General features: G+C 53.6%; 38 protein-coding genes. 21 read left to right on the forward strand and 17 right to left on the reverse strand.

The annotated features are described in order from the left end of the window. On the forward strand, window positions 1–528 hold a 528-nt coding region (locus ACMHXI_RS17865; RefSeq protein WP_413735671.1), incomplete at its 5' end, for a transposase. A gap of 38 nt (window positions 529–566) precedes the next feature. On the opposite strand, the gene feoB is transcribed toward ACMHXI_RS17865, so the two are convergent. Both feoB and ACMHXI_RS17875 read right to left on the reverse strand, forming a co-directional pair. Continuing rightward, window positions 567–2,861, reverse strand: coding sequence for a Fe(2+) transporter permease subunit FeoB (feoB, locus tag ACMHXI_RS17870; RefSeq protein WP_093983284.1), 2,295 nt, complete (start codon window positions 2,859–2,861; stop codon window positions 567–569). Then, the gene (locus tag ACMHXI_RS17875; protein ID WP_025010714.1) at window positions 2,854–3,093 is read right to left on the reverse strand and encodes a FeoA family protein; all 240 of its coding nucleotides are present in this window, start codon (window positions 3,091–3,093) and stop codon (window positions 2,854–2,856) included. The genes feoB and ACMHXI_RS17875 overlap by 8 nt, the downstream gene beginning before the upstream one ends. A gap of 429 nt (window positions 3,094–3,522) precedes the next feature. Here ACMHXI_RS17875 and ACMHXI_RS17880 point away from each other — a divergent pair, with 429 nt between their 5' ends. From ACMHXI_RS17880 to panP, 15 genes are all read left to right on the forward strand, one after another. Then, the gene (locus tag ACMHXI_RS17880; protein ID WP_144217291.1) at window positions 3,523–4,506 is read left to right on the forward strand and encodes a DmsE family decaheme c-type cytochrome; all 984 of its coding nucleotides are present in this window, start codon (window positions 3,523–3,525) and stop codon (window positions 4,504–4,506) included. Window positions 4,507–4,516: 10 nt separating this feature from the next. Beyond that, window positions 4,517–6,628, forward strand: a complete 2,112-nt coding sequence (locus ACMHXI_RS17885) for an MtrB/PioB family decaheme-associated outer membrane protein (RefSeq protein ID WP_129979569.1) — start codon at window positions 4,517–4,519, stop codon at window positions 6,626–6,628. A 19-nt stretch (window positions 6,629–6,647) separates the two neighbouring features. Next, a complete protein-coding gene (locus ACMHXI_RS17890; protein ID WP_413735674.1) occupies window positions 6,648–8,579 on the forward strand; it encodes an OmcA/MtrC family decaheme c-type cytochrome in 1,932 nt (643 codons plus the stop codon). 95 nt (window positions 8,580–8,674) lie between these two features. Beyond that, complete coding sequence (locus ACMHXI_RS17895; protein ID WP_413735676.1) at window positions 8,675–10,861, forward strand: OmcA/MtrC family decaheme c-type cytochrome; 2,187 nt, start codon at window positions 8,675–8,677, stop codon at window positions 10,859–10,861. A gap of 302 nt (window positions 10,862–11,163) precedes the next feature. Further along, entirely contained in the window at window positions 11,164–13,305 is a 2,142-nt protein-coding gene (locus tag ACMHXI_RS17900; protein ID WP_044734226.1) for an OmcA/MtrC family decaheme c-type cytochrome, read from the forward strand. 309 nt (window positions 13,306–13,614) lie between these two features. Continuing rightward, window positions 13,615–15,597, forward strand: coding sequence for a multiheme c-type cytochrome (locus ACMHXI_RS17905; RefSeq protein WP_156019913.1), 1,983 nt, complete (start codon window positions 13,615–13,617; stop codon window positions 15,595–15,597). Between the two features lie 67 nt (window positions 15,598–15,664). Continuing rightward, a complete protein-coding gene (locus tag ACMHXI_RS17910) occupies window positions 15,665–16,654 on the forward strand; it encodes a DmsE family decaheme c-type cytochrome (RefSeq protein WP_093983290.1) in 990 nt (329 codons plus the stop codon). Between the two features lie 12 nt (window positions 16,655–16,666). Further along, window positions 16,667–18,754, forward strand: coding sequence for an MtrB/PioB family decaheme-associated outer membrane protein (locus ACMHXI_RS17915; RefSeq protein ID WP_144167776.1), 2,088 nt, complete (start codon window positions 16,667–16,669; stop codon window positions 18,752–18,754). A gap of 189 nt (window positions 18,755–18,943) precedes the next feature. Continuing rightward, the gene (locus ACMHXI_RS17920) at window positions 18,944–20,032 is read left to right on the forward strand and encodes a M35 family metallo-endopeptidase (protein WP_025886743.1); all 1,089 of its coding nucleotides are present in this window, start codon (window positions 18,944–18,946) and stop codon (window positions 20,030–20,032) included. Window positions 20,033–20,232: 200 nt separating this feature from the next. Beyond that, the gene (locus ACMHXI_RS17925) at window positions 20,233–20,811 is read left to right on the forward strand and encodes a hypothetical protein (RefSeq protein WP_413735679.1); all 579 of its coding nucleotides are present in this window, start codon (window positions 20,233–20,235) and stop codon (window positions 20,809–20,811) included. A 61-nt stretch (window positions 20,812–20,872) separates the two neighbouring features. After that, window positions 20,873–21,496 carry a uracil-DNA glycosylase family protein gene (locus tag ACMHXI_RS17930; RefSeq protein WP_186297180.1) on the forward strand — a complete coding sequence of 208 codons (624 nt, stop codon included), beginning with the start codon at window positions 20,873–20,875 and terminating at the stop codon, window positions 21,494–21,496. Between the two features lie 215 nt (window positions 21,497–21,711). After that, window positions 21,712–22,860 carry a sugar diacid recognition domain-containing protein gene (locus ACMHXI_RS17935; protein ID WP_413735690.1) on the forward strand — a complete coding sequence of 383 codons (1,149 nt, stop codon included), beginning with the start codon at window positions 21,712–21,714 and terminating at the stop codon, window positions 22,858–22,860. A gap of 155 nt (window positions 22,861–23,015) precedes the next feature. After that, window positions 23,016–24,374: a GntP family permease gene (locus ACMHXI_RS17940; protein ID WP_025886739.1), complete on the forward strand. Its 1,359-nt coding sequence runs from the start codon at window positions 23,016–23,018 to the stop codon at window positions 24,372–24,374. A gap of 54 nt (window positions 24,375–24,428) precedes the next feature. After that, window positions 24,429–25,589 (forward strand): glycerate kinase, encoded by a 1,161-nt coding sequence (locus tag ACMHXI_RS17945; RefSeq protein WP_025886738.1) that lies wholly within the window; start codon window positions 24,429–24,431, stop codon window positions 25,587–25,589. Window positions 25,590–25,729: 140 nt separating this feature from the next. Continuing rightward, on the forward strand, window positions 25,730–27,376 hold the full coding sequence (gene panP, locus ACMHXI_RS17950) for a pyridoxal-dependent aspartate 1-decarboxylase PanP (protein WP_413735682.1): 1,647 nt from the start codon (window positions 25,730–25,732) through the stop codon (window positions 27,374–27,376). A gap of 4 nt (window positions 27,377–27,380) precedes the next feature. Here panP and ACMHXI_RS17955 read toward each other — a convergent pair whose 3' ends face one another. From ACMHXI_RS17955 to ACMHXI_RS17990, 8 genes are all read right to left on the reverse strand, one after another. Next, a complete protein-coding gene (locus ACMHXI_RS17955) occupies window positions 27,381–28,433 on the reverse strand; it encodes a hypothetical protein (protein WP_413735684.1) in 1,053 nt (350 codons plus the stop codon). A gap of 135 nt (window positions 28,434–28,568) precedes the next feature. After that, on the reverse strand, window positions 28,569–29,660 hold the full coding sequence (locus tag ACMHXI_RS17960) for a hypothetical protein (protein WP_144133819.1): 1,092 nt from the start codon (window positions 29,658–29,660) through the stop codon (window positions 28,569–28,571). A 2-nt stretch (window positions 29,661–29,662) separates the two neighbouring features. After that, entirely contained in the window at window positions 29,663–31,462 is a 1,800-nt protein-coding gene (locus tag ACMHXI_RS17965; RefSeq protein WP_208184611.1) for a hypothetical protein, read from the reverse strand. Then, window positions 31,452–31,808 carry a hypothetical protein gene (locus ACMHXI_RS17970; RefSeq protein ID WP_208167437.1) on the reverse strand — a complete coding sequence of 119 codons (357 nt, stop codon included), beginning with the start codon at window positions 31,806–31,808 and terminating at the stop codon, window positions 31,452–31,454. Before ACMHXI_RS17970 ends, ACMHXI_RS17965 begins: the two co-directional genes overlap by 11 nt. 10 nt (window positions 31,809–31,818) lie before the next feature. Beyond that, complete coding sequence (locus tag ACMHXI_RS17975) at window positions 31,819–32,109, reverse strand: PAAR domain-containing protein (RefSeq protein ID WP_025012114.1); 291 nt, start codon at window positions 32,107–32,109, stop codon at window positions 31,819–31,821. Between the two features lies 1 nt (window position 32,110). Beyond that, window positions 32,111–32,638: a DUF4123 domain-containing protein gene (locus ACMHXI_RS17980; protein WP_096141320.1), complete on the reverse strand. Its 528-nt coding sequence runs from the start codon at window positions 32,636–32,638 to the stop codon at window positions 32,111–32,113. Between the two features lie 4 nt (window positions 32,639–32,642). Beyond that, window positions 32,643–34,715 carry a type VI secretion system Vgr family protein gene (locus tag ACMHXI_RS17985; protein WP_054744722.1) on the reverse strand — a complete coding sequence of 691 codons (2,073 nt, stop codon included), beginning with the start codon at window positions 34,713–34,715 and terminating at the stop codon, window positions 32,643–32,645. A gap of 156 nt (window positions 34,716–34,871) precedes the next feature. Further along, the gene (locus ACMHXI_RS17990; RefSeq protein WP_025009852.1) at window positions 34,872–35,390 is read right to left on the reverse strand and encodes an Hcp family type VI secretion system effector; all 519 of its coding nucleotides are present in this window, start codon (window positions 35,388–35,390) and stop codon (window positions 34,872–34,874) included. 667 nt (window positions 35,391–36,057) lie between these two features. Between ACMHXI_RS17990 and ACMHXI_RS17995 the strand changes: the two genes are divergently transcribed. The 4 genes from ACMHXI_RS17995 to ACMHXI_RS18010 all read left to right on the forward strand — a co-directional run bounded on the left by ACMHXI_RS17995 (window position 36,058) and on the right by ACMHXI_RS18010 (window position 38,870). Further along, window positions 36,058–36,522 carry a hypothetical protein gene (locus tag ACMHXI_RS17995; RefSeq protein ID WP_071238843.1) on the forward strand — a complete coding sequence of 155 codons (465 nt, stop codon included), beginning with the start codon at window positions 36,058–36,060 and terminating at the stop codon, window positions 36,520–36,522. Window positions 36,523–36,919: 397 nt separating this feature from the next. Continuing rightward, window positions 36,920–37,804, forward strand: coding sequence for an AraC family transcriptional regulator (locus tag ACMHXI_RS18000; protein WP_107353355.1), 885 nt, complete (start codon window positions 36,920–36,922; stop codon window positions 37,802–37,804). Next, a complete protein-coding gene (locus ACMHXI_RS18005) occupies window positions 37,801–38,571 on the forward strand; it encodes an AzlC family ABC transporter permease (RefSeq protein WP_243880085.1) in 771 nt (256 codons plus the stop codon). Before ACMHXI_RS18000 ends, ACMHXI_RS18005 begins: the two co-directional genes overlap by 4 nt. After that, a complete protein-coding gene (locus ACMHXI_RS18010; RefSeq protein ID WP_025886690.1) occupies window positions 38,568–38,870 on the forward strand; it encodes an AzlD domain-containing protein in 303 nt (100 codons plus the stop codon). The genes ACMHXI_RS18005 and ACMHXI_RS18010 overlap by 4 nt, the downstream gene beginning before the upstream one ends. A 4-nt stretch (window positions 38,871–38,874) precedes the next feature. Here ACMHXI_RS18010 and ACMHXI_RS18015 read toward each other — a convergent pair whose 3' ends face one another. The 7 genes from ACMHXI_RS18015 to agaR form a co-directional block, all read right to left on the reverse strand. After that, the gene (locus ACMHXI_RS18015; RefSeq protein ID WP_208184603.1) at window positions 38,875–40,242 is read right to left on the reverse strand and encodes an MFS transporter; all 1,368 of its coding nucleotides are present in this window, start codon (window positions 40,240–40,242) and stop codon (window positions 38,875–38,877) included. An 88-nt stretch (window positions 40,243–40,330) separates the two neighbouring features. Next, complete coding sequence (nagA, locus tag ACMHXI_RS18020; protein ID WP_243891862.1) at window positions 40,331–41,518, reverse strand: N-acetylglucosamine-6-phosphate deacetylase; 1,188 nt, start codon at window positions 41,516–41,518, stop codon at window positions 40,331–40,333. Then, entirely contained in the window at window positions 41,502–42,509 is a 1,008-nt protein-coding gene (locus ACMHXI_RS18025; protein ID WP_025886687.1) for an ROK family protein, read from the reverse strand. Before ACMHXI_RS18025 ends, nagA begins: the two co-directional genes overlap by 17 nt. A 3-nt stretch (window positions 42,510–42,512) precedes the next feature. Then, complete coding sequence (locus ACMHXI_RS18030; RefSeq protein WP_082050171.1) at window positions 42,513–43,718, reverse strand: SIS domain-containing protein; 1,206 nt, start codon at window positions 43,716–43,718, stop codon at window positions 42,513–42,515. 4 nt (window positions 43,719–43,722) lie between these two features. Further along, the gene (locus tag ACMHXI_RS18035) at window positions 43,723–44,997 is read right to left on the reverse strand and encodes a class II D-tagatose-bisphosphate aldolase, non-catalytic subunit (RefSeq protein WP_044734209.1); all 1,275 of its coding nucleotides are present in this window, start codon (window positions 44,995–44,997) and stop codon (window positions 43,723–43,725) included. A gap of 7 nt (window positions 44,998–45,004) precedes the next feature. Next, entirely contained in the window at window positions 45,005–46,375 is a 1,371-nt protein-coding gene (locus ACMHXI_RS18040) for a Gfo/Idh/MocA family protein (protein WP_028780309.1), read from the reverse strand. Window positions 46,376–46,389: 14 nt separating this feature from the next. Next, on the reverse strand, window positions 46,390–47,172 hold the full coding sequence (gene agaR / locus ACMHXI_RS18045; protein WP_044734208.1) for a transcriptional repressor AgaR: 783 nt from the start codon (window positions 47,170–47,172) through the stop codon (window positions 46,390–46,392). A gap of 337 nt (window positions 47,173–47,509) precedes the next feature. Here agaR and ACMHXI_RS18050 point away from each other — a divergent pair, with 337 nt between their 5' ends. Beyond that, entirely contained in the window at window positions 47,510–50,353 is a 2,844-nt protein-coding gene (locus tag ACMHXI_RS18050) for a TonB-dependent receptor (RefSeq protein WP_028780311.1), read from the forward strand. The last annotated feature ends 220 nt before the right edge of the window (window positions 50,354–50,573 follow it).

The raw sequence follows: 50,573 nt of genomic DNA on the forward strand, positions 1-50,573 counted from the left end.
CCTGACAATATTGAAGCTCGCTTACTGACAAAGACGATAAAAGGTAAGTCGGTTTCCATTTTGACCTCATTAACGGACCCCTTGCGTTATCCGGGGGCAGATATAGCGGATTTATATGCCCATCGATGGGAGATAGAAGTGGGCTATCGGGAGATGAAGCAGCATCTTCTGGAGAGTCGCTTTACGTTGCGTAGTCAATTGCCAGAGTTGGTTATCCAAGAATTGTGGGGAGTACTGTTGGCCTATAACCTCATCAGATACAAGATGGTGTTGATGGCTAAGAGCTTACCGTCGTTACATCCGAACCAATTAAGCTTTAGAGATGCATCGAGTTATATCATTTTTAAACTGACTCAGCTGTCATCTCAAATGCCTGGGAATGTTCCGAGAGAGGTCTTGGACATAGTGCGTAATGCGAGGCAGTTCAAGCTTGATGGGAAACGGGATAGAGCCTATCCACGTGCGTTAAAAATGAGTAAAAACAAGTATCCCATTAAGCCTAAGAAAAATGCCGTTCACACTAAGTGAACGGCATTAGCCAAGATGGCTGCTTTTTATCTGCGACCTTACTCAGTCACTATCTTTATACCCGGAATGATCTCCTGGGTCTTGCGGCCTTTACGCTTCAGCCACATATAGAAACCAATCAGGGCGAAGACAAAGAAGCTTATCCAGGCGGTGGACTGCAATGGATGCTCGGCAAAAGTCGCACCTTGGTAGACCACAGTGGCACTGCCGTAAGCCAGTGCAAAGGTCCAGGTCGCGGCAAAGGTAGCCCAGCGACTGCCAAATTCATTCACCAGTGCACCCATAGCGGCCACACACGGTGTGTACAGCAGAATAAACAGCAGATAAGAGAAGGCAGCCAATTGTCCGCTGAATCCTGCCTGCAGTGCACCGAATGTGGACTGATCAACCCCCTGCTCTTCGGCAGCCAGCGTCTTATCCTCAACATGGCCCACAGACAGCTTGAGCGGATCTTCCATCACTATGCCGAACAGGTTGGCCGGAATGGTCGCCAGCGCCTCGGAGAAGCTGTCCATCAATGGAGTAAGCTCGCCATCACCGCCATCAGCCGTGCTATACAGGCTATTGAGCGTGCCCACCACCGCTTCTTTGGCGAAGATACCCGTCACTATCCCAACAGTAGCCGGCCAGTTGTCTTCCTCTATCCCCATGGGCGAGAACACCGGAGTGATCTTCTGACTGGCGACACTGAGCAAAGACTCCTGACTGTCTTCATGGCCGAAGCTGCCGTCAACGCCTATGGCATTGATAAAGTTGAGCAGAGTCACTACAACCACAATTGTCTTGCCGGCACCGAGAATAAAGCTCTTGGTACGTTTACCTGTGCGGGAAGCCACCGCTTTGAGCTTGGGCAGTTCATAGCTTGGCAGCTCCATCACTACGGCGCTGCTGTTACCGGGCAGCAAGGTCTTGCGCAGCAGCAGGCCTGTGCCTATCGCAGCCAAAATACCGATAAGGTAGAGACCGAACACCAGGTTCTGACCTGAATCAGGGAAAAAGGCCGCCGCAAACAAGGCGTATACCGGCAATCTGGCACCGCAGGACATAAAGGGCGCCATCATACCCGTGACAATACGTTCACGCTCACTGCCCAGTGTGCGGGTCGCCATGATGGCAGGCACAGAGCAGCCAAAACCGACAATCATGGGTACGAAGGCCTTGCCGGGCAGGCCGATACGGCGCATCAGGCCGTCAACCACAAAGGCGGCACGGGCCATATAGCCAGAGCCTTCCAGCACAGATAAAGCCAAAAACAGCGCCGCGATAACCGGAATAAAGGTCGATACCGTCTGAATACCCTGACCTATACCACCGGCCAGCAGAGTCACCAACCAGGCAGGAGCTCCTATATTGGTCAGCAAAGCCCCGAAATGATCGACAAACAGCGCGCCGGCACTGATATCGAAGAAGTCGATAAAGGCACTGCCCACGTTGATGGCAAACATGAACATCAGGTACATCACCAGCAAAAATACCGGAATACCCAACACAGGATGCAATACCAACTTATCGAGCCTGTCACTCAAGGTCAGCTGGCCGTCGGCATTGACCGACCCCTTATAAACCCGCTCAACAAAGTCAAAACGTGTGGTGGCCACCATGATCTCTATGTCTTTGCCTTCCAGTGCCAGTTTATCCGTCACTCTGGAGACCTGTTCATCGAGCAAATTGTTCTGGCAAGAACCACAGCCCAAGCCATTGGCCAACATGGCCAGCGCCCGGCCCCGGCTTAATTGACTGTCGCTGCCCATAATGGCTGTGACACCGGTTTCAATGGTGGCGTCATATTGCAGCATCAAAGGCGACTCTGAAACCCGCCCTTCCAGCAGCTCTATCACCTGTTCCTTGACCCGCTCGACGTCTTTGGCTTCTCTTGAAGTCACTCCTATTACGGGGCAACCCAGCTCTCGACTCATGGCTTGGGTATCGACCCGAATGCCGCGCTTGACCGCCGCATCCATTTTGTTGAGCACCACAACCATGGGAATACCCAGCTCACGCAGCTGCACTGTCAGATACAGGTGACGTTCGATATTGGTGGCATCCACCAAGTTGATAATGCCATCTACTTTCTGGTTGGCCAGATACTGCTGAGCAATCTGCTCATCCAACGAGCAATCACAGTTGCTACCGGCGGGAAGAAGATCGTAAATGCCGGGTAAATCGGTTAGAAAGACATCATCGCCATTAAGCGAAAAGTGGCCGGTCTTCTTCTCGACTGTCACCCCGGACCAGTTACCTACCTGTTGATTGGCACCTGTCAGGGCGTTGAACAATGTCGACTTACCGGCATTGGGATTACCGACAGTGACACAATGGAACTGCTTAGTCATTGGCCTTTTCCACCTCTATAATCTGTGCCAGATCCTGACGCATGCACAACTTGCTGCCGCGAATGTCCAATTCCAACCCGGATCCCATGGGAGCACGGCGGATCAAAGAAAAACAGGTATTGGGGGTGATCCCCATGGACAGGAGCTTGCGTTTGACCACTGCAGGCAGATCCAGATGGCCAACTTCGGAAATCATGGCGCGATCACCGGGTTTCAATTCACTTAACTTCATTGCCTCTACCACTGAAAACAGCATGCAAGCATGCGGGTAATGATTCGATTCTACCTGAAACAGTCAAATAAGAACTTTATCTGGATCAAGCTTTTCAACTGGTAACGATAATAGTTTTCAATTGTGTTGGCTATTATGGGACAAAAGCTAGCTGGAATAAACCGTTTAACTGCAAATAAAAGTAACTGAACCGCGGCTTTTTCTGCGGCGGATCCCAAATTCGAACAAAGACACACCATACCCAAAACGAGGCATGGATCACACTTTGTTGTTTTCTTTTTTAAATCAGCCTTCTTTACCCATAAGCATCATCAAAAAGTTATCGCTTTGTCACTTTTTTGCTCTATTCTTTAACATTAGCAATTCGGTAAATTACTGATGCATGCCTAATAACTATAAATCGGCAATGAACGCGCTCAGGATGGAATGATGAAAATGGATAACTCGAGTAAACCAAGCCTTTGGGGGTTGGGTTGCGCTCTCCCCTTATTGTTATTGTTGGCCTTCCCGGCCAAAGCTACCCCGTGGGACAACCAGGACCCGGCCGAAGTTGAAGCCACACTGGACAAGAAATTTGCCGAAGGCAAATACTCCCCCAAGGGTGCTGACAGCTGCCTGATGTGTCACAAAAAGAACCAGAAGGTAATGGCGCTTTTTGATGGTGTACACGGCAATCCCAACGTCTCTCAATCTCCGATGGCCGATCTGCAATGCGAAGCCTGCCACGGCCCCATGGGGAAACACAACCGCGGCGGCAAGGAGCCGATGATCACCTTCGGTGCCGACTCGCCGGTCCCGGCCGACAAGCAAAACAGCGTCTGCCTCAGTTGCCACCAGGATGAGCAGCGTCTGGGCTGGAGTGCCAGCCACCACGACACGGCCGGAGTTGCCTGTGCCAGTTGTCACCAGGTGCATACAGGCCAGGATCCCATCCAGAGCCGTGAAACCGAAGTCGCCGTTTGCAGCAGCTGTCACTCAGAGCAACGTGCCGACATTCACAAACGTTCCGCGCACCCGATACGCACAGAGCAGATGGTCTGCAGCGACTGCCACAATCCTCACGGCAGTCTGGGGGACGCCAGCCTGAAGCAGATGACGGTCAACGAAAACTGTTACAGCTGCCACGCCGAAAAGCGCGGGCCCAAGCTGTGGGAACACGCCCCGGTTACAGACAACTGCGCCAGCTGTCACAACCCTCATGGCAGCGTCAACGAAGCCATGCTGTTGGCCAAACCGCCTCAGTTGTGTCAGCAATGCCATGCTTCCGACGGCCATGCAGCCAGAGCCTACTTCCCGGCCAATGAGCAAACCGGCTTGATGCCCAACGCCTATAACGCCGGCAACTCCTGCCTGAACTGCCACACCCAGGTGCATGGTTCCAACCATCCATCCGGCAAACTCTTGCAGCGATAAGGAGCTGAGTATGGTTATCGAGAAACAGACACAGATGAAACTATCACTGCTGGCGCTCACCATAGCCTGTGCACTGCAACCGGCCTGGGCCGGTGGCTATTCGCTGCAACAGGCCAATCGCGCCGAGCTCAAGCAAGACAAGTGGAGTTGCGGCCAGTGCAAGTTGCCACAGGAAAGCCGCGGCACGCTCGAAGCCGGTGTAGCCTACAATGATGGCGACAATGCGGTGTTTGCCAACAGTAGTGGCACAGATGCCGATGGCGCCACGGGGCACCTTGGCGGCGATGTCGTCTTTTATGGTGAACAGGGTTACCGTACCCACATTGAAGCCGACAAACTGGGCTATGACACCGGCAGCGCCAGCCTGAGTACCGGAAGACCCGGCCAATTTGATATCCGTCTGGGTTATCGCGCCTTGGCCAACTTCGGCCCGGACAATGGCATGAGTCCCTATATCAATCAGGACAACAGGCTGATGTTGCCGGACAACTGGCAAGCGGCTGCCCTCACCTCGCAAATGCCGGGGCTTGATGACAGCCTGACAAGCCAGCGACTGGAAATGAAGCGGGATCGCTTCACCCTGGATGCCCATTACCTGGGCAGCTTTTATAAGGCGGGGCTCAATTACCGTCATGAGCAACGTGATGGCACCCGCCAAACCAACGGCAACTTTCTTACCAACTCCATGGCATTGGCCACCCGGGTGGATGACAGTACTGACGAGCTGGAAGCCAAACTCTATTTCAAAGGAAAGGGCTGGCTGGCCGGCTTCAATTCGACCCTGAGCCAATACAGCAACGACTATCAGGCACTCTATTGGGAAAACGCCTTCTTTCCCACATTCGGCGCCGCCTATAATGGCCAACTTGCCGACAATCCGGACAACAAGGCGCTGAGAGTCGGTGCCGATCTGCAGTTATCCGAGGCCGGACATCAAATATTGATGCACACGGCATTCACCCGCATGTCTCAGGATCAGGCGCTGTTACCGGCCACCATCAATGGTCCTTCCCCCCAGCTGCCCGCAACCGATGGCGACATGCAGATTGACGTGCTGGAACTCAAACTCAAGTATGCCGCCCGCCTCAGCAGAGGCTTGTCGGTTCGCGCCGGCTATGACTATCGCGACCGGGAAAACAAGACACAATTTAAAGACTGGCCACAGGTGAGCAGTGACAGCTGGCACCAGGGCAGCGCCACGCCCGCGGCCTATGACCACACCCGCCAAAGAGCTGATATCGCCTTCAACTACCGTTTTACCCGCGCCCTGTCTCTTGACGCAGGTTACGAGTATGAACACCACAGCTATAGCGATCTGGCGCGCGAATCCCTGTTCCAATCCAGCGTGTTTGCCAAGCTGAACCTGCATGCCAGCCGCGACTGGCAGTTGTGGTTCAAAGGTGAACTCAGTGAGCGCAGTGGCGGCAGTTATCAGGCATCCGAGCTGAGCCAAAGCCCCAATAATCCCTGGATGCGTCAGTATTGGTTGGCAGATCGCAAGCAAACCCTGTTGCGACTGCAAAACGATTACCGCTTCAGCGATGCCCTGTCGTTCAGCCTGGCGCTGAATCACAAGCAGCAAGACTATGATGAGACGCTTATCGGCCTGGATGAAGTCAACAGTTGGGGCTATGGCCTCAGTGGCAACTATCAATTCTCAGCCCAGTTTGGCCTCAATGCCTGGCTCAATCAGGACTGGCAGGATACAGATCAAACCGGCTCAGCTTCTTTCGGCCCCAGCGGTTGGTACAGTCGTGCCAGCGACAGCAGCACTGTCGCCGGGTTCGGCATCTACTATAACGAGTTGCTGGATAAACAACTGGATCTGGGCTTCGACTGGCAATACTCAAAAGGCGAAAGCGACACAGATGTCAGCCAGGGGCTCACTCTGGATTACGGCGACTATTATTCACGCCGTCATACCTTCAACGCCTTTGCCAAGTATCACTTCAGCGACAAGATGGCATTGAGGCTGGATTGGTTGTTTGAACACTATCAGGACAGTGACTGGCTCAATCAGGGATTAACCCCGGATAGCATCCCCAACGTACTCAGCTTTGGAGATCTTGGCCAGGACTATAACGCCCACTATCTGGGGCTGACACTGAGTTACTCCCTATAAAAGCAAGAGGCGAAGAGCGATGTCAAAGGAATACACCCCAAAAACTCCCCTGTTTTACCTAGGCGCGCCACTGCTGACCGCCATGTTGGCTCTCTCAGGTTGCGGAGGTGACGATGGCAACCCTGGAACCCCAGGCGAACCGGGCGGCGAGCCGGCGATGAATATCAGTAAGCTCAATATTGAGGTCAAGGAAACGGCTCTCGAAGAGAGCATTACCCGGGTAGATTACCGGGTCACCAATCAGGATGACGAGCCGGTAGTCGGTATCCCCTCCGGGCGCTTCATTGCCGCGCAGTTGTTACCGGAAGGCACCAGTGGGGCCGGGAACAGCAGTGAGTGGCAGTATTTCACCGCCGAGACCTGCTCCAGCAGCTGCCCTGGCACCTATGTTGACCATAAAAATGGCAACTACTCCTACAGTTTCAGTGCCCCTTTCGACGGGATGAATGAAATAGCTGAAATCGCCGGAGCCACTCACAGAGTAGTGATCAAACTCGGTGGTGATACCTTGGCCGATGGCACCGCATTGCCGGTAACCAATGACCATTACGACTGGCAGCCCCCTGGTGGTGCTCCGGCCTACAGCCGCAACATTGTCTCCATCGACACCTGTAACAGCTGTCACAATGACCTGGCGTTTCACGGCGGTAACTATAACCAGGTGGAAACCTGTGTTACCTGCCACAATGCCACTCGGGTCAGCAATCCGGAAAACATCTTCCCGCAAATGATCCATGCCAAACATCTGGCCGGATTTCCCAAACCCTTGTCCGACTGTCAGACTTGTCATAAAGAGGATGAAACCCTCAGCGAACAGCACAACTGGTTCCGGGTGCCAACCATGGAGTCCTGTGGCAGTTGTCATAACAATATCGACTTCATCAAAGGCGAAGGTCATCCGGCGCAAGCGGATAACAGCAATTGTGTCGCTTGCCACAATCCGGATTGGACCCGCGAAGTACATGCCAATCAGGAGAACATGGCGGCCCTCGAGCAATTCAAGGCCGAGGTCACCAACGCCAGTGTCAGCGGCAGCAGTTTGAGCTTCTCGCTCAAGCTGAGTAACCCGCAGACAGGTGCAGCCTATAACGACAGCGCCGACAAGCAGGTGTTTGTCAACGATCTCAGGGTCTATGCCAACTGGGGCACCAGCTTTGATTACGCCACCCGCTCTGCCCGCTCAATTAGGGTACATGAAGTGGTGCCGCTGTCCGGCAGTGATGGTGTCTATCAGTATCAGTTGAATGGACTGACCATTCCCGCCGGCAGTGAAGCCGATGCAGGTACCCTGGCGATTCAGGGCCGAGTCTGTGCCAGCCAAGGCATGCTGGTCGACTGCAGTGACAGCGCCGCCAGTGTGCTGGTTATCAAGTCGAGCCATCAGTCATTCAACATGGCCGGCCTCACCACGGCCGGACGGCGCCAGGTGGTCAGCAACGAAACCTGCGGCAGCTGCCATGGCGATCAACAGTTGAACTTCCACGGCTCTCGCAACGATTTGGCCGGCCAGTGCCAACTGTGCCACAACCCCAATATGCAGGCCGACGCCACTGCTGCCAATCCATCAGCGAGCAGCGCCGACTTCAAGCAGTTGATCCATGCACTGCACTCGGCCAATTTTGAAGGGTTCGAGACGCTGCAATTCCCGGGGAATATAGGCAACTGTGCTCACTGCCACAGCAAAGATGAAAATGGCGTGCTGAGTATGGCACTGCCACTCAGCCCGGCGGTGCAACCCTTGAGTCTGGATGATGGCAGCTTCACCAGCCCCACGGCGGCAGTCTGCAGTAACTGCCACCAGAGCGATAGTGCCCGCAACCATATGACGCAACAGGGAGCCGTGTTCCAAGGCACTGAAGCTGATGCCAAGGCAGGAACAGAAAGCTGCGCCACCTGTCATGGTCAGGGCGGCATGGCCGATGTCACCAAGGTGCATCCTATCGCCCAGTAACAACAATAAGCCGCCCTTTGAGGGCGGCAATTACAGGAACGGGCCGGTCTTCAAAGGCTGGCTCAGTCGTGCAATCAAAGCAATGCAGGGAAATAATGATGAAAAGCTCAAGACTGGTTAAAGGGCATACCCGCCTGGCATTGGCCACTCTGATGTCGCTGACGCTCATGGCATGTGGCAGTGACGGCAAGGATGGCGAAGACGGCAAGGACGGCGTGATCGGAGTGAATATCGATGCCACTCCCACACTCAAGGTCAAGTTTACCGACGCCAAAGTGGAAGCAGGCAAGGTCACGGTCGACTTTATGTTGACCAATGCCAATGGTGTGGCTGTGTTGGGTCTGAACAAAGATTATGACCTCAGATTTGGTATCGCTCAGCTGACCCATGTGACCGAAACCATAGGTGAAGGTGAGGAAGCCAGAGAAGCCGATTGGGGATTCCAATGGCAAGCCTATATCAATAGCCTCAAACAACCGACAACGGTTCCCGACGGGGTGGATAACCTCAGTCCATCGCCTCAGTATCAGGCCGGAGTCGAAGCCGCCAGCGCCTGCGAAACCTGTCTGGTGGACAATGGTGACGGCAGCTATAGCTATAGTTATCAGGTCAATATTGCCGAAGTCACAGAGCCGCTGGCCATAGCTTATGATGCCGATGCCACTCAAAGGGCCACACTGGAGCTGAAACTCCCCCAGGTTACCGCCAATGCCCATTATGATTGGCAACCCTCCAGCGGCAATACAGAAGGTATCCAGACCCGCAATGTGGTCACCATTGATGCCTGTTACACCTGTCACCAACCGGACAGCCTGGAGCTGCACGGCGGACGTCGAATAGCGCTGGAAAACTGTGCTTCCTGCCATACTGCGACTTCTGGAGATCCTGAGTCGGGTAACAGTGTGGAGTTCACCTATCTGATCCACGCCATTCACCGCGGCGCAGAACGGCATACCTATGATGCCGACGGCAATGAAGTGCCGGCGCCGTACAAGATTGTCGGTTATGGCGGCAGCGTCCACGACTATGGTGTGGTCGGCTTCCCTCGTAAGCCAGCTTCAGACTGTAGCGTCTGTCACCAGGAAGGCAGTGGCGCTCCCGCCAATGCCGATCTGTTCAAGGCAGAGAAGAGCAATACCGCCTGTGTCGCCTGTCACACGGAAAAGCCTTCATCCCACCACTCCAGCACCGACTGTATGGCTTGCCACAACACGGACAATACCTATCACGGTACCGGCAGCGCAGCCAAGCGCCACGGTGATGTAATGCAAGCCTACACTCTGGCAGCCGAACTGAGCGTCAAGGTGTTGGAGGTCAGCAGCAACGCCGGCAAGATGACCTTTAAAGTGCAGGTGCTGGATAAAGACGGTAACGCCATGGATCAAAGCTTTATCGATCAGGGTAGCCGTATGATAGTGGGCTGGGATGTAGACAAGGACTACCCTGCCTACAACGAAGCCTCCTACAGCCAGCGCCGTATTCGTCTCAGTGAAGGCAGTTTTGACACCACCAGCAAGAGCTATACGCTGACTCCGGCGTTTGATATGCCGGCAAGTCCGGATGGCAAGAACTTTGAAATCTGGTCAGCACTGGAAGCCTGCTTCAATAACGGCGGTTATGGTGTTGCCGATATTCAATTGACAGACTGCGCAACCGACGGTGTTCGCTCTGTGGCTATCCAGCAGGAGCCCTACCGCTTTGTCTGGGGTAACAATGGTGTCGACAGCGGTATGGATGCCGTGGCCCGCCGCGCCATCATAGATCCGACCAAGTGCCAAAGTTGTCATGGCAAGGAGATCCATCACTATGACAATGGCGTCAACTGCCAGACCTGCCATACACCGGATAAGACACTGCGTAATGACGCCGATTATCCCGGTGGCAAGATCCCCTCAAGCTTTGCCTGGAAGGCACACGAGCGTGAAGGCCACTTCCTCAAGTATGCAGGGCTCCAGTCCGGCACTGTGCTGAAAACCGATTGTGCCACCTGTCATGCCGAGTCTTCCGGCAGCGTCACAGGTATCACTCTGGGTCGTTCACCGGATCGTGTCTGGCGCTATGGTGACATCAGCAATAGCGGCGCGGATATCTGGGTATCCTCAGATGCAGGCTCCTGCTTGAGCTGCCACCAACAGTACCTCAGCGATGCGGCCAAATCGCATATTCAAGCCAACGGCGGTATTCTGGATGGCATGGATGAGACCGATGTCCGTAATCGTGCCAAAGAGGCCTGTGCCACCTGTCATACCCCGGCTCAGCTGATGACTGCACACGGCAATTAACTTGCGTTTTGCTACCAAAGGGAGGCATGTGCCTCCCTTTTTTATGCAGCAAAATTCGTTAAAAACTCTTTCAAAAAACACGTTTTTTTGATCAGGATTAACGTTTTTTGATCTAGCCGTATACCCCTAAAGAAATAGTCGGATCTTAATCACATAACCCATCTAAAGTGACTGCTTAATCCCCACCACTTGGGTAGCCTTAGCCTTGGAAAAATAATTCCACACACTTTCCATGGTTAATGAGATTTATTCTTATTTAACCTCTGGTTAGTGATGATTAAAATCACTTGCAGGGAAATATCATGATGAAACGGTTTAATTTCAATGCCGCGACTAAAGCGATGTTGGGTGCCGGTTTGCTGTCTCTGATGCTGGCCGGTTGTGGCAGCGACGGTAAGGATGGTGAGACTGGTAAGCCAGGTCCTGTCGGCACACCCATAAGCAAAGTCAACACGCTGAAATCCAAGATTAATTCAGCATCTGTAGACACCAACGGCTTCCTGACAATCAACTTCAGCTTGTCCGATGCCAACGGCGCCGCCGTCTTTGGTTTGAAAAACACTGACATAGGTGCAGTCTCCTTCGGCCGTGTCGGCAGCGAAGATGAGATTGAAGGCCTGACCAATGTAGAAGGCCAAGCGAGAGAGATCTGGCTGAGCTACTTCAACAAAGACAAAGGTGACGGCTTCTACACGGGTTCTTCCTACTTCCAGGGTAAAAACTGCGAAGACTGTCTGACCGACAATCAGGACGGCACCTATACACTGAAACTGAACAAAGCCATAGATACTCTGGGTAAATACGACTACAAGGCCGACATGGTCAATGGTATTTACCTGGGCATCAAAACAGCCAATGCGGCCAACGTTAACCTGGTTAACAACAGCTTCTTCTACTGGCAGCCCTCTTCCGATACCACTCAGGCCAAACCCAAGCCGGTTATCGCCGATGAAACCTGCCAAAGCTGTCACAGACCCGGTCATGCCGGTGAACTGGCCATGCACGGCGGCAAACACGTCACTCTGGAAAGCTGTACTTTCTGTCACACCGACTACAACAGCTACATGAAGGATGACAAGGACGAAAATGGCCAAGTGATAGGCAGCCATAAATTTGATGGTTCCATCAAGGCCATGGCGCACGAAGTGCACAGCCATGCCTTCTACAACGGCATTTTCCCGCAATCAGCCAGCAACTGTCAGACCTGTCACCAACCAGATGAAAACCTGGCTATGGCCGATGCCTGGAAAGCCGATCTGGATGCTGCAACCTGTCTGAGCTGCCACAACAGCCAGTATGCCGTACCTTCCTGGCACTGGGATGCAGAAAACAACCAGATTAAAGAAGACAAACTGAACTGTGTCTCCTGTCACAGCGATCCTGATGGCCATGGCCGTGGTGCCGAACGCGCCCACTACAGCAACAACGACAGTGCCCAATCTGCCAAGACCAGCGTTACTTTCAACAGCATGACTTATGATGAGGCCAGCAAGACCATTAAGGCCAACATGACTGTCAAGCACGGCGACACCAATGTGACACTGGCGCAGATTGACTCCAGCCCATACTCACACGGCGGTTTCACCAGCGCCATCGTCTTCAACGGTGTGGTTAAAGACGACTTCCTGGTTAACTACCAGAAAGTGGGTTACGACCACTTCAGTGAGGGCGCCGACGGCAGCATAGATGTCACCTTCAGCGATGGCGACTTCAAAGTAGCCGAAGTCATGGGTACGCCAGAGGTTAAAGTGGCCCTGAGCAGCCAGTTGCATGTCTGCTTCGATGGCAAAGGCGCTGTAGCCGACTGTAAGCCAGTCGAAGACGGTGTTATCCCTAACTCCGGTCCTTACGTGCCATCTGACACAGCCTACTTCAATGTGGATGGCAGCAAAGTCGACAAGACGCCAAGGGTTCAACATGCCGAAATGACAGCTTGTCAGCAGTGTCACACCACTGCCATCAAGCATCGTTTCTCCAACGACATCGACGGCTGTGCCTCCTGCCACAACGGTACCCGCGACAAGAAGGGTGACGGCTCATCCAACCTGGCGTACATAGTGCACTCCAAGCACTACCTGTATGACAGCTCTGGCAACGGCTTCTTCAAGAAGACAGACTGTCAGACCTGTCACGGTAAAGACGGCTTCTCACTGAAGAAAATTGCCGCCGATGCCGCTCCGGTTGCCTTCGGCAAGACTGAAGATGGCACAGAGCAGACTCTGGTATCACCACAGACTGCCGCCTGCGCCAGCTGTCACCAGCCGCCATACGGCCTGAGTGAAACCACTATCAACCACATAGTGACCAATGGTGGTGTGATAGGTACAGGCCACGGTGTAGCTGCAAGTGATTATGACGCCCAGAAAGGCCAAGAAGCCTGTTCTACCTGTCATACTGATTCCCAGCTGTTGGAAGCTCACTCCAACTGGGGCTTCAGCCACTAAAATTTAACCCTAAAGAGAGGCTTCGGCCTCTCTTTTTTTATCTACCAAATTGCCAAAATCGAATTAAAAAACAGCGTTTTTTTGATCGAGATTAAGTTTTCCCTACCAGCTCAAATACCTCTTTATAAATAGAAAGATCCAAGTCACACATTAACACCAGTCATGCAGCTTTTCGGCCCTGCTTGAGTTAGCCTTTTCGAGGGAAATCCTATTTCCGGTATCGGGTTAAGGGCCAATTACATAATCAATTTGGTTGAGATGACTCAGCCACTCCCTAAACCAGATACTTCCACTATTGCAGGGAACAAGATGATGAACGCACAAAAAACCAGAATCGCACTGCTGCTGGCAGCCAGTGCAGCTACTCTGGCCTTAGGTGGCTGTGGTGGCGATGATGGCAACGATGGTAATCCAGGTAACCCAGGCGGCGAGCCTGCAGGTGAAATCAAAGAGCTGCATTTCAGCTTTGAGCAAGCTGTTGTCAAAGGCGGTATCCCAACGGTTGAATTTACCGTGACCAACGAAGACGATATGCCGGTAGTTGGCCTGCAGAAGTTCCGCTTTGCCGCCGCTCAGTTGCTGCCGGAAGGCGCAACCGGTGCAGGTAATGCCTCTCAGTGGCAGTATTTCGGCAACGAAGACTGTACTGTTAGCAGCAGCTGCGCAGGTACTTTCGTTGACCACAAAAACGGTAGCTACAGCTACACCTTCAGCAAGACCTTGAATGAGCTGAGTAAAGACACTATCAGCTTCAACCCTGAGCTTGCCCAGCGGGTACTGCTGCGCGCTTACAATACGCCTCTGCCTGACGGCACTCTGATCCCCAACAGCAACGCTTTCGTCGACTTCAGTGCCGACTCTGGAGCCTCCGCGGCTTACAGCCGCAAGCTGGTGAGTACAGATAGCTGTAATACCTGTCACGGTGATTTGGCCAACGTCAAACACGGCGGCGCCTACTCAGATGTTAACTATTGCGCCACTTGCCACACCTCAGGCAAGGTAAAACCAGGCAATGAATTCAACGCCATGATCCATACCAAGCACAAGGATCTGGGCCTGGATGCGCTTAACAGCTGCCAATCCTGTCACAACGACACCAATGTCGAGTTGACGCCCGATTGGGGCAACTGGTCCAAAGTACCTACAGCTGCAAGTTGTGGTAGCTGCCACAGCAATATAGATTTTGCTGCCGGTCAGGGCCACAGCCAACAAACCGACAACTCCAACTGTATCGCCTGTCACAACAGCAAGTGGACAGAAGAGCTGCACACAGGTGTAACCGGTGACAAACGTGCCGTTATCGCTCAACGCGGTCTGGCAGCAGAACTGACCGGCAGCGCCGACAACAGTGCGACTCTGACTGTGACCCTGTTGGACAAGGCCGGCAATGCGCTGGATGCCAACAACGAACTGGCCAAGATCAAGCGTCTGGAAACCATCACCAACGTGGGCCCTAACTTCCCTGTCATGGGCTACAACGTCAGCCCAGGAAGCGGTAAAGCCAAGGTCGCCAAAGATCTGGTTAAAGACGGCCAGCTGCAGGACGCCGTGACTCTGGTTGACGGCAAGCTGCAATTCACCGTTCAGGACCTGCCTTTCGGTGCCGGTGATGCCGATACCGCCTTCAGCTTTATCGGTCTGGAAATGTGCAACCAAGGCAGCGAGCTCATCGCCTGTGCCGATGGCGTTGCCACTACCAGCATGAAAGCTCAACTGGCCTTCGGTACCAAGTCAGGTGATGCACCTAGTCACCGTCATATCGACTCAGTGAACTTCGCTACCTGTCAGGGCTGTCACAGCGACACCTTCGAACTGCACAAAGGCCACCATGCCGGCTTTGTGATGACAGAGCAGCTGGGCCGCGAAGTAAACGGCAAGCTCACCGTCGGTGTTGATGGCTGTGTGGCCTGTCATACTCCAGATGGTACTTACGCCAGCGGTGCCAACAAAGGCGCATTGGAGATGAAACTGCACAAGACCCACATTGAAAAGGCTCACGGCCTGATCGGTGGCAACTGTTCAGCCTGTCACAACGACCTGAATCTTGATGCCTTCAAGAACAAGGGGGCTCTGGCAACCTCAGCAGGCATGTACACCACGCCTATCACTGCTACCTGTACTTCTTGTCACACTGTCGGTGGCGACTACATGGTACACACCAAGGAGCAACTGGAAGCCTACGGCGCTGTGGTAGATGGTGATTACACCGCTGCCAACCAGGCTGCGCAGCTGGAAACCTGTTTCTACTGCCACAAGCCAACCGCCGCAGATCACACTCAGGTGAAGATGTAATTTGCCCAGGCCGGGGGAGTCCCCTCCCCCGTCTTTCAAGGGTTTGGACAAATTAAGGATGCCTAATATGAGAATCAGCAAAAATATACCAACACTGCTAAGCGCCCTTTTGGCGACGGCAGTGTTATCTTTTGGTGTCACCCATGCGGCGCACGCCGCCAAGTGGGACGCCAAAATGAGCCCGGAAGAAGTGGAAGCCACCTTGGATCAGAAGTTTGCCGAAGGCAGCTACTCTCCCAAGGGTGCCGACTCCTGTCTGATGTGCCACAAGAAGTCAGAAAAAGTCATGGACCTGTTCAAAGGGGTTCACGGCGCCATCGACTCCAGCAAGAGTCCTATGGCCGGACTTCAGTGCGAAGCCTGTCACGGCCCCATGGGCAAACACAACCGTGGCGGTAACGAACCCATGATTACCTTTGGTAAGGGTTCTACCCTGGCGGCCGACAAGCAGAACAGCGTCTGTCTCTCCTGTCACAAGGATGACAAGCGTATGTCCTGGAACGGCGGTCACCACGACAACGCCGATGTTGCCTGTGCTTCTTGCCACAGCGTACATACCGCCAAGGACCCTGTGCTCTCCAAGAACACTGAGATGGAAGTCTGCACCAGCTGCCACACCAAGCAAAAGGCTGACATGAACAAGCGTTCCAGCCACCCGCTGAAGTGGGCACAGATGGTGTGCAGCGACTGTCACAACCCTCACGGCAGCACGACCGATGCCGATCTGAACAAGGCGTCAGTCAATGACACTTGTTACAGCTGCCATGCGGAGAAGCGCGGCCCAAAACTCTGGGAGCATGCACCCGTCACTGAGAATTGTGTCACTTGCCACAATCCCCACGGCAGTGTCAACGATGGCATGCTTAAGACCCGCGCTCCGCAACTGTGCCAACAGTGTCACGCCAGCGACGGCCACGCCAGCCGTGCTTATCTGGGTAACACAGGCATGGGTTCTCAGGTCAACGACAACGCCTTTACCGGTGGTCGCAGCTGTCTGAACTGTCACAGCCAGATCCATGGTTCAAACCATCCATCCGGCAAGTTGTTCCAACGCTAAGGAGGCGGGAAGATGAAATTCAAACTTAATTTGATCACCCTGGCTCTGCTGGCTCCTGCCAGTCTGGCGATGGCCGCCGACGGTTATGACCTGGCCAATGCCAATACCGAAAAGGTCAAGTTTTCGGCCTGGAGCTGTAAGGGTTGCGTCAGTGAAACCGGTGTATCGGGCACTATTGGCGCCGGAGTTGGCTATAACGACTCTGACGATATCCGTTCTGCCAACGCCTTTGCCGCCGAAGATGACTTTGCCGGCAAGGTGGACGCTGACCTGAACTATCGCGGTGAAAACGGCTATCGAGCCAGTATCGAAGCCGATAACCTGGGTATGGAAAACGGCCGGGTCGATATCAATGCCGGTAAACTCGGACAGTACAATATCAACCTGAACTACCGTCAGATCCACACCTATAAAACTGACTCTGCCATGAGTCCTTATCTGGGAATTGGCAGCGGCAACCTGACACTGCCGGCCAACTGGCAGACAGCCGGTGGCAGCAACGAGATGCCCATGCTGTATGACAGCCTGAGCCCACTGGAGCTGTCGCTCAAGCGCAAGCGCGCAGGCCTGGGTCTTGAATATCAGGGTGAGGAGCTGTGGAGCACCTATGTCACCTATATGCGCGAAGAAAAAACCGGCCTGAAAACTGCGTCCGGCAGCTTCTTCAACCAGTCAATGATGCTGGCCGAGCCTGTGGACTACACCACAGATACCGTCGAGGCAGGGATTAAACTCAAGGGTGACAACTGGTTTACCGCACTCAACTACAATGGTTCATTCTTCAAGAATGATATCCAGACCTTGAGATTCGACAACGCTTTCAACCCAACCTTTGGTGCCCAAAGGGCGGGTTATATGAGCCTGGATCCGGATAACGAATCTCACACTGTGACCTTGAGCGGCCAATTTGCCCAGAAAGGCGCCGTGGTCAGCGGCCGTTTGTTCGCCGGACAGATGACCCAGGATGAGGCCTTTATCACCTCGGGTTACGGCTATCAATTGCCGCAGGAATCCCTGGACGGCAAAGTCGATATCCTGGGGATGAACCTCAAGGCTGTCAAACGCGCGACCCGCAATCTGCGGATCAGCGGCAGTTATGATTACTACGACAGGGACAACCAAACCCAGATCCAGGAATGGACCCAGATCAGTATTAATAACGTCAGTGGTCGTGTGGCCTACAACACCCCTTATGACAACACCAGTCACAAGGCCAAGTTGGCCATGGATTACCGGATTGCCAACGGCATGAAGTTGGACGCAGGTTATGACTACCGTCGTGATGAACGCAGCTATCAGGACAGGGAAATCACCGACGAGAACAGCGTTTGGGCCCGTTTCAGTCTCAACAGCTTTGAACACTGGAATATGTGGATCAAGGGCAGCTATGGCAAGCGCGATGGCTCAGAGTACGAAGCATCTGAATGGACCTCTTCCGAGTCCAACAAGTTGCTGCGCAAGTACAATCTGGCCGACCGCAAGCGCACTCAGGTTGAAGCCAGGGTGACTCACAGCCCTATCGACACCCTGACCCTGGATTTCGGTGCCCGCTATGCGCTGGATGACTACAACAACACGGTTATCGGTTTGACAGAATCCAAAGACCTCAGCTATGACGCCAGCATCAGCTATTTGCTGACAGACGATCTCAGCCTGAGCGCCTTCTACAACCATCAGACCATAGACTCAGATCAGGCCGGCAGCAGCAACTTCAGCACTGTCACCTGGACAGGAACCGTGGAAGACAAGGTGGATGTCATAGGTGCCGGTTTGGCCTACGACAACCTGCTGGAGAAGAAACTGCGTCTGGGACTGGATTACACCTACTCTGACTCGGACTCCAGCACTCAGGTACGCCAAGGCATCACAGGCGACTATGGCGATTACTATGCCAAAGTGCACAACGTCAACCTCTATGCCCAGTATCAGGCTACTGAGAAAATGGCGCTGCGTCTTGACTACAAGATGGAGAAATACGAGGACAACGACGCAGGTAACGATATCGCCCCGGATGGTATCTGGAACCTGGTCAGCTTTGGTGACAACAGCCATGACTACACGGCTCACCTGATCATGTTGAGCGTCAACTACCGTCTGTAATTCTCGCTCTTAGCTCCCAAAAGCCCGCTTTTCGCGGGCTTTTTTCATCTCTTCCCGCCTTCACCTCAAACCAACAAGCATTCGGTAAAATTCCTCTTGCCAGCGGCCCTTTTTGCAGCTTACACTGCAAAACGTTACATTTTTGTAACAAACATAACAATTAAGACTATATGACCTGAGGACAAAGGCATGAGAATCACTCATACACTACAAGGAATAGCCTTGCTCGCGGCCCTTTCCAGTACCAGCGTGCTGGCCGATGGCATTCGTGCCAGCCTGGAGATGAGCCAGCAGAGCTATAAGGCCAGTGATAACGTGTTGGTCACTGTGACCCTGACCAATGACGCCAACCAGCCGGTAAAACTGCTCAAGTGGTACACAGCCGCTGATGGAGTGGAAGAATCCCTGTTCAAAGTCAATGCCGATGGCCTTGACCGTCACTATCTGGGCGCCCATTTCAAACGCCCGGCTCCCGGCAAACAGGACTATATCAAGCTCAAATCCGGTGAGAGTGTGTCCTATCAGGTAGAGTTGTCCTCACTTTACGACATGAGCAGCAGCGGCAACTACGAGATAAGCTATGATGTCAGTTCGTTGCAACTCTTCTCCCCCAACCCGGGCCAACAAAAGAAGCTGGCCCGCTTAGGGATAGAAGGGATACATTCAGATCCGGTCAGCTTCTATGTGGAAGGCCGTGAATTCAAGTCCGGCGCCAACAAGGGTAAACCCGGCAGTGGCGATGGCGGTACAGCACCCGACGGTATCAGCTTTACCGGCCGTTGCAGCAATTCCCAACAGAGCGATATTCTGGCGGGACTGGACGCCGCCCGCGCCATGGCGGCCGACAGCAAACAATACCTCGCGAGCAACAACAACCCCTCAAGCTCGGTGCGTTATGCCACCTGGTTTGGCAGTTACAACAGCAGCCGCTGGAATAGCGTCAGCAGCAACTTCAGTGCCATAGACTCGGCCTTGAACAATCAGCCACTCACCTTCGATTGCAGCTGTAAGAAGAGCTATTACGCCTACGTTTACCCGACTCAACCCTACAAGATCTACATGTGTAACGCCTTCTGGAGCGCACCGGTATCGGGCACCGACTCCAAGGGCGGCACCATAGTCCATGAAATGAGTCACTTCAATGTGGTGGCGGGAACCGATGACATTGTCTACGGCCAAAGTGGCGCCAAATCGCTGGCCCTGAGTAATCCTGCCCAGGCGATTCAAAATGCCGACAGCCACGAATACTTTGCTGAAAACACCCCCTTTCAAAACTAGGGAAGCTACAGCAGATTAGTTTACCTTTCGTGGGCCGGCTCCTCCGGCCCACCTCCCTGTTACCTTGTGAGCTTGGGCGGACGGAACTGCCCCTTTTTTCCTCATAGTCTCAGAGCCATCCCATAACGGCCATCAAGAACTTGCAAGCCTTTCGCCTTTAAGCCAATGTAAGGCGCAGCCTTTATGATGAGAATCTATTGATGAAGTTGAAATATCCTTGTGCCTTGGTCGCCCTTTTTCCGCTATCGGCCATGGCCGCACAACCCGACGGTTTAATGGCCGGGGTGTTTACCATACTGGTGCTGGGTGGTTTTACTTTGGTTAACCTGCTACTGCAGCTGGTTTTTTACTTCAACGGCCAATATAGCCGCCCTGGGTTTGTCCGCAGCCATATCTATTGGGCCTTGCCCATTCCGCTCATTACCCTGTTACTTGTATTCTGGGATCATGCTTCTATTGCCGATCTCAGTATGAACTTCGGCCTGGTGTTGATAGCCGTGGCGCTGGCGTTGTTGCCACTGCAACTGAAAAACTCGGCCAAGATCGCCGGGCCTCAAGCCGGTTGGCGCTTGCTGGCAACCTCTGCCTTATTGTTGCTGCTGGCCAATATCATCTGGCCGCTGACTATACCGGCAATGCTTATCGCCTGGAGTGCTCCTGATTGGCAGCAGTGTAAAGAAAACGGCTTTAAGCTCAGCCGGATAGTGTTGCTGCTCGCGGCGCTGGGGCTGACTTTGTATGAAGGCTTTCAGGCCTGGCAACATTTTTTCGGTGTCTGATTTTCGGAGCCTAGTTTTCGAAGCCTAAGTAGGGTCTGATATCCATCAAAAACCAGGAAATATGATGAAAACTGCCGCTCTGCCCAGTGATTTTCCGCTACTCGATGAGGTGCGAGCCTGCACCCTGTGCCGGGATAAACTACCGTTACCGCCCAAGCCGATACTGCAGGCCCACCCTGACGCCAGGATTTTAATCGCGGGGCAAGCGCCCGGCAGGATAACCCATGAGCGTGGCCTGCCCTTTGACGATGCCAGCGGCGACCGGCTAAGGCAGTGGCTGGGGGTGAGCCGCGAACAGTTTTATGACCCCAGGCGGTTTGCCGTCATTCCCATGGGATTTTGCTATCCGGGAACGGTTGAAAAACAGGGTCGCAAACAGGGCGATATGCCGCCGCGGCCAGAATGCTCAGCTACCTGGCACCCAAGGCTTTTTGCCGCCTTGCCCAATATTGAGCTGACACTGATCCTCGGCAAATACGCCATGGCCTGGCACCTCAAGGGCAGCCCGCTGGCCAAAGCGTCCGTCGGTACCGCCGTGGCAGAAGCTGACTCGCTGTGGCCGACAAAACTGGTGCTGCCTCACCCGAGTCCGCGTAATCGCCTCTGGTTTAAACAGCACCCCGAATTTGAGCAAAACCTGTTACCCAGGCTCAGGCAGAGAGTCGCCGAGTTATTAGCACATTAGGGTCTGTTGACCCTTGAAGATGTTTTTTGCAGCGTTTGTCGTTTTTTATACCAAACAACGACAAATGCTACCCAAAGGCTCGGCTAGACGCGCTTTACTCTTTGTTGCAAGGTATTTATCTAGGCCCCTAGGTTGCATACCTTGCGTCGCGATTAAAATGCGTCTAGTACGAGCAAAATTCAACCATGAAAGGTCAACAGACCCTAGAGGCTCGCATGTATTTTCTCGACGCCGCGACCGCGCAGCAGATAGTGGATCGCACCATGAATATCATCGACCACAATATCAATGTGATGAACAGTCAAGGGGTGATCCTCGGCTCCGGCGACAAGCAGCGGCTCAACAGTGTCCATGAGGGCGCCCTTTTGGCCATAGCCCAAAACCGTACCGTAGTGATAGATGAAGGCAGTCGCCACAGCCTGCACGGCGTCAAACCCGGGATCAACCTGCCGCTGCACTACCACGGCAAGATAATCGGCGTTGTCGGCATTACCGGTAATCCGGCAGAGCTGCTGCACTATGGCGAGCTATTGAAAATGACCGCCGAAATGATGGTCGAGCAAGCCAACTCTCTCGAGCTGGATCTCTGGCATAAACGCCAGCGGGAAGAATTTATTCTGCAACTGCTGAAACGGGACAATTATAGCGAAAGCGATTTTTGTGCCTGGGCCGCCCAGCTGCAGATAGATCTGCAAAAACCCAGAGTTGCTGCCGTGATAGAGCTCGCCAAAGGCGAAAGCAAGGCCACAGATCTCAAGGAGATCCAACGCTTGCTCGAGTATCCCCAAAGGGACAACCTGGTGGCCATGACCGCCATGGATCAGTTGGTGATCCTCAAACCCGCCTTTCTCGATGGTCGCAGTTGGGATCCGGCGCTTGAGGATCTGCGAATCGAGAAACTGCTTGCCCGTTTGCCGGCCGACACCCAGGGCCGGCTCAAAATCGCGCTGGGGCATTTCTTCCCCGGTGAAGGCGGTATTAGGCGCTCATTTCATACCGCGCTGGAAACCCTGAGATTGGGAAAGAAACGGGCGCCGGAAAAGACCAAATACCTCTATCAGGATCACGCGCTGGCGGTATTGCTGGCCGGACTGGTCGATAGCTGGCGCGGTCAGGAGCTGGCAGCACCTTTTCGCAGACTGCAGCAGCATGACAAAAAGGGCCTGCTGACCCGCACTCTCAGCGCCTATCTGCAACACTTCGGCGACCAACAACAGTGTGCCAAGGCCCTGTTTATTCATCGTAATACCCTGAGATACCGCCTGGAGCGTATCAGTGAAATCACCGGCATAGAGCTGCAAAGCCTGGATGGATTGCTGCAACTCTACCTGGGAGAAGTCCTCAGCCGCCTGGAACACAAATAATTGTGCACACGCACAAAAAACTACCCTCTTTCAGGGGGGAATTCCGTATTTTCCCCTAAAGCCATCACGGCGCGGCAACTGGGATAATAATCGCCAGCCCGCCTTCGCGCCGGCGCCCCAACCCTACACAAATAACGACCCAATAAGGGACACTTATGAGCCTGGTACTAGTACTATTGGCGGTGATCATCTTTATTGTCATCGCCACCTCAACATTTAAACTACACCCTTTCTTGACGCTGCTGCTGGCGTCATTTATCGCCGCCTTCGGATTCGGCCTGCCCGCCGGGGAAATCGCCAAAACCATCAGTGGTGGTTTTGGAGGTATTCTTGGTTACATAGGGCTGGTGATAGTCCTGGGAACTATCATAGGCACGGTGCTGGAAAAGAGCGGCGCGGCCATCACCATGGCCGATGTGGTCATCAAGGTGCTCGGACAGCGTTTCCCGACCCTGACCATGTCCATCATAGGTTATATCGTTTCCATCCCGGTGTTTTGTGACTCGGGCTTTGTGATCCTCAACAGCCTGAAACAGTCTCTGGCCAATAGAATGCAGGTTTCCAGCGTTGCCATGAGCGTTGCCCTGGCCACCGGCCTCTATGCTACCCACACCTTTGTGCCGCCCACTCCCGGCCCGATTGCCGCCGCCGGTAACCTGCAACTGGAAGCCAGTCTGGGGCTGGTGATTGCAGTAGGTATTCTGGTTTCTGCCGTTGCCGCCTTCGCCGGTTTACTCTGGGCCAACCGCTTTATGAACACTGAGCCGGATGGCGAAGGCGCCGAAGAGCTCAAGGCTTCTGCCGAAGAGTTTGAAACACTCAAGGCTGCTTATGGCAAACTGCCAAGCCCCTTGGCGGCGTTCTCACCTATTTTTGTTCCTATTTTGCTGATCTGCCTTGGCTCTATCGCCGCCTTCCCCTCCAAGCCCATGGGTGAAGGCATGCTGTTCAGCCTGTTCCATTTCCTCGGCCAACCGCTCAATGCCTTGATGATAGGCCTGGGGCTGTCACTCTTGCTGCTCAAGGGCGACAACAAGGTCAAAGAGTTTTCCGATCGTATCTCACAGGGCCTGGCTGTTGCCGCCCCCATACTGCTGATCACCGGGGCCGGCGGCGCTTTTGGCGCTGTGATCAAAGCCACGCCTATCGGTGACTTTATCGGTACTTCACTGTCGGCTCTGGGTATAGGTATCTTTATGCCCTTCCTAGTGGCAGCGGCACTGAAGTCGGCTCAAGGCTCCTCCACTGTAGCGCTGGTAGCCACTTCGGCTCTGGTGGCCCCCATGTTGGGTGATATCGGCCTTGGCAGCGAAATGGGCCGGGTGCTGACCGTCATGGCCATAGGCGCCGGTGCCATGACAGTGTCCCACGCCAACGACAGCTTCTTCTGGGTGGTTACTCAGTTTAGCCGTATGAGCGTAGCCCAGGCCTACCGAGCTCAGACCATGGCGACCCTAATTCAGGGGATCACCGCCATCATCTTCGTCTGGCTGCTTAGCCTGGTTCTGCTCTAAACTCTTCCCTTGCTGCTGCCGGTTTCACCGGCAGCCCGTTGTACAGGAAATCAGATGAAAATAGTGATAGCACCGGATTCCTTCAAGGAAAGCCTGAGCGCTCTCGAAGTGGCCAATGAAATTGAAGCGGGCTTTAAACTCAGGCTGCCGGATGCCGAGTACCTCAAAGTGCCGGTGGCCGACGGCGGTGAAGGCACAGTGCAATCTATGGTCGATGCGACCAACGGTCACCTGGTCGAGCTTGAAGTCTGTGGCCCACTCGGACAAGCTGTGAAGGCCCATTACGGTATTCTGGGTACAGAAGGCACTCATGGCGCCAGAACTGCAGTTATCGAAATGGCGGCCGCCTCCGGGCTGCATCATGTCAGCCCGGCGCTTCGCAATCCAAGGCTCACCACAAGTTACGGCACCGGCGAGCTGATTATCGATGCCATAGAGCGTGGCATTCGCCACTTCATCATCGGCCTTGGCGGCAGTGCCACCAATGATGGCGGCGCCGGTATGGCCAAGGCGCTGGGCGCTAAACTATTGGATAGTGCCGGGCTGGAGATAGGCCCGGGCGGGGCGGCGCTCGCGGCCTTGGCAACACTGGACTGCAGCCAACTGCATCCGGCGCTAACTGACTGCCATTTTGAAGTGGCCTGTGATGTGGACAACCCTTTATGTGGCGAGCGCGGCGCTTCGGCGGTATTCGGGCCGCAAAAGGGAGCCACTGAGGAAATGGTCACCGAACTTGATGCCGCCCTTGGCCACTTTGCCGATATCCTGGTTCAGAGCGGCTTTGAAGATAAGCGCCTGCAAAGTGGTGCCGGCGCCGCCGGTGGCATGGGACTTGGGGTGATGGCATTTCTGGGCGCCGAGCTGCGCCCCGGTATCGACATAGTCATGCAGGCTGTGGGGCTGGATGCCAAACTCGAAGGCGCCGCATTGGTTATCACCGGCGAGGGACGCATTGATGGACAAACCATCTATGGCAAGACACCCATGGGAGTTTTGCGCCTGGCAAAGGCGCGCAACATTCCCGTGATTGGTATTGCCGGCTGTCTGGGCGCGGGTTCAGAGCTGGTGCTGGAGCAGGGAATGAGCGCCATTTTTGATATCATTCCCTCGGCCTGCAACTTGCCCAAGGCGCTGGCCGAAGCCAGAGCCAATCTGCAGCGCACCTCCAGCAATATCGCCGCGCTGCTGGCTCTGCAACTGAATAACGCCAATTGATTTTTCGCGGGCCAACCTCTTTGGCCCGCTGCTTTTTCGCTTCAGTTTCAACTTGTCTGACCGCAATCCTTGCAGTAAAGTGAGCTGCCATTTCAAGACCTGTGCAGACACAGGCAGATACAGTGTGAGACCAAAGCCCAATGACCGCCAGCAAACAACGCCAGGCCACCGCCTCAGAAAACTCTCTGATGCGTATCTTTACCGTGCCCGAAGCACCGGAATCGACCCTGAGCCGCATAGAGCAGGCATTGTCTCAAGATCTCGCCGGTTTCCTGACCCAAAATATTGCCGCGCTGGAAAAGCCCCTGAGTGAAATCGAAAAGGATTTCCAGGCCTTTGAAATCCCGCGTCAACCCAGATTTGTTTCTGACTACACTGAAGAGATGATGCAGAATTTGGTGGCGCATTCAGTACACACCGCCGCCCCCAGCTTTATCGGCCATATGACATCGGCGCTGCCCTACTTCGTGTTGCCCTTGTCGAAAATGATGGTGGGCCTGAATCAGAATCTGGTCAAAATCGAAACCTCCAAGGCCTTCACTCCCCTGGAGCGGCAGGTGCTGGGGATGATGCATCACCTCATTTATGGCCAAACCACCGACTTCTACCACCAGTGGATGCACAGCGCCAATCATGCTCTGGGAGCCTTCTGCTCCGGCGGCACTGTGGCCAATATCACAGCCCTATGGATTGCCCGCAACCAACTGCTCAAGGCTAACGGTGAATTTCGCGGTATCAACCGCGAAGGCTTAGGCGCGGCGCTCTGCCACTACGGTTGGAAGGGCCTGGCGATACTGGTGTCCGAGCGCGGCCATTACTCCCTGGGCAAAGCCGCCGATCTGTTGGGCATTGGCCGGGATAACATAGTTTCAATCGCGACCGATGCCAACAATAAGGTCGATATCGACGCCATGCGCGAGGCGGCCACCAAGCTGGCCCGGCAGGGCATCCGAGTCATGGCGATTATCGGCGTTGCCGGCACCACAGAAACCGGTAACATAGATCCTCTACCTGAGCTGGCCGAGTTGGCAACCGAGCTCAATTGCCACTTTCATGTTGATGCCGCTTGGGGCGGAGCCAGCTTGTTATCCAGCAAATATCGCCATCTGCTCAAAGGGATAGAACTGGCAGACTCAGTGACCATAGATGCCCATAAACAGATGTATGTCCCTATGGGGGCCGGTATGGTGCTGTTCAAACAGCCTGAACTGGCCCGGGCAATTGTGCATCATGCCGAATATATTTTGCGTAAAGGTTCCAAGGATTTGGGCAGCCAGACTCTGGAAGGTTCCCGTCCCGGAATGGCCATGCTGGTGCATGCCTGCATGCAGATAATCGGCAAGGAAGGCTATGAAATACTGATCAATAATTCGCTGGAAAAGGCCCGCTTCTTTGCCGGCTTGATTGAGCAACACAGCGAATTTGAACTGGTGAGTGCGCCCGAGTTGTGCCTGCTCACCTACCGTTGGTGCCCCTCTTGGGCACAAACTGCTCTGAATCGGCAATTGGCACAGGGCAATCTTGAAAAGGTCAAAGAGATCAATGGCATTCTTGATGACCTCACTCGTGCCATTCAGAAAAAACAACGTGAACAAGGCAAGTCTTTTGTGTCCCGTACCCGGATCCAACCCGCCCGATATCACAGAGAAACCGTGACTGTATTCCGGGTGGTACTGGCCAACCCGCTGACCACAGACACCATACTGGCAGATGTATTAAACGAACAAACTGAGCTGGCAGCTTCTGAAACCGGGCTACTGCAGGTGCTAAAGCAAGCCTGCAACTAAACATTTATTGAGGGCGATGCTGAGTCACGCCCTGCATGCCGTTTTCCCGCACCCGCACGCTTTTGAGCAGCCCCACTATCATATCGGTGGCATTCAAGGGCGCCATTGCAGGAAAGTCCTTGATCTCTATCTTGCCGCTGATCTCCATATGGGCGTAACGGACACTGTTGATTTTGCTGTCGGTGCTGACCCAGGTAAACTCCCGCTGGGTATCCGAGTATTTACCATCACTGATAAACAGCCGCCCTTCCCGCCCAGCCACCTTGGTCTTGCTGCTGGCAAAAAAGGCCATCATACCGCTGTGGCGGCTGAGCTCCTCTTTCAAGCCCTTTTCCTCGCCTTTGCCATACACGTTTACGATGATCTCAAACAGTGAATCCTTTCCGTTAAAAAACTCCGCCTGATAGTTTTCGTGATAAGAGCCTTCCTTATACGCGCTCGTTGGATAAGGCCCTGAAGGGGTAATCGGTGGCTGGGAATTGGCGATCAAGATATTTCTTTGCAAACAGACGCCCGCCTGTTTATGCGGCCAGGGCTGATATTCAATCTTCTCTATCGCCTGACGCATCCATTGCAGCCGCTGCTGCAATATCTCATCCACATTGGGGGCGTTACGGGCTATAAACTCATTAGCGCGGCCATCAATGCTGATGCCTATCTGTTGCTCCGGAAAATCCTTAAAGAAAAAAGCTGCAAAGTAATGTTCTGCGTCCGGTTCTTGCATTAGCCTTCTTCTGTCTTTGTAGTAAACAACCGTCTTCAGCTCAGGTTCCAGTTCTTTTATAACGTATTTGGTTGGATAGTATTTTGTCGTTTCCTTACTACGCAACTCCTCCACGTAAGCCAGCCATTGCTCAAGCCTGTGTTCACCGGTTATCACCCCTTTCTTTTCCGCCTTATCATCCTGATGATAGATATTGATAAAAAACTGCGGCTGACCATAACCCGAGGTGAGCAGTTGCATCTCTTGGGGTAACTCAAACTCAAACCGACCTACACAGTGCTTGGTAAACACCATACCGGCCGGTCTTGGCGGTATCTCCTTGGCGTACGTCAAAAGGGGAAAAACTGCACAAACCAGGCAGCAGAACCACAGCTTTTGCCGCAGTGAACTTAAGGACTTCAGGCATGCTCTTATCAAAGGTTTCTCCCTTTCGCTCCTATCAAGAGTTCCAACCTTTCATTCTTATAGCTAGTCCTTCACTCCGACCATGCCGTTTTCTCTAACCCGCACGCCTTTGAGCAGCCCCACTATCATATCGGTGGCATTCAAGGGAGCCATCTGCGGAAAGTCCTTGATCTCTATCTTGCCGCTGATCTCCATATGGGCGTAACGAACACTGTTGACCTTGCTGTCGGTACTGATCCAACGAAACTCCCGCTGGGTATCCGAGTATTTGCCATCACTGATAAACAGCCGCCCTTCCCGCCCGGCCACCTTGGTCTTGCTGCTGGCGAAAAAGGCCATCATACCGCTGTGGCGGCTCAGTTCTTCTTTCAGCGCCTTGCCCTGATCTTTGCCATACACGTTCACCAGGATCTCAAACAGTGAGTCTTTACCGTTATAAAACTCCATCCCATAATTCTCATGGTAAGAACCCTCAGCATTTTTCAACGGCTGGGAATTGGCGATTAAGATATTTCTCGGCAAACAGACGCCCGCCTGTTTATGCGGCCAGGGCTGATATTCAATCTTATCTATCGCCTGACGCATCCATTGCAGCCGCTGCTGCAATATCTCATCCACATTGGGCGCATTACGGGCTATAAACTTATCCGCTCGCCCATCAATGCTGATCCCCACCTGCTGCTCCGGAAAATCCTTGAAGAAAAAGCTAGAGAAATCATGCTTAGCATTAGGATCATTCATTAAAACTCTGGAATCTTCGTTATAAACTAATGTCTTAAGTTCAGGTTCCAGGTCTCTAATCACATACTTGGTAGGCCCATATTTCGCAGCCTTACTATGCAACTCCTCCACATAAGCCAGCCATTGCTCAAGCCTGTGTTCACCGGTTATCACCCCTTTCTTTTCCGCCTTATCATCCTGATGATAGATATTGATAAAAAACTGCGGTTGACCATAACCCGAGGTGAGTAGTTGCATCGACTCCGGCAATTCCAGTTCAAAACGTCCCGCGCAGTGTTTGGTAAACACCATGCTCGCCGGTCCTTCCTGCATTTTTTCCGCTTGCGCCATCACAGCCTCTCCCTGCCAAAAACAAACTAATGCCAGACTGCCGAGCAGCCCACGTTTAATCCTCTTGCGATAACCATCAGCCATCTCTATCCCTTGAATTTCTGGTGAATATCCGGTAGCCAAGACTGAAGCACACCGACCATAAGCTCCCTGACATCGGGACAGTTAAAGAACCCTTGATGATCCTGGGTCGCCACCAAGCCGATAGTCTGCACCCCTTTGGGATACTTGCCCGCGCCTTCATGCACAGTACCATCGCCCTTGGCCGTCTCTTTGGCAAGCCTGAAGCTGGAACTTTGAGCCATAGGCGGCGTATGGGCATATTGATGGCCATGGCGGTTCTGTTCAACCCAAGCCTTTAACTTACGTTCATGCTCTGCCAGCTCACTGCGACTCAGCAGCTTGACTTCCCCCTTCACGAAGAGCCAGTCATGGTTTTCATCGCCTATGACTTGCCAGCGCTCCACAGCCGCCGTCTCCAGCCCCGGGGTCAAGCTGTTCTGCAATTGCCATTCACAGGTGTCAAACGCCTTGGTGTCCGGGTTATTGCTGTAGAGCAGTGTGGTCGTTGCGTGAAAGTTAGCCGCCAGTTGGTCATGAAATTTCTCACAATCAGTGATACGTTTTGTAAATGCTTTCTTATGTTCTATTAACTGCTCATCCGTTGATGTTCCCAGCTCAGGTGCCAACAAGGAAGGCTGTACCAGGCTGTACCAGGTATCGAAACGGCGGTAGAAATCATAAATGCCACTGCCATAACCTATCTGCAACAGTTCCCGTTTGGCGGCTTGTTTCGTTGGATCTTTATTGATAAACAGCCACTCCCCCTTGTTGGCCGCATCCACATAGAGCTTGTTGGGCATCAACTCCAGCCCGCCCTGACAAAAACCCAGTATTGCCGTGGTATCGGCGGCATTCTTACCCAATACTTGTTTGGCTACCTGACCGGCCAAACCACCACCAACTGCGCCGGAGCGAAATTGGTAATAAGTAGATGGGCTGCCATGGGTTGGCATAGCGCCATGGATAACCGCTTCGACTTGAGATTCCAGGCCGCTTAAGATAAAGCCGGCGCGAGAGGCGTATCCGCCCATGGAGTGACTGATGACCACAAACTTAATATCGTCCTTGGTCAGCCCCAGGTTATCGCCTTCTTTATCTTCCTTGAGTAACTGTGTCCTGAATTCCTCAAGTTTATCCTTGAGTCGCTCTCCGGCCGTTTTATTGCTGAGCATCCAGTTATAGCCCACGGCAAATACCGGGAATTGCAGCCCGGGATACAGGCGTTTGAATAACGGCTCCTTCGATTCGAGGTGTCGAAGCAGCGGGCCATAGCTGTCCCATAACACCTCGCCCCAACCTCGAGCCGTTTTCTGTTTCATCTGCGACTTGGGTACTGAGGTATAGACCCTGAAATACTTATCGGTACCTGGGTCCACCTTCAATAAGTCATCCTTCCGATTGACGATCGGCTCTCCTTGATATTTAGTGTTGTCATCCACCAATAGGGCTTTACGCTGCATTGGGCCGGCAAAAAAAAGATCTTTGATTCGAGGCACGGCCGCTGCTTTAGTTCTAACCTTACGACCGGTTTCAGCTATTCCCCGGCCAACCTCCTTGACCGATATCCAGCGGCGAGTAAACCATTTGCCTATCCCCTCGAAGAAACCATCATCATCGTCCGCCTGTGCCGCAGCAAGCTCGGCTTCACGTTCGGCCTTCAGCTCCATGGCGGTACTGCTGGGACCATCAAACATTGCTCCGGCAGCAGGATCCCATACTGAGTCGCCACTCTTTTTGTTCATCAAGCGGGTGCCCATAATACCGGGGACGAACACCAGCGCCACAATACCCTTGCGGCATTTACAATCGGCGTTACAACTCATAACCAGACTCCTTAACGGTCGCTTGCCGCTCTTTGGCCCACTGCAACAAGATAGCCGCTCGTCCTGAAGGCAAGCCGGTCTTGGTCACTATGGCACTCACTTCCGGGTCATCGAGTGACACTTGTGCCAAAAACAAGGCCTCGGCCACCAAGCGCAGATGACTCAGCTCGGTGAATCCATATTGATAAGCCTGACTGACTTGCTGCTCGAGCCAGTCATAGCATGCTTGCCCATCTGTTGGTGGACTTTCCAGTGATAACAGGTGACGTGCGAGGGCATGGATCTGGTTTCGCCTTTGCCAGTTTGGCATCGCATCCATGATTTCCTGACTCAATTCCCAGCTCATTCGCTTCTCCTTAAGACACTGTCAAGGCAGCATCTCCCTGAATGACTTTGCCACCATGGGCCGTGGACGCACCCTGCAATACCACGGCAATGCCATTGACCGTCAAACTCGGATGTCCCTGAACCAGGGTATCTGGCCCGCCAACCTGGCAGTCACACTTGTGCCCGGTTAAGGCCACAGGAATACCATTGACCGTCAGAGCACTTTCTCCCTGGTTTATCGGTCCACCAACATGAGGGGTATTGCCGCTGAACATAGGGCAAATATGTTGATGTCCTTTCAATGCAACCGGAGTACCCATATTAATCCTCCTTAATCGATATCGCCTGGCAGCCGTATCCGTCCGGCTCCCTTTGCCAATTCAGCCAATGGCTATTGAAACGAAAGGGGTTAAGCGATGCATAGAGCACTGACCCCAAAGGCTCAAGAAATGCATCCCTTCTGGCCTGCGTTTCTTCGGTTAAATAGTGATGTAAGACCCTGGGGTCGTAGAAACGAAAACGAGTAGTTTCACCATCAGGCTTGACGGCATACAACCTTTGCCCCAGTGCTTCTTTCAGTGGCTGCAGGGCTAGCTCACTCTTGCACCACAGCGCGCTGTGACCATGGGTGTCTTTCTCCAGCATCAGTTTTATCAGCTCGTCCTGTCCCGCAAGATGGAGTAACCAAGGGCCGTTATCCACCAATGCCTGATCCCTGTAATCAAACAGGCTATGACACTCGGCTCCGGCCCCTTTGGCAAACCACAAGGGCTCTGGGCATAGCGCTGCATCCAAGACCAAGTAGTTGGGCCCAAACGCCTTGAGGCTATTTTCCTTCACCATAGTCATACTGTTATTCTCCGCAATCGGGACAAAGATCGACTATCGGGTTGCCCTCTTCTGCGGCACTCTTCAGTGTCGCCAATTGGGGCTTGGCCCCGGTTGTCACAGCCACTGGCCCCTTGAGCTTGATATTGGGAGCTTCGAGAGTGATCCCGCCGGAATCTATAAGTATCTTGCCTCCTGGCCCCTGAATAGTGACTTTCTCCGAGCCATTAAGGGTGAGCGACTTGGTGTGCACCAGTACACTTTCACCGGCTTCCAATAACACCTTTCCCTCAACCTTCTGGGTGTAATGGCCGCCCACTTCCAAATCGTGATTGGCTCTGGAGTACTCGTGACGACGATCCATGACTTCGAGGCGATAATGACGCTTGATCAGGGTTTGCCTGTCTCTGGTCACTTCCAGCTTTTGATCCTGACCAATCAATGCCTGCTGATCTCGACCTATTTCCAGAAACTCATCCTGCCCCACGTTCAGGCGCTGATCCCGTCCTATGTGCTTCTCTCTATCGTTACCCACCTGATAGTGCTGGTCGTGGTTGATTTCCAGCTTATGATCTTTCTGGGCATGCAAATAGATGAGCTGATTTTCGGCGGCATCTTCAAAACTCAACTCATTGAATCCCGGCCCCTTGTGGGTTTGGGTCTTGAGCACGGTTTTGGTTTTGTTAGTCGGCAATACATAGGGCACAGGGTTGGCAGCATGGTATGTGCGACCGGTAATGATAGGTTGGTCCGGATCGCCTTCAAGAAAAGAGACTATGACCTCATGACCAATGCGTGGAACCGCCATAAAACCGTACTGACCACCGGCCCACCCCTGGCTGACACGAACCCAACAGCTGCTGTGCTCATCGGCCCGGCCATATCTGTCCCAGGGAAACTGCACCTTGACCCGGCCAAATTCATCACAAAAGATCTCTTCATTATCCGGCCCCACGACAATAGCCATGTGTGGCCCTGTCACCAAGGGTTTGGTGGCCGGAAGCGGTAACCAGGGAAGGTGCCCTTCAATTGCCAATAACTGGTTTTGATACTGAGTCGGGGTGCTACTGTTCCCCTCCTCTGCCGCTGCGCCCTGTATTCCGCAGTGTTTTACCCCCACAAGCAACCAATCACGGTTAAACGCCGCATCTGGATGTTCGCCCAAGTTGAACTTGATACCGGCGCCGGCATCAGCAATATCGGACATTGCCGATGCCATTTGGGTTTCATTCCGTAACGCCTGCAATCTGGCGCGGGTGAAAAGCTCTCCCTGAGCGTCATCCTTGTAACGCCCAGGATAATCATAGTGCTCATAAAGCACTTCAGATCCCGCTTGCTGGAAGTCGAGCTGATTGGCAATATCATCCTGTAAAAAGCTATAAGCGGGCTTTTTGAAGCTGTAATCCTTGAGTTCGGCCTTGGCACTCGCCAGTTGCTTGGCGTAACTGAAGCTGCAGACAAAAGGCACTTCGCTGTCGCCGCCGCTCAAGGCGTTATAGGGGAATAGTTGTTTGGCCGCTGGCAGCTTGCTGGTGGCATCACAGAAAATCAGCGTATGTTTGTCGTCACTGAATTCGAAATACCAGAACACCCCGGCCTCAGCCGCAAGACGGGTGATAAAGTCAAAGTCCGACTCCCGATACTGAACACAGTATTCGCGCTTTTCCGACTCGTAGCGTGCATCCCAACTGAAGGCATAATCACTGATACCCATTTCATCAAGCAGGGTGCTGAAAATCTGTTTGAGGGACTTTTCCTGAAAGATACGGCTGTTTTGTCTCAGCCGCAGCCGCGCCATGGCAGGTTCCATGGTCAGCTTGTATTGGGTCTGTTTATGGCCTGAGTCTTCCTTGGCAAAGCGACTGACTATGCCGTGAAAACTCCTGACTCGAACACCGTCCTGCCAAATACTCAAGACGCCATTCTTATCGACTATCTGCTCGGCAGTAATATCATCCCTGCGGCTCAGTAATATCAACTCTCCCTTGAAGGGCGAGGACAACTGCTCATCAAAATCAAACGACAGCAGGTTGAAACTATCGTCCGCCTCCGCTTCTGCCTTGAAATGAAACCGCAAACCACTGCCAAGATAAAACATAGCCGGTATCCTTGTTCGAGTTCGTCCTGACTCTAATCCGATAGAATCACTCTTTTAATGTCATCGAAAACCTATTTGCAAAACCTTTACATCAGATAACAAGAGGCGCCCGGCTATCAGCCGGAATACCTCTTAGAAAAACAGTTGCTGAATGAATTATGCTTCGATGGGCTTGCGCCAATCGTCAGCACCAGAGGTTCCGGCGCTGACGTGATCCCAGTCTATCTTGCGATAAGCCATGGACACTTCAACCAGCTGAGTAAAGTCAGCCTTATTGGGATCCTGGCAGTGAGGCATATTGCAGTTGATATCTATGATAGTGGCGCCTTCCAGCTTGGTGGTGAAGAAGTGCTCTTGCTTACCTTCGATAGAAGTGCGGTACCACTTGAGCTCAACCTTGGTCAGTTTCTCACCGGAAGATAGTGAGTTGTACATCAAGGGAACGGCTTTGTTCAGCGCGACGGTGAACTTGAACGGCTTGTGCACACGCTGACCGGAAGGCATGCCGGACTGAGGGTCGGTTGGCACAGTCACAATGTGGTTGAACTCTTGAACCAGCATCTCGTCTTCATGGCCTTCCACAAAGATGTCACCGACCGATTCCGCAGTAAAGGCGCCGGCAGTGAGGTTGCCCTGAGTTTGGCCTTCGATAGAGATATAACATGGTGTTGGCATGATAAATTCCTTTTTAAAATTCACTGAGGTTTGGATTAACCTTCCTAGCTAAGGCAACCTTCGTGCCAAAATTTAATCAATTGATTTCGTTACTGTTTAAAAAATAGCCTAATTGACTGGGCAAAAAATTGCCCGAACTTGAGCAAAAAATTGCCCGGCGGGCAAGAAATTGCCCAATCAGTCAGGCATACCTTAAAAACTTATTTTTTGCTGCTTTATGGCGGCTAAGATTGACCGTCGCAATCCCTCACTTACCGGCACGGGTATGTGTACAGAATATCCAGCGCAAGGTCACAGGTTAATATGCCGGATAATATCCGAAATAGAGAGCCCGGCAGAGGAATCATGATGAACGCCATAGACATAGGCCTGACCTTGGTGAGCCTTGAACACTGGAGCCTCACCTGCCTCATGGCAACTCAATAGTATGTGTATCAAGTCAATCATATTTGTTGTGTTACTTCTCTGTCTCGGCCAGTTGATAAGTTAGATGGAAGTAGGAGATTGGACATTTTCATGAACCAAGATTTGATAATCAGCGGGCTTTGGCTATCTAATTCATCATCATAACCCCTGCAACTGCCGTGCTAAACTGCCGATTCGCATTGACATTTAGCGAGAAATATAATTTCATACCAACAGTCCATCCAATTGTTTTTAAAGAAAAATGATAGAAGTAAAATGTTTTACGTTTTTTGCCACACAGAAGTTACGCGCATCGGATATAACAAAAATAGTGGAGGATAAACATTACCCAATCATAGAAATTGACGGTTTAGAGCTATCTCCAAGCATAAGACTCACATGTACCAACCCTAATATAAACGAGTTTGATGCTGATGATATGTTAGGAGGATTCTTTTCGGATCTATTCGACTCTATAAATAATGAAATAATAGAAGAGAATGGCAATGTAATTATAAAATCCATTTTTGTCCTACAATTCGATGTTGATTGTCCTATATCACTACATGGCGACGAAATAACCTACAAAGAAGGAGAAAGAGATTACTCATATAAAGTATCACCTTCTTTCTGTAGAACAGACTTTCCACCATTGACCGATTCGATAGAGATTAAATCAGAAAAGAAACTCACAATAGAAGAAGTAGTTAAAGAATTGATAATGTAATGAATGGGTTGATGCGCTTATTACCGGGTAAAGACATCTGCAATGAGGTCGCCTTGAGTTTGAGCATCGATTATAGGTACAAGTTAGAGTTGGTTTGATAAATTTCTTCTTAAAATTTACTGGGGTTTGGATTAACCTTTCTATCTGAAGCAAGCTTTACGCAAAATTTAATCAATTGATTTGGTTACAGTTTAAAACTTGGTCTAACTGTGTGGCCCCCTTTTCACTCAATCATACCTTAACACCTATTCTTGTTGCTTCATGGCGGCCAGGATTGGCCGTACAATCCCCGGGGAGTCTTAGCTAATCAACCACTCGCCTGCGTGCAAAAATATCCAAAACAACGCCAGGTAAACTGGTTAATATGCAGGATAGAGAGACTGACAGGGGAATAAAGATGGCCGAAAGCGCCAATGCACAGCAAAGCAAATCGCTGCGCCACAAGTCCCGCAGGCAAGGGCGGGAACGGGCGACTTATCGTCTGGCCGAAGAACTTGGCGGCCTGGAAACTCTCAGTGCCAGCTATCATCAGCAGAACTTTGGCCGCCACAGTCATGAAGGCTTCACCTTGGGAATCATAGACAGTGGTGCCCAGCGGTTTTTCCGAAGTGGCGGAGATCATGTTGCCCCCAAACACAGCATCATTCTGGTGAATGCAGATGAGGTGCATAACGGCCGTTCGGCAACAGAAAATGGCTGGTCGTATCGGGCACTTTACCCTACCCCTGAGCAGTTTGCCGAACTGGCACTGTGCAGCAAGCAACAGGTGCCCTGGTTTGCCGAGCCCGTGGTACAGGACCCTCTATTGGCGCACCTGATAGCCATCACCCATGAAGCGCTCAACTATTCGAGTAATCGCCTGCAAAGGGAAAGCCTCTTGTACGAAACCCTCAGCCTGTTGATGCTGCGTCACGGTCGGCTGAAGCCCGCTGCAACTGTCCAGGCAGGCCCCCTGCTGAATAGGGCCAGGCAGTTTCTGGAAGACAGTTGCAGCAGTAACATCTCGCTCCAGGAACTGGCCAATCTGGTACAGCTGCCGCCTTTTGTGTTACTCAGGCAGTTCAAGGCACAATTTGGTTTAACCCCGCACCAATACCAGACTCAGGCAAGATTAATTCTGGCGCGAAAGTTGTTGCGGCTGGGCGCTTCCCCCATACAGGTGGCACAGGACTCAGGATTTTGCGATCAAAGCCATTTGAACCGTCAATTCAAACGGGCATTCGGCACCACTCCGGGCCAATTTGTTCAAACAGAAAAATCATCAAGATGGAGTCAAGATTGACCATTCACAATCAGCAATCATCATGCGTTCAGGAACTTAACCGGGGCCGCGAATTTTTACGGGGTACCCTGGCGGTAATGCCGCTGACTTTAGCTGTTATCCCCTGGGGAATATTGGCCGGCTCGCTGGCACTGGAAACCGGCCTCAGCGCCTTAGAGAGTCAAGCCATGAGCCTGTTTGTTTTCGCAGGCTCGGCGCAATTGGTCGCCCTCGGAATGATAAAGGCAGGTTCAGGCCTACTGGCCATTTTGGTTACCACGGCATTGATCACCTCGCGTCATCTGCTGTATGCCATGGCGATGCGTCCAGCCATCAGCCCCTTGCCACTGCGCTGGCGCTTGACACTGGGTTTTCTGCTCACGGATGAACTCTTTGCGGTGGCCAATCAAAGCAAGGAAAGTACCCTTAGGCCCTGGTACGCCCTGGGAGCTGGTTTGAGTTTTTATCTTGGCTGGAATCTGGCAACCCTGGCCGGAATTCTTGCCGGCAGTTCTATGGATAATCTCGGCTCTCTGGGACTGGATTTTGCCATCGCAGCCACCTTTATCGCTTTGGTGGTGCCGAGGATAGTCAATGTTGCCACCGCCTTATGTGTGCTCACGGCCATGTTGCTGAGCGTCCTGTGTGAAGCACTGGCTATCCCGGGAGGTCTGCTGATCGCCGCCGTAACCGCCATGGCTGTGGGGTATATCTATCAAAGCCTCTTGGGCAGCAGTCCAGTTAAACCGGTTGAGACAACACAAGATAAAGGCGAGGAGCAGGCATGATTTGGTTAACCATACTGACCATGGCGCTGTTGGTGATACTCAGCCGTTATGTACTGCTTGAGCCCGGGCTGCCGATACGGCTTGGCAAGAAAACCCAGGCTTTCCTTGGCTTTTCGGCGCCGGCGGTATTAAGCGCCATCTTCGCCCCCATAGTGTTTCTGCGAGACGGCGAGTTGCAACTGAGCCTGAGCAATCCCTACCTCAGCTGTGCCCTGCTGGCTGCCTTACTTGCACTGCTGACCCGCAACACCCTGCTGACCACTATCGTCAGCATGGCGGTATTTTTCTGGATCTACTGAGGTCTCAGTCAATCACGGCTTTGGTGGCGGCCGCTCCCGACCAGGCCCGCAGCTTGTGGCCGGCAACGGCGTAATAAAGGATCATCCCATAGCAGGGAAGGAGGATCCCGTAGGCGCTTTGATGAGGCACACCCTGATGCACCAAGGCGCCATAGAGCAATGGCAGCAAGGCGCCACCGGCTATGCCCATGATGAGCAGTGCCGAGGCCACAGCAGTCAGGCGGCCGAGCCCCTCCAGCGCCAGCGGCCAGACAGCGGGCCAGACCAAGGCGTTGGCAAAGCCGAGTAGCGCAAGGTAAAGCAAGGGATCCGGCAGCGGCATTATCCCCAAAGGTTCGAGCAAGAGACTCGACAGCCGCATGCTGGTTTCATCTCCAAGCATGATCCCCAAAGTAAACACCAACCCAGCCAGCGCCGAGCCCACCAAGGCGCTGCGCTGACTCATTACTCTTGGGATCAAGAGTATGCCGAGCAAATAGCCCAGCACCATAAATCCCATGGTGTAGGAGGTTAGAATGCCAAATTCGGCCACTTTAAGATGCTGGCCATAGAGGCCTATGCTGTCACCGGCAATCACTTCGGCACCTATATACATAAAGAGAGTCAGTGCCCCGAGAATAGCCTGGGGATAGGCCAGAATGGCGCGCCAATCCGTTCTCGGTACCAAGCTGTCACAGCTTTTGGCCTGGCTGTCCTGTTCAAGTTGGAGTTCGGGCAGAGGCGAAAATCGCACATACAGCAGCAACAGAGCCAAGACAACCGCCATCGCCAGGTAAGGCTGTACCAAGCGGGCAGACAGTTGCTCCAATGCCGCAGTGCGCTCAAGCTCACTGAGCTGTGCCAACGCTTCAGGCGTAAAGGCATCCATACCTGTCAGCACCCAGGCACTGAACACCAAAGGAACAATAAAACCGGCGCCCTTGTTGACCACGCCCATACAGCTGATCCGCATGGCGGCGCTTTCTCGCGGACCAATGCAAACAATGTATGGATTGGCCGCGGTTTGCAGTATGGTAAGGCCGGTTCCCAGAACAAACAACGCCAGTAAAAACAGGCCAAAGGTGTGGCTCAGCGCCGCAGGGATAAACAGCAGTGCGCCACTCGCCATTACCCCAAGGCCAATCTGTAGCCCGGCACGGTAACCGAAACGGGTCAACAGCCCGGACATGGGCAAGGCCATCACGAAGTAAGCGATATAGAATACAAGGGCCACAAGATAAGCTTGCAGCTCATTGAGTTCACAGGCGATTTTCAGAAAAGGGATCAGTGCACCATTGAGCCAGGTTACGAAGCCGAATACAAAAAAGAGTATTCCAATCAGCACCATGGGCAGTAAAGTGCCGCCTCCTCTATTCAGGGTGTTATTGTCCATTGTCGGCATCTCCTGTTGTTATTGTTATTCTCTGTCAATGATTATCCAGCTGCTGCCAAGGACAGATGTCCCTTGAAGCTACTTATTTTCAAACGCTTTTGCTGCGAACTTCGGCGCCCGCTGCAAGCCTGCCGCCTTGCCAGCGCTTTGACTGATACAGGGCATCGTCAAGCAGCAGCAAGTCAGCCCGCATACCTTCGGCCAACATGCCTCTGTCATTCAGCCCGGCAAAAGCGGCTGGAGTACTGCTGGCCATGGCAACGGCCTGCTCCAGCGGGATCCCCAGCACCTTGACGGCATAGCGAACTGCCGTTGTCATCTCCAATACTGAGCCGGCCAAAGAGCCGTTGAGATCCCTGAGCTCAGTACCGCGGCGCACAACTTTACCGCCGAAAAATGCAAACTCCTGCTCTTCAGAACCCACAGGCGACATGGCATCAGTCACCAGCATCAAACGTCGACTCCCCTTGGCACGCCAGGCGAGAGTGGCGCTGACCGGGTGCAGATGATGACCGTCGAGAATAATGCCGCAAAATGCCCTTGGGTCACTGAGCGCCGTTCCCACCATGCCAGGGGCACGCGACTCCAGCTGTGACATGCCGTTATAAAGATGGGTAAAGCCGCTGGCTCCGGCATCCAACGCCGCTATCACGGTTTCGGCGTTGGCATTGGAATGCCCCAACGACACTCTGACACCGAGCGCCACCAGGCGGCGAACATCTTCAGGCCCTACCCTCTCGGGAGCCAGAGTCACCACACAAACACCCAGTTGGGACACAGCCTCGGCGTAGAGCGCCAACTCAATATCGCCAAGCTCCCTTAAGCGAGCTTCACTGTGGCAACCCTTACGCTCCTGTGACAGATGCGGCCCCTCAAAATGGATCCCGGCTATGCCGTCAAGACCGACGTCCCTGGCGCTGATGGCCGCCGCAAGTGCCGCTTGCATTACCCTGATATCGTCGCTGATAAGCGTCGGCAACATGCTGGTGGTGCCGAAACGGCCATGGGCGTCCAACATCAGCTTAAGTGTCTCAACGCAGGGCTTCCGGTTGAACATGCGGCCACCACCACCGTTGACCTGAGTGTCGACAAAACCGGGAACCAGAAGACCTGCATAGTGAGTTGCCGCCTCACCTTCCTTGGGCGCCTTGGCAATGGTATGAATACGGCCATCGACTATCCGCAGCCAAACCTCACTACTGCGGCTCATTTGCGGCCCGAGCAGGGCACCATCGGCACCAATCCAGAACGGGGCCTTGTCAGTGTTGCTGTTCATGCCAGCCTCCGGTCAACAGGGTATCCATATCCGCTACCTGCTCGTTGGCGCTCACGCTATTGCTCTGTTCCACTCTAGTCGCCAGCGCCTTTCCCAGCATGGCGGCGCCGCGAACACCACTGGCGGCGCCGAATTGAGCGGCGCAAAACTCGGGTAACTGCACCCCATTGAACATATGCCTGGCGGTAGCCTGCGGCAGCGCCGCCAAAATTTCCGGCACTTCGCTCAAGCCGCCACCGAAGACAAAGATATCCGGATCCAGACTGAGGATCTGCCCGGCCAACACACTGCCCAGGGCATCCAGATAAGCATCGAAACTGCGTTTGGCTATGGCATCACCGGCACGCAGCGCCGCCAGCCAAGCGTATGTATCACCCTCGCCGCCAAACGCCCGGTAGATACGACCAAGGCCTGTGCCCGAGACATAGGTTTCGGCGCAGCCTTTGAGGCCACAGCCGCAATCGTAAAGCGGCAAGCCATGGCGCAGCAGCACGCTGGCCGCCATGCCCTGATGGCCGAACTCACCGGCCAGACAGTGGGCGCCGGTGATAAGCCGCCCTTCGATACAGATCCCGCCGCCAAGCCCGGTACCGAGTATGAGCCCAAGAACTCTGGCATGATCTTTCCCGGCTCCCAGCAAGGCTTCGGACAGGGCGAAACAACGGCAATCATTGCCAAGAGCCACAGGACGCGACAACAAGGCGCCTAAATCTTCGGCCACTTTACGCTGATTGAGGCAAGGCACATTGCTGGAGACCACGGTGCCATCGGCGCGGATCACCCCGGGCAGGGCTATCCCCACAGTGCCCGGGATGCCGGACTCGGCCGGCCAACGCCTGTCGGCCTCGCTTATCTGCAAGGCGAGTGAGGCCAGAAAGCTCTGATAATCGTCACCCTGAGTCGCGATGCGCCATTTATCCAACAAACGCAATTGTGGACTGAACACCGCCAGTTCTATCTTGGTACCACCGATATCCACACCGTAGTACATGGCTCAATCCTCTGTGTTATCCAGGCTGCCGGGCCGAGTATAAACCGCAAGCGAATGCAGCTTCACCCCCTGCACCACTCTATTGACCTGGCCGCTGGGACAGGGATTATCCGGTGACACCCCAAGCTCCAACGCCTTGTAAAATGCAAGCAGTTGACAGTAAACAATAAAGGGCAGTGTCAACCAAGCCTCTTCCAGACTGGCCTGACCATCTTGGGCCAGAGCCTCTTCACTCAGATAACAGATATCCAGCGCCCGCTTATCGGCGCGCAGCTCTGCCAGAAGATCCAGATCGTAGGCTCTGGCATAGGGCTCAGAGCTGCCGAGCAGCACTATCTGGGTATCTTCATTCACCAGTGACTTGGGGCCGTGACGAAACCCCAGCGGACTCTCAAAACTGCTGATCACTATACCGGCAGTTAGTTCAAGGTACTTGAGCGCCGCCTCCTGAGCCGCCGCCTTAAGCGGCCCGGCGCCGAGAAACACTATCCGCTTGCAGCTATGGCCCGCGGTTTGCTGCACCCCGTCGAGCCGGGTTTCGAGCAGTTGCTCCGTCAGTGTCAGCACCCTGGATAGCGATTTGTCTTCCTCGGCAAACAGCAGCAGGGTCGCCAGATACATACAACTGAAGCTGCTGGTCATGGCAAAGCTGCGGTCGTGGCTATCTTGGGGCATCAACCACAAACAAGCCTTGTGACTGTGTTCGGCCGCATAGCTGGCCAAAGCTCCCTCAGGGTTACAGGTCAACAGCAGATGACTGACATCTGTCAGCAACTCATCGGCCAACGCCAGCACAGCCAGGGATTCAGGGCTGTTTCCCGAGCGGCCATAGGAGACTATCAGAGTCGGCTGCAATGGGTTGAGATGCAGCCTGGGGTGAGAAACAATATCCGTGCTGGACAAGGCTTCCACCCTCTGGCCCGGTAATCTGAGTTGCCGCTGTAAAAAGGCTGCCAACGCCTCGCCGATATAAGCCGAAGTACCCGCGCCGGTGAGAATAATCCGCAGATTGTCCTTGGCCAGCAAGGGATTGAGAAAAGCGCTGAGCTGCGCTTCCCTGTGTTTGAAATCGGCCTGTAATTCGCGCCAGAGAGTCGGCTGCTGGGCTATCTCGGTCGCCGTCCATTTACCACTCTCCGGCGCTTGCCAAAGCGGGTTGGCGGCAGATTTTGGATACAAGTGGGTCTTTGATAGGTCACTGACTTGCATTGATTTATCCTTCGATAGCAGCAGGCTGACAGGCGCTGGCATAACGGTTAAGCACCAGGCCGATATGATGGAGTACCAGCTCAATCGCCGTGGCAGGCAGCTCGCCTCTGACCACGGCCGGATAGGCCAGCGGCAGATATTGGCTGATAAGGGGCTCGGGAATGGGGTTTGCCAGATTGGCCAGCAGCTTGTCTATGGTCAATGACAATTCGGGCCAATAGTAGCGGATCCTGTCACTGTAACTGAATCCCAGTTGCCAATCCCGCAGCGCAGGATCTGTATAGAACGACTGCCAGTATTTGGGCTCAGACAACATCTTCTGCTCACACAGTGCTCTAAGCCCTGAGCGTTTCGCCGCCGGCACCAGCAAGGCCTCTATATGATCCAGGGCAAACAGCCCCTCGCGCAGGGCAAAAGTCAACTGCGGCCCCACCTTGAGAATGGCAAAATGGCCGGCCACCAACTGGGCGTAATGCTCCGGCAGCTGATAATCTGTGGAGTGGGCTTCAAACACCAGGTTGGGCTGCTCACGAATAAAGCGGCTCTGCTCTTTGGTGAGCGTATCATCATACTGATGTACCCCGGCATTGCCGAACTCCACCCCTGGCTGCACCACCAGCGCAATCACCCGCTGCCAAACCTCCTCCCCAAGCCCTTCGGCGGCAAAGGCCTGTTTGTGGGCGCTAATGGTGTGTTTTATCGCCGCGACCGGGGTGACCTGCAGCCCCTCCTCCAGCGAACTGACACCACCGGGAGCGGGTACTTCAGTGCCTATTACATAACAGAGCTGTTGCCCCGGCGCCTTGGCTGCTTCTGCGGCGCGGCACAGTCTGGCGGCGCGCGCGGCAATCACCTCATCGGCAAGGGGCGTTTGTTCCTGATGACAAGCCATGCTGGCATCCAGATGAATTTTACAAAATCCCGCCTCGACATAGGCCCGCACCATGGCTTCGGCCTCAGCCATCGCCTGCTCTGCAGTCAGGTGCTTCCAGGCCACCGGCCCCAAGTGATCGCCGCCGAACAGCAACTGCGCTTCGGCAACACCTTCACTTTGGGCCAGGCTCTTCACAAAGGCGATAAAATCAGCGGGGGTCATGCCTGTATAGCCGCCGTGCTGATTGACCTGATTGGCCGTAGCCTCAATCAGCAAGGGCGCCCGTTGCCGCGCCGCATGACGCAGAGCGGCGCGCAGTACCAGCGGCTGGGCCGAACAGACGGAATAAATCCCCGCCTGCTGCCCGGCCTTGTTGGCCTCAATAATGGATTTGAGTGCAGACATGCTTACCTCAACCTACAATGCCAAGCGGTTTGGCGCTCTGCCACACGCCACGGGTAAAGTCGGGGAAGTCCTTGGAGTTACCGCGATCGGCCACTGAAGCCGCCGACAGAGGCTGCACCGCCGACCAGGCCGCACCATCATACACATCCTGATCCAGCGGCTCGCCGTTACGCAGGCAGTAGATCATCCGCCAGCACATTAAAAAGTCCATGCCGCCATGACCGCCGTTCTTTTCGGCCGCCTCGCCCATCTGCAACCACAGCGGATGGTCATACTTGGCATACCACTGGGTCATATCCTGGTCCCAATGGTGGAAGCTGCCACTGCCGCCCTGCTCCAGCGCTATGCGGTTGGGGAAACCGGCAAACACCCCATTGGTGCCCTGAATCAGGTTATGGCGGCTGTAAGGACGCGGCGTTGTGGTGTCGTGTTGCACCATGATGGTTCGGCCTTTAACCGTCTTGATAAGACTGGTATTGATATCGCCGCAGATATAGTTGAGCTTGTTGCGGGCATGGTCGGCGGGGAATTCACGCTTGGCATAGGCTGCGCGCCCAAGCGACGGAGAGCTCATGGAAGTGAGATAGTCGAACCTGTCCCCGCGGTTGATATTCATGTACTGGGACACAGGCCCCAAGCCATGGGTAGGATACAGGTTACCGTCAATCAAGGCGTGATACTTAGTGCGCCAAGAGCCCGTCTTGCGATCTATCTCCTTCATCTGCCAGCGCAACTCGTGAATATAAGCGGCCTCACCGTGCAGCAGTTCGCCGAACAGCCCCTGGCGTACCATGTTGAGCACCATCAGCTCGTCGCGACCGTAGCAGACGTTTTCCATCATCATGCAGTTGCGCTGGGTTTGCTCGGCTGTGTCCACCAGATCCCAGAGCTGCTCCATGGTGATCCCCATAGGCACTTCAACAAAGGCGTGTTTGCCGGCCAGCATAGCCTCTTTGGCCATGGGGTGGTGCCATTCCCAAGGTGTGGCAATGACCACTATGTCCACATCCTGGCGTGCCAACAATTCACGATAGGCGTGTTTGCCCTGGGAATAATAACCGGGCTGGGCCAAGCCTGCGTCACTCATTACCTTCTTGGCACGTTCTATGACCAGGGGATCGGTATCGCAGATAGCTGTTACCCTGGCGCCCTCTATGTTGTTGAAATGGTGAATGAACCCCACACCTCGCTCACCGACGCCGATTAGCCCCACCCGCACTTCAGCCATTTTCGGAACCACCAGCCCCATGACAGATCGGCCACTGGCCTTGGGTGCCAGCGCAGATGAACCGGCATTGGCGGCGCAGCCAGCCAGCGCCGAGGCAGCAGCTGTGGCCACCGAAGCTTTCAGAAAGGAACGACGATCAAAACCAGACATAACTTCTCCCCTTGTTATTTATTTTTATCTATCAGGTGCAGCTGCACCCCTTGCTTGGTGAGTTCTTCCACATAGCGCTCGGGAATGCCGCTGTCGGTAACCAGTTGCTGGATCTGCCGACTGGCACAAATGACATGAAACGCCTGTTGGTCGAATTTGGATGAATCGGTAACCACTATGATCTCGCTGGCAATCTCACACATCATGCGGTTGAGACTGGCTTCCTTCTCAAAATGGGTGGTGAGACCTGTCTTGAGATCAAAACCATCCACCCCGAGGATCAGCTTGTTGAAGTTGTAATCCCTGAGGCTCTTCTCGGCGATGGAACCATAGAAAGACATTGACTTCTTACGCAGCAAGCCGCCGGTGATCATCACCTCAACGTCGTCGGAACGCGCCAGCTCAGTGGCTATGTTAAGGCCGTTGGTCATCACGATAAGATCTTGATGTTCAAGGAGGTTGGCCGCAACTTGCTGGGTAGTGGTGCCCGAGTCCAGCAACAGGCGGTCGCCATCATTAACCAAAGAGGCCGCCACCTTGCCCAGCTCCTGCTTCAGTGCCGAATAGCAGTGGCCCTTCTCTTTCAGTGACAGTTCACGAATAAGGTCGGAGTTGACCATGGCGCCGCCGCGGGAGCGCACCAACAATTGCTTTTGATCCAATACCGCCAGATCCGAGCGTATGGTGACTTCCGAGACCCCGAAGCGATTTGCCAGCTCGGTGACCGACACCTTTCCCTGTTGCTGGGTCAGCCGGACTATCTCCTGCTGCCTCTCAATAGTGTTGAGATTATTCACTGCACTCTTCCTGTTTTGTTTGTTGCGCTCTGGAGCAGGTGAACCTGCACTGGCTTTCGAAAGCTTTCAATCTACTAGCAACGTCGTCAAATCATAACAACAATTCTTATACCACAACTACTTAAGCCAAAACCAACAACAAACTTTCACTTTCAACTAGCTAAACTATGCACCAAACCGAAAACAATTAAAAGACATTTTACATTTTTTTATTGATCACCCAGAGTTTTTAACGCTATAAATAAGCAATCGAAAGCATTTCGCTGCTTCTAATGCTTTCGAAAAACAACAAAAGCGAAAGGCATTAAGCCTGATAAAAACAAACAGCGGGGAACCCATGAAGCTCTTAGCCACCCAACCTGCCCTAATTGCCCTGGCAGTTGCCAGTGCGCTGGCAACACAGCCGGTTACGGCCAATGACGAGTCCGACAAGGAAAACAAGGCTCAAACACAACAAAACTCAGCTCAACAGCAGGATGCCGAGCTGGAAAGGATCCAGGTAACGGGTATCCGCTCAGCCATTAAGGAGTCGCTGTTTCTGAAACAGAATGCCACCGCAGTGGTGGATCTTGTGGTGGCCGATGATATAGGCAAGTTTCCGGATGAAAACCTGGCCGAAGCACTGCAACGTATTCCCGGGGTGACCATTACCCGCAACGGCGGCGAGGGACAGAACATACTGATCCGCGGCCTGGGGGACGGCTACAACATCACCACCCTCAATGGCCGCAAGCTGGCGTCGGACAACGCCGGGCGGGACTTCAACTTTGACACCATAGCCTCGGAGCTGGTCAATGTGCTGGCGGTTTACAAGTCTCCCGAAGCGCGGCTCACCGAGGGAGGCATAGGGGCAATTGTGGATATTCAGACCCGCAAGCCTTTGGATTTGGACGGTTTTACCCTGCAGGCCTCGGCCAAGGGTATCTATGAGTCGCGCACCGAAGACCTGCACCCGCACGCATCTCTCATCATAGGCGACAAGTCCGATGACGACAGTTTCGGCGCTCTGTTTTCCGCCGTTTACTCCAAGAAAACCCTCAGGGCCGACACCTATTCCGCCGATGGTTTTTTCGATGAAGAGGAAGGCTGGGGTGTCGACAGCGCCGGGGTGCCGGTAGACACCAACGGCAATGGTGTGATTGATGAAGGCGAAATCTACGCCTCCAAAATACCCAGTTACATGTACTATGCCAACGCCCAGGACGTACGCGAACGCATCGGTGGCACCCTGGCACTGCAATGGCGGCCACTGGATAATCTGGATGTCAATTTCGACGCCCTCTACTCTCGCTACAATACCGATGGACACAAATACCAGATAGGGTTTGTCAACTATGACGAGGAGTGGACACCGGGTACCCCGCTGTTCAGCGATGCGCAGTTCGATGAGCTGGGGCGAGTGGTTTCCATGCGCCAGCAGGGCGACAACACTATGGTGGAGCTGCTTAACCTGAGCACACCGCGCAAGACAGACACCTACCAACTGGCACTGAATACGGCGCTGTTTATCACCCCCAATTGGTCGGTCACCGCCGATCTTGCCTACTCGGCCGCCAAAAACAAGAACAAGGGCGACAATCGCTTCATCGTCGCCCGCGGCTTTGTCGACAGCATAGATATCGACTACACCAATGGGCAGATGCTGCCGGATGTGGTGATAGGCCCGGGACTCACCAGCGAGCAGACCTATGGTGCCCACTACAGCCTAAACAGTGGCACTGGCGTGGATGACAAGGTAACGGATCTTAAGCTGATGACCCAGTATTTGCCGGAAAGCGGCTTTATCAGCAAGCTGGATGCCGGGATAAACTATGTCAAACAGGTCAAGAGCCAGAATGAGTTCAGGTCGAAAAACCCCAGCCAATTCAGTCGCGGCGGCTACTATCTAACCCGCGACGGTTATGCTTTTGACGGCTCGGGAGTCTTCACTCAAGGCGAGTTTGAGCTGTTCCAAATTCCGGGCAATGTGTTTGTGCCCGCCAACTTCGATAACTTCCTCGACGGCGAAAACAGCATCTCACCGGATCCCTGGCCCAGCTTTGACTATGACAAGTTGCTGGAATACTACCGCTCCATCAACAGCGATGCCGCCAATGAGGCCATAGTAGCCAGTGCCAATCAGGCCGGTACTTATGAGGTAAGCGAGGCTGTGACCTCGGCCTATGTGCAGATAACGATTGAAGAGCTGCTGTTCGATCTGCCCTATATGCTCAATCTGGGGGTCAGGGCCAGTCGCACCCAAGTCGATTCCGAAGGCTTTGGCTATGACTTGAGCAAGGTAGTGCTGGATGATGCCGGTCAGCCGCTCAACGATGACTGGCGCACTGTCAGCCCGGTAAACTACAGCGACAGCTATACCAACATATTGCCAAGCCTCAACTTCAAGCTGAACCTGCAGGACGATCTGCTGCTGCGTATCTCGGCCGCCGAAGTATTGAGCCGCCCGTCACTCTACTCGCTCAGAGTCTGGGCCGCGCCCAACTTCACCAGTCAGGAGCAGGGCTTACCAACTCTGGTGCGCGGTAATCCCGGGGTTGAACCCGAGCAAGCCAAACAGGCGGATCTGGCGCTGGAGTGGTATTACGGCGACAGCAGTTCACTGAGCGGCGCCCTGTTTATCAAGGATATCGACTCCTTTATCTCTGATGAAAAGACCCCCATGGAGGTCGATGGCAACCGTTACCTGGTAAGCCAGCCGGTTTCCGGACAGTACGGTGCCAAAGTGCAGGGCTTTGAAATTGCCTGGCAACAGTCCCTCGAACAGTGGTTGCCTGAGCCATTCAACGGCTTTGGCTGGCAGCTTAACTACACCTATGTGGACAGCAGTTATGACGATCCTGAGCTGAAAGCCAAGGATCTGCCCTTCAAGGGGATGTCCGAGAACTCCTACAATGCCGTGCTCTACTATGAGCAGTATGGTTTGCAGGCGCGCCTTGCCTATAACTGGCGCAGCAAGTTCCTGGTGGATCCGGATGCCTGGGGCGGCCCGGCCTGGATAGACGACTACGGCCAGTTGGATGCCAGCATCAGCTACGACATCACAGACAACTTGACCCTGTTCAGTGAAGCCTCCAACCTGACCAACAACCGCTACTCCGGTTACATCAAGCGCGAAGATCAGGTGAATTATCTGGAACGCTTCGGTACCCAGATAGCCGTGGGTATTCGCGGCAGCTTCTAAAAACAGAGTTTGGGTGAAAGGATAACGCCTTCCGCCCAAACTCCATGTCGGCCCGGGAAACCGCCATATAGCCTGGGCTGACATCTTCCAAATCAATCCTTCAAGCCGATGATTCTTAATTAAAAGGTTCATCGCGGATCTCCGGGGAACGCCTCTCTGACTTTCAGAAAGAAGTATTCGGTATCCCGGTAGCCATAGCCCATTCGCTTCAGCAGTTTGA

Origin of the sequence: Shewanella sp. BJSY2023SW005 (assembly GCF_047314585.1) — a bacterium.
Lineage (GTDB): Bacteria > Pseudomonadota > Gammaproteobacteria > Enterobacterales > Shewanellaceae > Shewanella > Shewanella algae.

Excerpts from the sequence above, each read along its gene's own strand:
- feoB (WP_093983284.1), bottom strand. The coding sequence starts at position 2,861 with ATGACTAAGCAGTTCCATTGTGTCACTGTCGGTAATCCCAATGCCGGT.
- ACMHXI_RS17875 (WP_025010714.1), bottom strand. The coding sequence starts at position 3,093 with ATGAAGTTAAGTGAATTGAAACCCGGTGATCGCGCCATGATTTCCGAA.
- ACMHXI_RS17880 (WP_144217291.1), top strand. The coding sequence starts at position 3,523 with ATGAAAATGGATAACTCGAGTAAACCAAGCCTTTGGGGGTTGGGTTGC.
- ACMHXI_RS17885 (WP_129979569.1), top strand. The coding sequence starts at position 4,517 with ATGGTTATCGAGAAACAGACACAGATGAAACTATCACTGCTGGCGCTC.
- ACMHXI_RS17890 (WP_413735674.1), top strand. The coding sequence starts at position 6,648 with ATGTCAAAGGAATACACCCCAAAAACTCCCCTGTTTTACCTAGGCGCG.
- ACMHXI_RS17895 (WP_413735676.1), top strand. The coding sequence starts at position 8,675 with ATGATGAAAAGCTCAAGACTGGTTAAAGGGCATACCCGCCTGGCATTG.
- ACMHXI_RS17900 (WP_044734226.1), top strand. The coding sequence starts at position 11,164 with ATGATGAAACGGTTTAATTTCAATGCCGCGACTAAAGCGATGTTGGGT.
- ACMHXI_RS17905 (WP_156019913.1), top strand. The coding sequence starts at position 13,615 with ATGATGAACGCACAAAAAACCAGAATCGCACTGCTGCTGGCAGCCAGT.
- ACMHXI_RS17910 (WP_093983290.1), top strand. The coding sequence starts at position 15,665 with ATGAGAATCAGCAAAAATATACCAACACTGCTAAGCGCCCTTTTGGCG.
- ACMHXI_RS17915 (WP_144167776.1), top strand. The coding sequence starts at position 16,667 with ATGAAATTCAAACTTAATTTGATCACCCTGGCTCTGCTGGCTCCTGCC.
- ACMHXI_RS17920 (WP_025886743.1), top strand. The coding sequence starts at position 18,944 with ATGAGAATCACTCATACACTACAAGGAATAGCCTTGCTCGCGGCCCTT.
- ACMHXI_RS17925 (WP_413735679.1), top strand. The coding sequence starts at position 20,233 with ATGAAGTTGAAATATCCTTGTGCCTTGGTCGCCCTTTTTCCGCTATCG.
- ACMHXI_RS17930 (WP_186297180.1), top strand. The coding sequence starts at position 20,873 with ATGATGAAAACTGCCGCTCTGCCCAGTGATTTTCCGCTACTCGATGAG.
- ACMHXI_RS17935 (WP_413735690.1), top strand. The coding sequence starts at position 21,712 with ATGTATTTTCTCGACGCCGCGACCGCGCAGCAGATAGTGGATCGCACC.
- ACMHXI_RS17940 (WP_025886739.1), top strand. The coding sequence starts at position 23,016 with ATGAGCCTGGTACTAGTACTATTGGCGGTGATCATCTTTATTGTCATC.
- ACMHXI_RS17945 (WP_025886738.1), top strand. The coding sequence starts at position 24,429 with ATGAAAATAGTGATAGCACCGGATTCCTTCAAGGAAAGCCTGAGCGCT.
- panP (WP_413735682.1), top strand. The coding sequence starts at position 25,730 with ATGACCGCCAGCAAACAACGCCAGGCCACCGCCTCAGAAAACTCTCTG.
- ACMHXI_RS17960 (WP_144133819.1), bottom strand. The coding sequence starts at position 29,660 with ATGGCTGATGGTTATCGCAAGAGGATTAAACGTGGGCTGCTCGGCAGT.
- ACMHXI_RS17965 (WP_208184611.1), bottom strand. The coding sequence starts at position 31,462 with ATGAGTTGTAACGCCGATTGTAAATGCCGCAAGGGTATTGTGGCGCTG.
- ACMHXI_RS17970 (WP_208167437.1), bottom strand. The coding sequence starts at position 31,808 with ATGAGCTGGGAATTGAGTCAGGAAATCATGGATGCGATGCCAAACTGG.
- ACMHXI_RS17975 (WP_025012114.1), bottom strand. The coding sequence starts at position 32,109 with ATGGGTACTCCGGTTGCATTGAAAGGACATCAACATATTTGCCCTATG.
- ACMHXI_RS17980 (WP_096141320.1), bottom strand. The coding sequence starts at position 32,638 with ATGACTATGGTGAAGGAAAATAGCCTCAAGGCGTTTGGGCCCAACTAC.
- ACMHXI_RS17985 (WP_054744722.1), bottom strand. The coding sequence starts at position 34,715 with ATGTTTTATCTTGGCAGTGGTTTGCGGTTTCATTTCAAGGCAGAAGCG.
- ACMHXI_RS17990 (WP_025009852.1), bottom strand. The coding sequence starts at position 35,390 with ATGCCAACACCATGTTATATCTCTATCGAAGGCCAAACTCAGGGCAAC.
- ACMHXI_RS17995 (WP_071238843.1), top strand. The coding sequence starts at position 36,058 with ATGATAGAAGTAAAATGTTTTACGTTTTTTGCCACACAGAAGTTACGC.
- ACMHXI_RS18000 (WP_107353355.1), top strand. The coding sequence starts at position 36,920 with ATGGCCGAAAGCGCCAATGCACAGCAAAGCAAATCGCTGCGCCACAAG.
- ACMHXI_RS18010 (WP_025886690.1), top strand. The coding sequence starts at position 38,568 with ATGATTTGGTTAACCATACTGACCATGGCGCTGTTGGTGATACTCAGC.
- ACMHXI_RS18015 (WP_208184603.1), bottom strand. The coding sequence starts at position 40,242 with ATGGACAATAACACCCTGAATAGAGGAGGCGGCACTTTACTGCCCATG.
- nagA (WP_243891862.1), bottom strand. The coding sequence starts at position 41,518 with ATGAACAGCAACACTGACAAGGCCCCGTTCTGGATTGGTGCCGATGGT.
- ACMHXI_RS18025 (WP_025886687.1), bottom strand. The coding sequence starts at position 42,509 with ATGTACTACGGTGTGGATATCGGTGGTACCAAGATAGAACTGGCGGTG.
- ACMHXI_RS18030 (WP_082050171.1), bottom strand. The coding sequence starts at position 43,718 with ATGCAAGTCAGTGACCTATCAAAGACCCACTTGTATCCAAAATCTGCC.
- ACMHXI_RS18035 (WP_044734209.1), bottom strand. The coding sequence starts at position 44,997 with ATGTCTGCACTCAAATCCATTATTGAGGCCAACAAGGCCGGGCAGCAG.
- ACMHXI_RS18040 (WP_028780309.1), bottom strand. The coding sequence starts at position 46,375 with ATGTCTGGTTTTGATCGTCGTTCCTTTCTGAAAGCTTCGGTGGCCACA.
- ACMHXI_RS18050 (WP_028780311.1), top strand. The coding sequence starts at position 47,510 with ATGAAGCTCTTAGCCACCCAACCTGCCCTAATTGCCCTGGCAGTTGCC.